Raw genomic sequence first — 51666 nt, forward strand, 5'->3', positions numbered from 1 at the left:
CAGATGGCCGCCGGTGCCGCCCGCGGCGAGAAGAATCAGGGGGGAGGTGTCCATGGAGAGGAGTTTTACAGGGACTTTCCCGCCATTGCGAGCCGGTGCTCGTGCCCCGGGCGCAGCGCAGCGCGCCGCCCTTCGCGGCGTGGTGCGCTGCTGAACCGGGGCCCATGGCTGCGGCATTCTGGGTCCCGGATCTGCGCTTCGCTTGTCAGGGACACGAGAGCAATCACGCGTAGCTGCGCATCGCCTCGGCGTGGCCGCTTGCCTCGACCTCGGTGCGCGGGCGCAGCCGCGTCAGCGCCAGCATCATGCCGACACCATAGGCCAGCGACACGATCGAGGAGCCGCCATAGGAGATGAAGGGCAGCGTCATGCCCTTGGCGGGGATGAGCTGGAGATTGACCGACATGTTGATCGCGGCCTGCACGCCGAACAGGATCGCAAGCCCCGAGGCCGCGAAGCGCGAGAACATGTCTTCGTTGGCATAGGCGCGCGACAGCGTGCGGATGACGACGAAAGCAAACAGTGCCAGCATTGCGAGGCACAGGATGATGCCGAACTCTTCGGCGGCAACCGCGAACACGAAGTCGGTGTGGCTGTCCGGCAGGCTGCGCTTGGCGATGCCCTCGCCCGGCCCGAGCCCGAACCAGCCGCCGTTGTAGAAGGCTTCCATCGCGGTATCGACCTGGAAGGTGTCGCCCGAGGCCGGATTCATGAAGCGCTTGATGCGGCCGGCGACGTGAGGAACAAAAAGGTAGGCGCTGAACAGTCCGGCGGCGCCGAGGCCGGCGAGCCCGAACACCCAGATCATCCGCATGCCCGCGATGAAGAACAGCGAGCCCCACACCATCAAGATCAGCATGGTCTGGCCGAAATCCGGTTCCATCACCAGAAGCGAAACCAGCATCAAGAGCAGCACCAGCGCCATCGAGGTTGCCGGCATTTCTGGCCGCCTGGTGGATTCCGCGAACAGCCAGGCGGCCATGACGACGAACGACGGTTTTGCGATTTCGGAGGCCTGGATGTTGAGGCCAAGCAGCGTGATCCAGCGCCGCGAGCCCTTTACTTCGGGGCCGATCGCGAGCGTCAGCACGATCAGGACGATGCTGACCGCGAAGATGATCAGCGCGCTGCGGCGGATCGCGCGCGGCGACAGGAAGGAGACCCCGAGCAGCACGATGCAGGACGGCACCAGGAACAGCACGTGGCGGCTGAAGAAGTGGAAGGGATCGAGCCCGATGCGGGTCGCAACGGGCGGGCTCGCCGCCAGCGACAGGATCACACCGGTCAGCATCAGCGCCAGGATGGCCCCCATCAGCGGCTTGTCGACGGTCCACCACCACTCGGAAAAGGGGGTGCGTTCTTCACGGGAGAGCATGGCGGCCGCTTTCGGACAGAGGTCGGTCCATTGGTCGCCGAGGTTGGTTACCGGGGGGTTAAGGAAACGCGGATGACTGGAGATGATCTCAGCCGTCGCCGCAAAACACCTGTCATGCCCCGGCTTGACCGGGGCATCCAGTACGCCGCAGCCCCTCGGCTCAAGCGCCGCCTCTGGAATACTGGGTCGCCCGGTCAAGCCGGACGACGACAGCGGAGCAAGAACCAGCAGCGCGCCTCACACCACCGGCTTCACACCCGGCAGCGCCTGCGCCAGATCGCGGAACCTGGTGCCGCGGATCTCGAAATTGCGGTACTGGTCGAAGGAGGCGCAGGCGGGCGACAGCAGAACGACCGAGTCGGTGATGCCTGACGCCTCCGCGTCGCGTGCGGCTTGCTCGACGGCGACGTCGAGCGTCTGGCTGATCTCGTGCGGCACCTGCGTGCCGAGCGTGCCGGAAAATTCCTGCGCGGCCTCGCCGATCAGATAGGCTTTTCGGATGCGCGGGAAGTAGCCGGTGAGGCCAGTGATTCCGCCGGCCTTCGGCTTGCCGCCCGCGATCCAGAAGATGTCCGAAAAGGACGACAGCGCGTGCGCGGTGGCGTCTGCATTGGTGCCCTTGGAGTCGTTGACGAACAGCACGTTGCCGCGGCGGCCGACCTGCTCCATGCGATGTGCAAGGCCGGGAAAGCTGCGCAGGCCGCTTTGCAAGACATCGAGGCCGATGCCCATCGCGAGCGCGGCAGCGGCCGCGCACGCCGCGTTCTGTGCATTGTGCAGGCCGCGCAGAGAACCGATGCCGCCGAGCTTGGCGACTTCGCTGCGGGCACCGCCCGAATTGCGCATGATAGTGCCATGCTCGACATGGATGCCGCTGGCCAGCGGATTCCTGACCGAGATGCGCACCACGTTCTTGCCGGCGCGATCGAGCCGGTCGGCGATATCGCGGCAAAAACCGTCGTCGACGCCGACGATCGCGGTGCCGCCGGCCTGCACACCGGCAACGAGGCGTTCCTTCACCGCAGCGTAATGCGCGATGGTGCCGTGGCGATCGATGTGATCCTCGCTGACATTGAGCAGAATGCCGACGGAGGGATCGAGCGAGGGCGTGAGGTCGATCTGGTAGGACGACATCTCGATGACGTGGACGCGGCCCATGCGCGGCGGCTCCAGCGACAGGATCGCGGTGCCGATATTGCCACCCATCTGGGTGTCGTAACCGGCCACTTTGGTGAGATGCGCGATCAGCGCCGTCGTGGTCGATTTGCCGTTGGTGCCGGTGATGGCGACGAACGGCGCATCCGGCGCGTGGCGGCGCCGCTCGCGGCAGAACAACTCGATGTCGCCGATCACCTCGATAGCGGCCTCGCGCGCCTTCAGCACGCTCCAATGCGGCACCGGGTGGGTCAGGGGAACGCCGGGCGCGAGCACCAGCGCGGCGAAATTCGCCCAGGAGACGTTGCGTAGATCAGCCGTGATGAAGCCCGCTTGCGCGGCCTTGGCGACGTTGTCGGCATTGTCGTCGGCGGCGATCACCTCGGCGCCGCCCGCCTTCAACGCGTGACAGGAGGCGAGCCCCGAACCGCCGAGGCCGAACACCGCGACCGTCTTGCCGGCAAAGGACGTGACCGGGATCATCGGCCGGTCACCGCAGCTTCAGCGTCGACAAGCCGGCGAGCGCCAGCATCACCGAGATGATCCAGAAACGGATCACGATCTGCGGCTCGGTCCAGCCGAGCTGCTCGAAATGGTGATGAATCGGCGCCATCCGGAAGATGCGCTTTCCCGTCATCTTGAACGACACCACCTGCACGATGACGGAGACCGCCTCCAGCACGAACAGGCCACCGATCACCGCGAGCACGATCTCGTGCTTCACCGCCACCGCGATCGCGCCCAGCATGCCGCCGAGCGCGAGCGAGCCGGTATCGCCCATGAAGATCGAGGCCGGCGGCGCGTTGAACCAGAGGAAGCCGAGGCCCGCGCCCAGCAGCGCGCCGCAGAGCACGGCGAGCTCGCCGGTGCCCGCGACATATTTGATCTGGAGATAGTCGGCGAACACCGCGTTGCCGGCGAGATAGGCGATCATCGCAAAGCTCGCCGTCGCGATCATCACGGGCACAATGGCAAGGCCGTCGAGACCGTCGGTCAGGTTCACCGCGTTGCCGGCGCCGACGATGACGAAGGCACCGAACACGACGAAGAACCAGCCGAAATGCAGCACGGTGTCCTTCAGGAACGGAATCGTCAGCGCGGTCGACGCGGGATCGCGGTTCAGCCGTACCAGCGCGTAGCAGGCAACCAGCGCGATCGCCGCCTCGATCAGCAGGCGAAGCTTGCTGCCGAAGCCGGTCGTGGTCTGCTTGGTCACCTTGAGATAATCGTCATAGAAGCCGACGAAGCCGAAACCGAGCGTCACCGCCAGTACGATCCAGACGTAAGGGTTGAGCGGATTGGCCCACAGCACCGTGCCGACCGTGAGGCCGGACAGGATCATCAGCCCGCCCATGGTGGGCGTGCCTTTCTTGGCTAGATGCGATTGCGGACCATCGGCCCGGATCGGCTGCCCCTTGCCCTGCCGGATCCGCAGATGGTCGATGATCCAGGGGCCGAACAGGAACACGAACAGCGCGCCGGTGACAACGGCTCCGCCGGTGCGGAAGGTGATGTAGCGGAAGACGTTCAGGAAGGTGCGAACGGCACCGAAGCCCGGAAATGTGTTGGAGAGCTCGATCAGCCAGTAAAACATTCAGACGGTCCTATGGCGCCTTTGCACGCGCCTTGATCTTGGCCTCATCAACCTGCCTCACGCGCATTCGCTGGTCTTCATCCTGGGGTCGGGCGACCTCTAAAGAAAACCGGACGGCTTCGCGCCGGAAAGAGTGGGATTCGGGAACAGCGCCTTCCAAGCAGTTTACGCCCTTGCCTGCAAGGCGGCCACTAGGCCCGGCACAAACTTGTTGACCCAGAACATCTTCTTGCTGCCCTTGACAACCACGACATCGCCTGCCCTCAGCAGATTTGCGACCTCGCCCGGCTTCAGCGTCACGGGGTCGTCGTGCCAGCCGAGACCCTTGCCTGCTGGAAGCACCTCGAACAGGTGACGCATCAGGGGTCCGACGCAATAGACGCCGTCGATGCCGTCGAGATGCCTGGCGAGGCCGGTGTGATAGCCGGGCGCGCCATCGCCCAGCTCCAGCATGTCGCCGAGTACCGCAATGCGGCGGCCGCCGGTCGTGTTGCGCGCCTGCAGGCTTTGCAGCGCGGCAGCCACGCTGGCCGGATTGCCGTTGAAGCTGTCGTCGATCACGGTGATACCGCCGACCGCCTGCTCGACGCCACGGCCGGTCATGATGCCGACCCGGTCGAGCTTGATCGCAAGCGTCGCCGCATCGAGGTTCGCCGCACGGATCGATGCGAGCGCGGCGAGCGCATTCTGCACGCGGTGCGGCGCGCCCGGCGTCAGGCTGAACGCGATCTCCTTCTTGCCGAGCGCGGCCACGACCTGCCAGCTGTCGCCATGCGGCGCGTGCGCGACCTCGTGCACCTCGGCTTTGTCGCCGAAGCGTATGACCTTGCCCTTCCAGTCCGGCGCCTTGATCCCGGCGGGCAGCACCAGCACGCCTTCCGCGGGCAGACCGAGTGCAATCGACACCTTCTCGCGACGGATGGCTTCGAGCGAGCCGAGCTTCTCCAGATGCACCGGCTGGACGTTGACGACGAGCGCGACTGTCGGCCGCGTCAGTTCGCTGAGCCGCGCGATTTCGCCGGCCTGGTTCATGCCCATCTCGACGACCCAGAGACTGGCATCGGGCCGCGCATTGCATAGCGTCAGCGGCACGCCCCAGAAATTGTTGAAGCTCGACGGGCTGGCATAGGCATTGGGGTAGGCCGCGAGGAATTCCTTGGTGCTGGTCTTGCCTGCGCTGCCGGTGAGCCCGATCACCGGTCCGTTGAAGCGCGCACGTGCCGCGCGGGCAAGACCCCAGAGGCCGTCGATCAGCGTGTCCTTGACGACGATCTGGGGAACGCGGACGCCCGCGATCTCGTGCGGCACGATCATCGCGACTGCGCCGGAAGTTTCCGCCTTTTCCGCGAACTCCCAGCCGTCACGCGCGCTGGCGAAGGCTGAGATGAAGCCGCCGCTCGGCGTGCCGCTCAGCGCGACGAACAGGCTGCCCGGTTTCACCAGCCGGCTGTCCTGGGTGACGAAGTCGATCGGCGTGTCCGGGAACGATCCGGCGGCGCCCAGCGCGCGCGCCACTTCGGCCACCGTCCATATGGGCGCGCTCATGCAATCCTCGACGCTAGTGCGGCGGCGACCGCCTCGTGATCACTGAAGGGCAAAACCTCTCCGCCGACGATCTGCCCGGTCTCGTGGCCCTTGCCGGCGATGAGCAGCGCATCGCCATCTTCCAATTCCTCGATCGCGGTACGGATCGCCGCGGCCCGGTCGCCGATTTCGCGAGCGCCCTTGGCGGCGGCGAGGATTTCGGCGCGGATCGATTCCGGCTCCTCGCTGCGCGGATTGTCGTCGGTGATGATGATGCCGTCGGCGTTGCCGGCTGCGATTTCGCCCATGATCGGACGCTTGCCGGCATCGCGGTCGCCGCCGGCACCGAACACGACGACCAACCTGCGCTTCGCGTAGGGACGCAGCGCCTGCAGCGCCTTCGCCAGCGCATCGGGCTTGTGCGCGTAGTCGACGAAGATCGGCGCGCCGTTGCGCTCGCCGACGCGCTCGAGCCGCCCCTTGGCGCCTTCGAGACCTTCGAGGCTCGCAAACACATTTGCGGCGTCGCTGCCGATGCCGATGGCGAGACCGGCCGACACCAGCGCATTCTCGATCTGGAATTCGCCGACCAGCGGCAGCCGGATCGCATATTGCTTGCCGCGATGTTCGAGCGCGAGCACTTGCGAAAACCCTTCGACCTCCGCACCGGCGAGACGAATGCCCTCGCCTGCCCCGTCGCCCTTGCGACCGACCGCCATCACGCGCAAGCCGCGCGACTTTGCCGCGTCGATTGCCTCCGCCGAGCAATCATGATCGGCCGAGATCACGGCCGCGCCTCCCGGCGGGACAAGTTCGCGGAACAGCCTGAGCTTGGCCGCGAGATAATGCGCGACGGTCGGATGGTAATCCATGTGGTCGCGCGAGAGATTTGTGAAGCCGCCGGCGGAAATGCGCACGCCGTCGAGGCGATATTGGTCGAGCCCGTGCGAGGAGGCCTCGAACGCGAGATGCGTGACGCCCTCGCGGGCGATCTCGTCCAACTGCCGGTGCAGCGCGATCGGGTCGGGCGTCGTCAGCGAGCCGTAGACTGTACGTTTGGGCGAGACCAGGCCGATGGTTCCGATGCTGGCGGAGGCGTGCCCGAGCCGCTCCCAGATCTGCCGGGTGAATGCGGCGACCGAGGTCTTGCCGCTGGTGCCGGTCACCGCCGCAATGGTGGCGGGTTGCGCGGGAAAAAATCTTGCCGCGGCGAGCGCCACCGCGCGGCGCGGATTGGCGACTGTGATGAACGGCACCTTGCAGCCATCAGGCACATGGTCGCCGACAACCGCCACCGCGCCTGCGGCAATCGCGGCATCGACGAAGCGCGCACCGTCGGTCTTGCTGCCCGCAAGTGCGAAGAAGAGATCGCCGGGCTTGACCATGCGGCTGTCGAGCGCGACGCCCGTGACCTCGAGCGCCGCGACGGCGGGTTCGATCGCGGCATCATTGCCCAGAGCGTCCTGACCTAGGAGATCGTGCAGCTTCATGGTCTTCCAGTCGACATGCCGGACCGGAACACCGAATCTGCAGGGAAATCCCGACTCAGCGGCGGCAACGGCCCACCCGATTGATTACTGGGTTGTCCTGGATGCTGCAAGAATAAGGCGGTCGGACGGCGGCAGGTCGAACCGCGGCTCGACGCCCAGAAGCGGCGCAATCCGCTCGATCACCTTGCCGCCGGTCGGCACGGCATTAAAGCCGGACGTGATGAAGCCGTAGGTCTCCTTCAGCGGCTGCGGCTCGTCAAGCATGATCAGGATCTGATATTTTGGATCGTCGCAGGGCATGATCGCAGTGAAGGAGTTGAGCACGCGTTTTTTGGCATAGCGGCCGTTGATGACCTTCTCGGAGGTGCCGGTCTTGCCGCCGACATAATAGCCCTTGACGTCAGCATTCTTGGCGGTACCGATTTCGGCATTGAGCCGCATCAGGAACCGCATCTTGTCGCTGGTCTCCGTCTTGACGACGCGCTTGGCCATCGCCGCCGCTTCGGATTCGGTGCGCTTCATGAAGGTCGGCGGAATCAGATAGCCGCCGTTCACCAGCGCGTTGATGCCCATCACCGCCTGCAGCGGCGCCACCGACATGCCCTGGCCGAACGCGATGGTCACCGTGTTCAGCTCGCCCCAGCGACGGGGAATCAGCGGGGCTGCGCTCTCGGGCAGCTCGGTGCGCAGCCGCGTCAGCTGGCCCATCTTGGCGAGAAACGCCTTGTGCGCCTCGACGCCCTGGCCGAGCGCGATCCGCGCCGCACCGATATTGGACGAGAACGTGAACACTTCCTTGGTGTTGATGAAACGTCCGAGCGAGTGGCTGTCATGGATGGTGAACTTGCCGTAGTGCAGGTTCCCCCGTGCATCCCACATCGAGTTCAAATTAATCTTGCCGGAATCGAGCGCCATCGCCAGCGTAAACGCCTTGAAGGTCGAGCCCATCTCGTAGACGCCGGTGGTCAGGCGATTGATGCGGTCGGGGTCGTGCGCTTCCTTCGGATTGTTGGGATCGAAGTCCGGAAGAGAGACCATCGCCACGATCTCTCCGGTCTTGACGTTGGAGACGATGCCGGAGGCGGCCTTGGCGTGGTATTTCTCCTTGGCCTTCAGGAGCTCGTCACGCAGGGCGTGCTCGACGCGCAGATCGACCGAGAGCTCGATCGGCTTTTGCAGCCGGTCGGTGGCAAAGCCCGCGCGGTGGAGATCGGCGAGCCCCTGATTGTCGAGCCACTTCTCCATGCCGGCGATGCCCTGGTTGTCGATGTTGACGAGACCGATGAGGTGGGCGACCTCGTTGCCGGTCGGATAGACGCGCTTGTTCTCGCGCAGGAAGCCGATGCCGGGAATGCCGAGCTTGTGGATATCCTGCTGCTGCTTCGCCGTAATCTCGCGCTTGAGCCAGACGAAGCCCTTGCGCGTCTTCAGGCGCTCGCGCACCTCGGCCTCATCGAGGTCGGGCACGGTGGCGGTCAGAAGCTCGATCGCCTCGTCCTTGTCGATGATGCGGCGCGGCTCGCCGAACAGGCTCGACGCCTTGACGTCGGTCGCGAGAATTGCGCCGTTGCGATCGACGATATCGGGCCGCGCGGTCGCGACCACCTCCTGCGCCGCGGCGCGGCGTGCGCCGTGGGCGTCGGCGCCGATCGCGAACATCACGAGCCGGCCGCCGATCAGGGCGTAGACCGCGCCGAAGGCGAGTATCGCCAGGCCGACGCGCGCCCGCGCCTTGGCGGCGCGATCGACGTTGCGCCCATACAGCAGACTGCGGATCAGCCGTTGCCGCCAGGGCTCGGTCGGCTTTCCTACAGGTTTGGCCGGGGTCACAGCACTCATGGCTTGTCCTCGGGCTGAGGCACGGAGCCCGTCACGTTATCGGGATCGCTCGCGGCTTCGATGGTATTGAGCATGGCGCCGATCGGATCCGGCTCGCCCGGCCTGAACATCCGCGGCGGACGCTCGGGCAAGTTCTTCAGTGAATCATATTGCGTGCCGTTGACCGGCTTGAGCTGCAGATGCCGGTCGGACAGGCCCTGCAGGCGCAGCGGCGCATCGAGCTTCGCCCATTCGGAGCGCAGCGCCGCGATCGCATCGCGCTGCTCGCGGATCTCCGCATGCAGCCGCAGCACCTTTTCGGTGCGCGCCGTGGAGTCCATCTTGATCCTATAGACATAGGCCGCCGCGAAGATCAGCGCGCCAATGACGAGCAGGTGGATGAAGCGCATGCGCTAGCCACCTCTCATGACGTCGGAGAGTTTTGGCCAGGACGATTGCTCGCGATCGTCATGCGCGGGCGCCGAGGTGCGTTCGGCGGCGCGCAGTTTTGCAGAGCGCGCGCGCGGGTTATGCGCGACTTCGTCCTCGCCTGCGATCACCGGCCGCCGCGTCAGCAGCTGGAAGCTCGGCACCGCCTGCGACACTTCCGGAAGATGGCGTGAGCCGCCACCCGTCTTGCTACGCTCGGCGAGAAAATTCTTGACGATGCGGTCTTCCAGCGAATGGAATGAGACAACCACGAGGCGACCACCGGGCTTGAGCACACGCTCGGCAGCGATGAGCGCGTTCTGGAGTTCCTCGAGCTCTTCGTTGACGAAGATGCGCAGGGCCTGGAACGTCCGCGTCGCCGGGTGAATATCGCCGGGCTTGGAACGAACCACCCTGCCGACGAGCTCGGCGAGCGCGCGTGTGGTCGTGAACGGCGTCTCCTGCCGGTCGGCGACGACGGCGCGGGCGATGCGACGCGACTGCCGCTCTTCGCCGAGGAGATAGATGATGTCGGCGAGATCGCCTTCCGATGCGCGCGCCACGACATCGGCCGCCGTCGGGCCCGCCTGCCCCATCCGCATGTCGAGCGGACCATCGAGGCGGAACGAGAAGCCGCGGCCGGCCTGGTCGAGCTGCATCGAGGACACCCCGACGTCCATCACGACGCCGTCGATGCCATCGACGCCTTGAGCCGCGCAGATTTCGGCGAGGTTGGAGAAGCGATCTTCAACCAGCGTCAGCCGGCCCGCCGAGCGTTCGACCAGCTCGGCGCCGCCTGCGATCGCAGTACGGTCGCGATCAATGGCAATCACCCGGGTTCCCGGCATGTCGAGGATCGCGCGGCTGTAGCCGCCCGCGCCAAAGGTCGCGTCGATGTAAAGGCCGCCCTCGCGTGGGGCGAGGTGGTCGATGGCCTCACGGCCAAGAACGGGGATGTGCGGAGCCGAGCTCATGCGCCAAGCCTGCCGATCGCCCCGCCGGACTCCCAAGTGAGATCGGGGACGAACAAGCTCATAACGCCTCGAATAATTCCGCGTCGCGGCGGTTCCACGACCCAATCCCCGTCCAGCATGGTTACCGTGCCCGATCGTCCCGGGCCACCAACCCAGTATTCCCTTTGGAATTTGTCGGGCAGCCATGGGATTTCGAGCCAAAATACGCTTTGGCCGCCTCCGGACGCGGGTCGGCTCTTCATCTCTCAGTAACGGCCCTTAGCGTTAAGAAAGCGTTGATCGGCTCGCGACAAGTCGAAAAGCTGACGCGGCGGTGATGCTTCATCCACACACATGCGCCAAAATGCATCCGTTAACCTCGTCGCGCGGTTGCGCACGGTGGAGGGTAAAGGAATGGTAAAGAGAAGGGCTTGGCCCACTCTCTGTCTGTCTCGAGCTGTTTATGTCGTCCGGTTCGTCCACGCCGTCTGGATCTGATTCGAAGCGTCAACGCGTTCTCCCGGTTCCCAAGGCCGCCGCGAACATGCGGACGTTCGAGCCGGATTCCTCGATCGTCTCCGACATCATCCCCTCACCGAACCACGGCGACCGCAACAAGGGCCGGCAGCCCGACATGATCGTGCTGCATTACACCGGCATGCCCGACGTCGAAGGTGCGCTGGCGCGGCTCTGCTCGGCTGGCACCGAGGTGTCGGCACATTATGTCGTGCTGGAGGACGGCCGCATCGTGCAATGCGTGCCGGAGGCCAGGCGTGCCTGGCATGCCGGCGTCTCGTCCTGGTCCGGCGAGGACGACATCAATTCCTGCTCGATCGGGATCGAGATCGTCAATCGCGGCCACGATTGGGGCTATCCGGAGTTTCCGCTGCGCCAGATCGCCGCCGTGATCGCGCTGTGCCGCGGCATCATGCTCCGCCGCAAGGTGCCCGCGCACCGGGTTCTCGGCCATTCCGACGTGGCGCCTGCGCGCAAGAAAGATCCCGGCGAAAAATTTCCGTGGCATTCGCTGGCCAATTCCGGGGTCGGCCACTGGGTCACGCCCGCGCCGGTCGTACGCGGCGAGAGCCTGATGCTCGGCACCATCAGCGACGAGGTGCTGAGCCTGCAGCAGGCGCTCGCCAGATACGGCTACGGCGTTCCCCTCACCGGCAAATACGACGGCGCGACCATGGAAGTCGTCACCGCGTTCCAGCGCCATTTCCGCCCGGCGCGACTGGATGGGGTCGCGGATCACTCGACGCTGTCGACCTTGCAGGCACTGTTGGGAAGCTTGCCGGCGGAGGGAACGACGGTCGCGTCGAAGTGACGGCGACTGCCACGCACCCCGTCATTGCGAGCGAAGCGAAGCAATCCAGACTGCCTCCGCGGAAGCAGTCTGGATTGCTTCGTCGCAAGCGCTCCTCGCAATGACGGAGTATGTGGCGACTACTCCATCTCCCGCATCCTTCGCGCATAAAGTCGTCGCAGCGGCTCGAGCTGCGTCGCTTCCGTCGCCGCGCGATAGGCCTCGCGCGCCTCCTCATTGCGGCCGAGCCGCCGCAATAGATCCGCCCGCACCGCTGGCAGCAGCTCGTAGCCATGAAGCCCGCCGCGTGCGGCGGTCGCATCCACGAGATCGAGTGCGCGCGCGGGCCCATCGACCATCGACACCGCCGCCGCGTGGTTAAGCTCGATCACCGGAGATGGGTTGATCCGCAGCAGGACCTCGTAGAGCCCGGCAATCTGCGGCCAGTCTGTCTGCTCATAGCTCGGCGCACGCGCATGCAGCGCGGCGATCGCGGCTTGTACTGCGTAGGGCTGCGGCCGGCCGGGCACGCGCAGTGCGTCGTCGACCAGGCGCAGACCCTCCTGGATCTGTACATGGTCCCACCGCGAACGATCCTGCTCTTCCAGCAGCACGATGTCGCCGGCGGCGGTCTGGCGCCCTGCGCGGCGCGCATCGTGCAGCAGCATTAGCGCCAGCAGGCCCTTGATCCCGGCGCGATCGGGTAACAGCCGGTCGAGCAGGCGGCCAAGCCGGATCGCCTCGGCCGCAAGATCGGGCCGCATCAAATCCGCACCTGACGTCGCCACATAGCCTTCCGTGAAGACCAGATAGATCACGGCAAGCACACCGTCGAGCCGCGGCACCAGCGTGTCGCGCTCGGGGACCTCATAGGGAATGCCGGCGAGCCTGATCTTCTGCTTGGCGCGGACCAGACGCTGCCCCATCGCCTCCTCGCTGACGAGAAAGGCGCGCGCGACCTGCGCCGTGGAGAGCCCGCAGACGGTGCGCAGCGTCAGCGCGACCTGGACTTCGGGCGCAAATGCAGGATGGCAGCAGGTGAAGATCAGCCGCAGCATGTCGTCGTCGAGCATCGCCGGCGGCTCGGCGGGCGCTTGCGCGTTCAGCTCGAGCTCGTGCACGAGCGCCTGCTCCTTGCCGCGGAAGACGGCCTGGCGCCTGATACGGTCGATCGCCTTGTGCCTGGCGACATTGACCAGCCAGGCACGCGCATTGTCGGGGACCTCGCACGCCGGCCAGCGCTCCAGTGCCACCGCAAAGGCGTCCTGGAGCGCGTCCTCGGCAAGATCGAAATCGCCGACGAGGCGGATCAGCGTGGCCAGCGCCCGCCCCGCCTCGTCGCGGAAAATCTTGTCGATCTCGGACAGTGTCATGCGCCGATGCGCGGCTGCGCCGTCACTTGTCGTAGACCCAGATCGGCCGCACCTCGATCGAACCGATACGCGCCGACGGAATCCGCGATGCAATCTCGATCGCGGTATCGAGATCCTTGGCCTCCACGAGGTAATAGCCGCCGAGCTGCTCGCGCGTTTCGGCAAACGGGCCGTCGGTCGTCAGAGTCTTGCCGTCGCGCACGCGGACCGTCGTCGCAGTCGTGGTCGGCTGCAAACGGTCGCCCGCCTTGAAATTGCCGCTCTGAATGATGCCTTGCGTGAAGGTCTGATATTCCGCCGTCATCTGCTGGCCGGCCGCCGGACGCATATTCGCGTACTCGGCTTCGTTCTGGTAGATCATCAGCAAATATTGCATCGCTTAACTCCTGTTGCACGGCTGGATCGCCGACATCCAGTCGAACGGGACAAGCTCCCAAAGACATCTTCAGGATAAATTATTTCGGGCGAACCGTGCATGGCGATATCGGCTTGCGGAACCGACACAAATGCTTCATGCGTAAGCCGTCAGTCGGCCGGACGGCCGCTCCGGCAAGCGCCGAAAGGCCGCCGGGGAGGAAAGTCCGGGCTCCCTTGACATACGGTGCCGGATAACGTCCGGCGGGGGCGACCCCAGGGAAAGTGCCACAGAGAACGAACCGCCCGCCTTCGCAGCGCAAGCTGCGTAGGCAGGTAAGGGTGAAAAGGTGCGGTAAGAGCGCACCGCGGCTGCGGCAACGGAGCCGGCATGGTAAACCCCACCGGGAGCAAAACCGAATAGGGATGGCGTAGCGGGCTGTTCGCGAAAGCGATAACGCCGCGGGGCGATGTCAGGCCCGCCGTCCGGGTAGGTTGCTCGAGGCCATGTGCAAACATGGTCCCAGAGGAATGGCCGTCACGTATCGTTCGCGCAAGCGGACGGTGCCTTACAGAACCCGGCTTACAGGCCGGCTGATATCTTGCAACGAGGGGTTCGATGCTGACCGCATCGAGCCCCTCACCATTTGGGCGCTCACTATCCGACGATCTCTTGCAATACGCCCATCAGCGCGTCCGGCGCTGTCACGTTCGGCGCGTGGCTGGCGTCGAGCTCGACAAAACGCCAGCCGTCCTCGCTCCTCGTGCGCCTCGCGAATTGCCCGAACACGTCGCCCGGCGGAATGCGCGTGCAATAGATGTAGCTGCGCGGCATCGCCGGCTCGCTACCTTCGAGCTTCAGCTTTGTCTCGAAGCATTTGATCGGCATGTTGATCCGGCGCGCGTTGAGCCAATCGAGATCGGCCTGCGGCGTATCGGGCGGTGGCGGGTTTGGCGGGATGCGGTAGCCGTCGCCTGAGCTTGCCGCCTTGCGCATCGGCTCGCGCCCGCTCTCGTTGAGATCGAACAGCGACTGGCCGTCACGCGGCACGAAGGCGTCGAGGTAGATCAATTGCGTCACCCGCTCGCGCGCGCGATCGGCGACGCCGGTTGCGACCATGCCGCCGTAGCTGTGGCCGAGCAGCACGATGTCGCTGAGGTCCTCGAACTTGATGACATTGAGGATATCCTGGATATGCGTATCCAGATCGATCGCGGGACTGGCGAGATGCGCACGCTCGCCGAGCCCGGTATAGGTCGGCGCCACCAGGCGGTGACCCGCCTGCGCCAGCAGCGGATGCATCTTCTTCCAGGCCCATCCGCCGGACCAGGCGCCGTGACAGAGCAGGAAAGTCTTGGGCGAATGTGCGGCCATCGGCGTTTCCATCGTTCTTGTTTGTACGATGGAGTGTAGCCGCCGGCCGCGCGATGTAAACGCGGCCCAGTCAGGCCGCGCGCGTGTCCGCCTTCACCAGGACAGGTGCGAGCGCGCCGGCTTCCCGCCGCAGCTTGCCCGTCTCAAAACCGTGCATGCCGATCTGCCATTGCAGCCCGACGATGGCACCCTTGGTCGGCTGCAACAGCGCGAGCGAAGCGAACAAGGTCACCGGCAGCCACACCGCCAGTTGCAGCCAAACTGCTGGGGCATAGGCGGTCTCCACCGCGAGGATTGCCGGGACCACGAGATGGCCGACGACGACCATCACGAGATAAGCCGGAAAATCGTCGGCGCGCTGGTGGAACAGCTCCTCGCCGCAATGGTCACAGGTATCCGCCACCTTCAGGAAACGGCCGAACGCATGGCCTTCGCCGCAGTTCGGGCACTTGCCGCGAAATCCGCGCCACATCGCTTTTGCCAGAGAGACTGAACCGGTCGCCATGACCCCACCTCTTCCTTTTCTACGATCCATACAATAATATCTTGTATCCATACATTCAAAGGATATAGGCCTTAATTGCATGGATTGGACCCCTACAATCTCGGAGCTGAGCGGGCCGCGCTATCAGCGCATCGTCGAGGCCATGGAGGCCGACATCGCCGCCGGCCGGCTGGTGCGCGGCCAACAATTGCCGACGCAGCGGGCGCTGGCAAAGGCGCTCGGCGTCGACCTCACCACGGTGACGCGCGCCTACACCGAGGCGCGGCGCCGCGGCATCATGGAGGCCCGGGTCGGCCAGGGTTCGTTCGTGTCGGAGACCAGCGCGCGCCGCGCGGTCGACCTGCCGCATCCCGTCGCGATTGACCTCTCGATGAACGTGCCGCCGCAGCCTCTCGAAGCGCAGCTCGACGAGCGCATCATCGCCGGGATGGACGCCATCCGCGCGCAATCGGGTCTGACGGCGCATCTCAACTACCAGCCGCCCGGCGGCAGCGCACATGAGCGCGAGGTCGCGGCGCGGTGGATGCGGGCACGCGTGCCGCATGCGCATGCCGACAGGCTCGTGATCTTTCCCGGCGCGCAGACGATTCTGTTCAACCTGCTCGCCCATCTCGCCCGGCCCGGCGACGTGGTGCTGACGGAGGCCCTCACCTTCCCCGGCATCAAGGCCGCCGCGGCGCGGCTCGGAGTCAAGCTCGTCGGCGTCGCCATGGATGACGGCGGCATCCTGCCCGACGCGCTGGCGGAAGCTTGCCGCACGCATAGACCGAAAGCGGTCTATCTCATTCCGACGCTGCACAATCCGACCACCGCGACGCTTCTTCCCGAGCGCCGCGGCGCCATCGCAAAAATCATCAACGATGCCGATACGATTCTGATCGAGGATGACGCCTACGGGCTGCTAGATCGCTCGGCATCGCCGATCGCCAATCTCATTCCGGCACGGACATATCTCGCGACCACGCTGTCGAAATGCATCGCGCCCGCGCTACGGGTCGCCTATCTGGTGACGCCCGACAGCAGCTCGCAGCGGGAGATGCGCAACTATTTGCAGGCGACGGTGCAGATGCCGGCGCCGCTGATGGTCGCGCTGGTGACGCATTGGATCGAGACCGGCATCGCCGACCGCATGATCACCGCGATCAGGAACGAGGCGATCGGCCGCCAGCAGCTCGCGCAACGGGCGCTCAAAGGATTCGAGTTCCAGGCCAAACCCGCCGCTCACCATCTGTGGCTACGGCTGCCGGAGGGCCGCGCCGACGTCGCGGCGCATCTCCTGCGGAATGGACTAGCCGTCGTCGCCGGCGAGGCCTTCACCGTCGACGGAACGCCGCCACACGCGGCACGCGTCTCGCTTGGCGCGGCGCGCAACAGGGCGGAATTGACGGAAGCGCTACGCATCCTCGTGAGCGCGCTGCACAGCCCCGCCGACACCAGACAGATCGTCTAGCAATGCTTATCGATGCTGACGGCGATGCCGCGAGCGAACGACTGGTGCGACGGGGGACGGATAGGCCGCATAGGCTTCGCTCGGCGCGACGGACTCGCCGCGGGCCCCGCGCGCGGCGGGTGTGAGCTGGCCGCCATTCAGAACGTCGCGGTCGGGATGGGCAGCCTGATAGGCCGCGGGCTCGGAAAACTGAGCCTGCGCCATTGTCGGCATCAAGGCCGCCGCCGACACTAGTGCAGCCGCGACGGCAATCTTCGTGCGGGTCATCGTCCTTCTCCATAGTCTCGTTCGGGAGACTGGCCGATCGAACCGGATGATGGCGTCGAGCGGGCCCCCAGGTTGAAGTACGAGCACCATCTAGGCCTGTCTTTCGCGAACGCCCGCCGTCGGGGATCACGCTTGCGTGCAGTCTTGAAATTGACCTGCACGGCCGCAGCTGTGCTATGCGAGCGATGGCGATCAACAGTTCGGGATCGCCCAGATAACAGGGACAATCTGTTGGAAATGCTCACCTACGCGCTGCTGCTGCTCGGCGCACTGGCCGGCGACTTCGTCTCGGGCCTTGCCGGATTCGGCACCGCGCTAATGGCACTCGGCATCTGGCTCTACGTGCTCCCGCCCTCGCTCGCGGTGCCCCTGGTGCTGATCTGCTCGGTGATTGCGCAGAGCTCGACGCTTCCATCGATGTGGAAGAGTTTTGATCTCTCGCTGGTCTGGCCGTTCCTGATTGGTGGACTGATCGGCGTGCCGCTGGGCACCATGCTGGTCGCCTCCGCCGATCCAAAAGTGTTCAAGCTGAGCGTCGGCGTGCTGCTGCTGATCTTCTCGACCGCGCTGTACCTCAACAAGAAGCCGCTCGCCATCAGCTTCGGCGGTCGCATTGCCGACGGCGCGATCGGGTTTGCCGGCGGCATTCTTGGCGGTCTCGCCGGATTATCGGGGCCGCTTCCGATCCTGTGGGCCAACATCCGCGGCTGGAACAAGCACGAGCGGCGCGGCATCTTCCAGCTCTTCAATTTCACCGTGCTCGCCACCGCTTTGGTGTTGCAGACGGCCTCGGGCCTCGTCGCGTTCAAGGTGGTCTGGCTCGCGGTGGTCGCCTTTCCGGGCACGCTGATCGGCGCATGGGCCGGCGCGCGCGTCTATCACGCGCTGAGCGACAAGCATTTCGGCGATGTCGTGCTCGGTCTGTTGTTCCTGTCGGGCCTCGGCCTCGTCTGGAACAGTCTTGGCACGCACTAACTCCGTATTTTCTTCACGGTGAGCGCCACGCCGCCGGCAACCCCGACGCCAAGCACGCAGATAAGCGATCGCTACGCGGGCGCGCGTACAGGAGTAGCCACAGGCTCGGGTGCAGCCTGCTCGGGGGGCTCCTCGTGCCGGAGCACCACAAGGCGCTTTCCGAACTCGCGGCGCAACAGCCACACGCTCAGGGCAGCCTGCAGCGTGGTCGTCGCGATCGACAGGTACCAGACATGCTCCATCCGGAAGCCCGGCCATGTCGAGAGCCAGATCGACGGCAGGGAATAGGTGAGGACCCGCGTTGCCGAGGTCAACAACACCGGCTTGGTATTGCCGAGCCCCTGAAACATGCTGGAGCAGGTGAAGATCAGCCCCTGCGCCACCATGTTGAGCGAGACGATGCGCAGAAAAAGCGACGCAACCGCCATCGTCTCCTGATCCTTCGAGAAGCCGGTCAGCAACAGACCAGGCACGAGCTGCGCCGGGATCAAGAAAACAATCATCACGGCGGTCGCGACAAGCGCCGCCTTGACAAACGTCTCCCTCACGCGCGCGCCATTGCCCGCGCCGAAGTTCTGGCCGGCGATCGGCCCTGCGGCAAGGGCGATGGCGAGCGCCGGCATCTGCATCAGGCCGAGGAGACGCGTCCCGATGCCAAATCCGGCCTGTGCCGCCGAGCCGAAAACGCTCAGCACGTAATAGCCCACGGCCATGATGATGAAGACCATCGCGAACTCGCCGCCTGCAGGCAGGCCGACATTGAGGATCCTCTTCCACTGTCGAAGCTGCGGCCGCCATTGCGCGGGATTAAAGGCGACATAGCGTTCCAATTTCAGGAAATAGACCAGCAGCATGAGCACACCGATGAAGACGGCAATCGAGCTTGCGAGGCCCGCTCCGGCAACACCGAGCGCGTGCCCGGTGCCCCAACCCGAGATCAGGACCGGCGCCAGCGCGATGTTGATGGCCACTGCAAGCGCTTGAACCAGCATGCTCGGCCGCACGATTCCCGTCGCCCGCAACGCAGACGCCATGACCTGCGACGCAAACTGCAGTGCCAATGCCGGCATGAACCAGAGCAGATAAATCGCGCCGGCTTCGACCGTGGCCTCATCGGCCGCGACCGCGCGCATATATGGACGTGACAATGCGAAGCCCGCGCCCAAGGTCAGGAGCCCGAACAGCACCGACAGGAGGACCGACTGGTTGAAGACGAGGTTGGCGTCGCCGCGATCCTTGCGCCCCACCGCGTGCGCCATCAGCGCCACGGTGCCGACGCCGAGCACCTGCATCAGCGCATTGACGAGAAAGCCGGCATTGCCGGCCGCGGCGACGCCCGCGATTGCCGCATCGCCCAGTCCCGACACGAAATACAGGTCGACGAGCTGGCAGATCATGATCGTGATCATGCCAACCACGATCGGGGGCGCCATGCTCAGGATATGGCCCACGATGGAGCCGCGTGTCAGGTCCTTCATGTCATTCATCCTCTGGCGGCGCGACGGCGGGGCTTTCGTCCCGCCGGCCGCGCGCACTCATTCCGCTGCTGCGATCTGTCCGAGCTCCACCACCTGGCGCTCGAACAGGCCGCGATAGATGCCGCCGGGTTTGGCCGCGAGCCTGGCGTGGGTGCCTTGCTCGACGATCTCGCCACGGTCGAAAACCAGGATGCGATCGAGGCTCTTCACCGTCGACAGCCGGTGCGCGATCACGATCGAGGTGCGGCCTCTCATCAGCCGCTCCATCGCCTGCTGGATCAGCGCCTCGGATTCCGAATCGAGGCTCGAGGTCGCTTCGTCCAGGATCAGCACCGGCGCGTCCGCCAGGAAGGCGCGCGCCAGCGCCACGCGCTGCCGCTCGCCGCCGGAGAGCTTGACGCCGCGCTCGCCGACCAGCGTGCCGTAGCCCTTGGGCAGGCGCAGGATGAAGTCGTGCGCGTTGGCCAGCCGCGCCGCCTGCTCGATCGCCTCCAGGCTGGCGCCGGGCCGGCCATAGGCGATGTTCTCGGCGAGCGAGCGGTGGAACAGGATTGGGTCCTGCTGCACGATCGCGATCTGGCTGCGCAGCGAATGCTGCGTGGCCTTGGCGATGTCTTGCGCATCGACCAGAACGCGGCCGCCGGTCACGTCGTAGAGCCGCTGCACCAGCTTGACGAAGGTAGTCTTGCCGGAGCCGGAGCGGCCGACGAGACCGACGCGCTCGCCGGCACGGATCGTGACCGACAACCCGTCATAGAGCGGCGCGTGATGACCGCTATAGTGAAACGTGACGTCGTCAAAGAGGAGCTCTCCGCGCTCGATCGCGATCGGCCGCGCGTCCGGCGCATCCGCAATCCCGATCGGCTCGTCGTGGATCGCCACCAGCTCCTCCATGTCGTTGACCGAGCGCTGCAGGTTATTGATGTGCATTCCGACGTCGCGCAAATAGGCATGGATGACGTAGTAGCTCGTCAGCACATAGGTGACGTCGCCGGGCGAGGCCCGCCCCGACATCCACAGCAGCACGGCGCCGCCGATCACGGAGGCGCGCAGGGCCAGCAGCACCGAGAGCTGCGCCAGATTGGTGTAGTTGTAGCGCAGCCAGGTCCGCCGCACGCGCACGCGCCAGCGGTTGACGACACGGGCAAGCCGCACATCCTCGCGCGCTTCCGCGCCGAAGGATTTCACCACCGCGTTGCAGGTCAGCGCGTCCGCCAACGTGCCGCCGACCTTGGTATCCCAGGCATTGGAGATGCGCGCGGCTGGCGCGATGTAGCGCGTCGAGAACAGCACCGTCATCGTGACATAGGCCAGCGCACCGAGCGCGATCACCGCGCCAAGAGAAGCCCAGTGCATGCCGAGCAGGATCATCGACCCGATCAGCACCAGCAGCGACGGCGCCAGCGCCATGAGAATGGTGTCGTTCAACAGGTCGAGCGCCCACATGCCGCGGGTGACCTTGCGCACCGTGGAACCCGCGAAGGAGTTGGCGTGCCAGTCGGTCGAGAACCGTTGCACGCGCATGAAGGCTTCCTGCGCGACTTCGGACATGATCTTCAGCGAGAACGGCACGATGGCCTGCAGGCCGGTCAGCCGCAGCACCATGGAGGCAGCGCCGAGCGCCACGATACCGCCCAATGCCATCAGCGCCGCGTGACGCGCGGCGGGATCGGATGGGCCGCGCGTCAAGGCGTCGACCAGATGTCCGGAGAAGACCGGCATGAACAGGTCGGCGACGGTTGCGCCCAACAAGCCGCCGGCCACGACGAGGGTACGCCCCGGCTGCTTCAGCCAGTGCCGGAACACGAATGGCAGCACCACGCGTATCGCCGCGGGCCTTTTTGACAGAGCGGTCATGGCGTCATCCGGCCGCTTCTGGCGCGGGCCGGCTCCATTGATGGACGCAGGCCGGCCGCGAGGGCCGAGACGGCGTCACTTAAAGTTGGCTTTGGACTTGGGGAGCGGAGCGATCGGGACTGGAAGCCCAATCGAAGCTGGCGGAAGAGGCCTCTAGGAGGCCGAGCAGATACCGAGCCAGAACATCATCGAGCGCGGGCGTGCGATCTGCGAATGCGACGAAATCATGCAAATCCTCCCGGTTCGATGGAATGAGTTGCGCTTTATAGATGTGTCACTGGTGATTTGCAACGGGGCTCGCGCGAGATCACGCTCGAGTGTTGCAAATTAGTGCGCGTCGCCGCTGGCGCCGAACGGCGAGGCCGGCTTCTTCAACAGCGTGACGAGCAGGGTGAGGCCGAGATAGAACACCGTCAGGATGAAGAAGGCATCGCCGAAGCCCATCACCACGGCCTGGCGATGCACGAGCTGCGACAGCTGCTTCATCGCCATCAGCGTGGAATCGCCGAGCCCCTGGAACTTCTGCATGAACATGGTCAGGGTTTCGGTCGCGGTCGCGTTGCCCCAGGTCACGCGCTCCTGCAGGCGCGAGATGTGCAGGTCGGTGCGGTCGTTGAGCACGGTGTTGATGACGGCGAGGCCCACGGCGCCGCCGAGATTGCGCATCAGGTTGAAGAGGCCCGAGGCGTTCTTCACCCGGTCGGGCGCGAGCGTGCCGAGCGCGATGTTGTTGGTCGGCACCATAGCGAACATCATGCCGACGCCGCGCAGGATCTGCGGAATCAACAGCTCGTAGAAATCGTAGTCGCGCGTGATCCAGGTCATCTGGTAGGAGCCGAGCGCGAATACGACGAGCCCGAACGCGATCATGTAGCGCATGTCGTACTTCGCCATGAGGCGGCCGACCACCGGCGCAACCAGGAACATGGTGATGCCCGAGACGAACAGGGTATCGCCGATCATCAGCGCGCTATAGCCGCGCACTTCGGCGAGATAACGTGGGTAGATGTAGGTCAGGCCGTAGAGGCCGATGCCGATGCAGAACTGAAGGACGGAGCCGATCGCGAAATTGCGATTGGAAAAGGTGCGCAAATTGACGATCGGCTCGGCCGCCGTGAAGACGCGCCAGAAGAAGGCGATCGCCGAGATGCCGCAGATCCAGGCGCAGATCGCGACCGAGGGGTCCTGCATCCATTCATATTGCGGGCCTTCCTCCAGCACGTATTCCAGCGTGCCCAGGAAGCTGGCCATGAACAGCAACCCCCACCAGTCGAAACGATCGAGCAATTCGAAATGCGGCTCGTCGAAATCGACCAGCGCCAGCACGCCGATTGTGATACCGATGCCGGGCACGATGTTGATGAAGAACAGCCAGTTCCAGGACATCAGGTCGGTGATGTAGCCGCCGACGGTCGGCCCGATGGTCGGAGCCAGCGTTGCGACGAGCCCGATGATGGGACCGACGATGTGGAATTTGGTGCGCGGGAAAACGGTGTAGGCGGAAGCGAACACCGTCGGGATCATGCCGGCGCCGAGAAAACCTTGCAGCGCGCGCCAGACGATCATCTCCTCGATGGTGGTGGCGAAGCCGCAGAGCAGGCTCGATACGGTAAAGCCGGCCGCCGAGATCGCGAACAACAGCCGCGTGCCGAACGCGCGCGACAGAAATCCCGACAGCGGAATCGCGATCACTTCGGCGATCAGATAGGCGGTCTGGACCCAGGAGACTTCACTGGAGCTTGCCGACAGGCCGGCCTGGATTTCACTCAGGGACGCCGAGACGATCTGGATGTCCAGGATCGACATGAACATCCCGAACACCATGATGATGAAGGCGAACAGCCGCTTCGGCGCGATGCGCTCCGAAGCGGGGTCCGCCATCATGGCAGGTGAAACGGTCGTGGCGTTCGCCATCATCTGACCTCGCGGCGCAGGCGCGCTACTGCGGATGGATCATGGTGGCGTCGTCGAGATCGACCTCGCTGTCGGCGTCGGCCGCGCCCTTGTTGGTATCGACGGTCGCAGTGACCGACATGCCGGCGCGGAGCAGGTTTTGCTTCGCGACCGACTTCGGCACGCGGATGCGGACCGGCACGCGCTGCACGATCTTGGTGAAGTTGCCGGTGGCGTTGTCGGGCGGCAGCAGCGTGAACACCGAGCCCGCGCCCGCCGCGATGCTGTCGACGACGCCGGAGAACTTGCGCATGCCGTAGGCGTCGACCTTGATCGTCACCGGCTGGCCGGGGCGGATGCGCTTGAGCTGGGTCTCCTTGAAATTGGCGTCGATATAGACGTTGTCGAGCGGCACGACGTTGCCGAGCCGCTGGCCAACCGCGACGAAATCGCCGGCACTGACGAGGCGGTTCGAGAACGTGCCGTCGACCGGCGCGCGCACCGCGGTGAAGGCGAGATCGCGCTCGGCCTTGGCCAGCGTGGTCTTGAGCTCGGCGAATTGCGCCTGCGCTTCGGCCTGCTGCGCCTTGGCGACGTCGACATTGCTGAGCGCGACGTCGTAGGCGGCCTGCGCAGCCTTGACGGCGGCGGCGCCCTGGTCGCGCCCGGCTTCGGAGCTCTCGAAGGTGGCGCGCGAGGCAAACCCCTTGTTGCTCAGCGCCTGCTGGCGCTCATAATCGAGGTCGGCGCGCTTGAGGCCGGCTTCGGCGGAGACGAGTTGCGCCTTGGCCTGCGCGACCTGGCTGTCGAGCGCCGCGACCTGGCGGCCGATGCGATCGATGGTGGCCTGCTGGGTCGCGATCCTGGTCGCGGCGGCGTCGACCGCGATCTTGTAGTCGCCGTCGTCGATGCGGAAGACGATGTCGCCGGCGCGCACCGTCGTGTTGTCGCCGGCGAGGATCGAGGAGACGTGGCCGGCAACGCGCGCGCCCAGCATGGTGTTGTTGGCGCGGACATAGGCATCGTCGGTCGCGACGTAGAAGCGGCCGACCAGCGTGTAATAGCCGGCATAGCTCGCGGCAGCGAGCGCCAGCACCAACCCTACTCCCATCATCACGAATTTACGCTTGCCGGACTTCGGCGCGCCGGCGGCGGGCGCGTCTGGGGCTGCGGCCGGCTTGTCGGTCACGGGCTGCTCCGGCGCCTCGCTGGGGCGGCGCTTGGTTTCCTCGGCCACATGAGAGCGCAACTGCTCGGCGAGAGCCACAGACGTCTCGGTGGCAGCCTCACCACCCGCGGGCGTCGGCGTCTCCACGGCGTCCGGGCGAAGGACGCGCGCAGCCTGGTCTCTCACTACGGCCATGGAGGCCTCCCCCAACAAAAAAGCGCGATGAGGGACAGCCGCGTGCGGCCCGGTCCCTCTCGCTTATCCCAAATATCATTGACCGAACGGTTCGGTCAATATAGATAATATTCCCGGGCAGAGCCTACTGGCCCGAATCCTTTATTTCGGTTTCATGATCCTGGACCGATGCAAAAACCTTCCGAGACCCTGAACCAATGGTTGTAGCCGACCGCGAACATCTGCACGTCATCCAGGAGGAGGACAGCTCCAAACGCCGCCAGATCCTGGACGGGGCCCGCAAGGTGTTCATGGATCTCGGGTTTGACGGTGCCAGCATGGGCGAGATCGCTCGCGCGGCGCAGGTCTCGAAGGGCACGCTTTACGTCTACTTCGCGGACAAATGCGCGCTGTTCGAAGCCATCCTCGAGCAGGAGGCGCTCCAGCACGGTCAGGTCGCGTTCAACTTCGATCCGGTCCGCGATGTTGAAACCACGCTGAAGGATTTCGGCCGGGCCTACAACCGTCTGCTGTGCCGGCCCGGCGGCGGATCCGCGATCCGCACCGTGATGGCGATCGCCGAGCGCATGCCCGATCTCGGCCGCCGCTATTATGCGCGGGTGCTGGACAAGTCCATCAACCGCCTCTCCGACTATCTCAACACCCATGTCGCCTGCGGCGATCTCGCGATCGACGATTGTGATCTGGCGGCGTCGCAATTCATGGAACTGTGCAAGGCCTCGCTGTTCCTGCCCTTCGTCTTCCAGGCTGCGCCCGCACCGTCGGAAGAGCGCATGAGCGAAGTCGTCGACAGCGCGACGCGGATGTTCCTGGCGGCGTATCGGGCGAAGTAACGGCACGCGTTGCAGGCCGTTCCGTCGGTCCTATATTGGGGCTCATGTCCCGTGATCTTCGCCCGCCGGTCGATATCCTCCATTACGAGATCGTTCAGGAACAGGCCTCCGCACTCGGACGGATGGGCCGCACGCTCGAACGGGCGCTGGCGCGCTTGCGCGAGTTCGACGCCGCCCATGCCCTCCCCGAGGTGCCGGCCTCGATGCAACCGGCCAGGCGAAAGCTGGTGATGGAAGCCGGCCACGCGCTCTGGATGTTCGTGGTGCAGCGTGAGGCAACCGGCCTGCGCGACAGCCGCCACATCATGCGGACCTACAATGTCCCCGCCGAGGTACAGCTGTGCATGGGACTGGTCCCAGCACCGTCGAAGTCGACCTGAAATTTTTCTACGGCGCGGGCTCTAGTCGGTCACCTGCTTCCTCAACGCGGCGAGATCGTTGACGGCCGTCTTGGTCGGCCAGTCCAGACGATGCCGTCGTCCTGGAGGCGGCTGAGGATCAGGCTGATGGACAGGCGCGTCGCGCCGATCATGCGCGCGAGTTGGCCTGGCGTGATACGGCCGAGCGAGATCGGGCCCCTTTCCTCCTGGGCTACGCATCACGCGCAAGCCTCAATCGTCGGCGTACTCGTCCTCTTCGTGTTTTCGCGCCATGCTCTTGCGCGCACCCAGCGAGCCGGTCACGGAGGGATCGCGCGCATTCGCGTAGGGATTGCGCCCGACCGCCCGCGCGGCGACCTCCTCGCCGGAGACGGCGGCGGGCTGGCAGATCAGGCGGCGGCTGGCGCGGCGCATCAGATCGACGTGGATGTGATCGTAATGATAGACGTTCGAGCCCGGCGCCAGCACCGTGGTGAAATGCACACACGCGCCCGACTGCACGTCGCGCAAGAACCCCTGCTCTTCCGGCATGCCGCGCCAGCCATCCTTCACGGTGACGCGGCGGCCGTCGGCGAGCACGAAGGCGGCGATGTCGAGCGCGTTGCCGAAGGCGTGCTCGGAGATATGGGCATGCGAATTGCCGTTCATGCCGCGGCAGGAATAGGCGGAGATCTGCTTGATCTCCGCGACGCGGGTGCCGAACCAGCGCATCGCCGAGGGCTGCACGGTGTCGGCGAGCCAACGATCGAGCTCGGAGACAATCGGACAGGCCAGTGTCGCAACCGGCTTGATCGCAACAGGACCGACGGCGGTGACGGGATTGCCCTGTGCCGGACCAAGACGCGGCGGCGGCTGCTGCGCGGGCGCCTGCGAGTACGGCGCCGGCCGCGCCGGATAGCTCGGCGCATTCATGTAGCGCGACGCGCCCGCGGCATCGGTGCCCTCGGGCGGCAGATCGATCTCGTCTTCCTGCTGCGCCACGCCGGGCGCGTTCAACGGCATCGGGCCAGGCGTAGCGCCATAGCCGGAAGGCTGCCGCACCGCGGTCTCGGGATAGTTTGAGCGTTGCGGATAGGAAGATGCCGGAGTGTTCTGGCTCTGCGAGTAATTCGATCGCGGCTGCGTCACCGGCCAGCGCGGCTGGCTGCCCACGCTCCCGGGCGGACGCAGTTCCTCATCGGCAAAGCCGTAGCTGCTCGAGCCTTCGCCGAGGGCGGCGACCTTGAGCGGAAACTCTGCGCCGCACATGCCCGGCCCGGAGATCGGGTCGATGCGGACGAGATCCGGCCCCTCTTTCACCGCGCCGGATTTCAGGCATGCGGCTTCGGCCTCGGCCCGCCACGGTTCACGTTCGGCCTGGAAGACGCCGCGTCCGCAACCTGCTAACGAAACAAGGACGATGGAGCCGACGAGATACAAACGAACTCCGCGCGTCATGCACGCACGTTCGGTGAATTTACTTAAAGACTCTTCAACGTGTTGATTTCAGTGTTCTTTAACCATATCGGCTCGCGCCAGCAGGAGCACCTGCCCGTGGCGAGTGACAGCAAGGCTGACTTTTTCGGAAAGAGACTTTCTGTTAACCATGACGCTCTCGCGCAAGGCGGCGCGACAGCGGGAGCGACATCATGACGTTCGCCGGGAGACTGAGCGTTATCACCGCGTACCTCGCCATGGCCTTTGTCGGTGCCATCGTGCTCGGCATGATCTAGCGGCTTCAGCCGAGGTATCGAACGCTTCCCTTACGACCGCGCGCTCCACTGCCGCGACGTCGTGATCAGCTTCTCCGGCCGCTCTTCGGCTCGCGTCCAGTCGTTTCCGGAACACCAGAAATGGCTGACTGCGCAGGCTTCCACGTGGAGCTTGCCGGAGCTCTTCAGCGTCATCGTCGCATAATAAGTGCTGCCGCTGGAGCGGCTGTAGATGTTGCCGGTCCAGACGTCGTGCGTTTTCGGCTTCATGTTGACGAGCACGCTCTCGCCCCTGGCCGACGCTTCAGTCAGCGCGAAGCCACACAGTGCCGGTCCACAGCGTTCGATGCGGACCGTGCCCTTGGCGCCTGCGCTCTCCCATTCGCCCAGCGGCAAATAGGCGGGCTCGTCGTCGCCACGCTCAGGGCTCGTCACGGGTTGCTCGAGCTCCGGCCTTGGCGCGACGACAGGTGCCTCCATGCGCGGCGGATCGAGCGCGACGGTCTTCGGCGGATCCATCCGCGGTAGCTCGACCCGCGGCGGATTGGAGCTTGGCGCCTGCGGCAGGACAATTGGCTGCGACGTCGTTGAGGCAAGGACAGGAGCCGTCTGCGCCGCCGCAGGCGCTACCGCAATCGCTTGCGCTGGCCTGACCGGAGCCGCGGGATAGAGCGGCTGCGGCGGCGGAAGCACCGGCGCAGGGGCCGGCGTCGTGTCATCGTCCGGCCGAAAGCTGCGATGGGAGGAAACCGAAACACAGGAAGCCGATCGGCAATGGCTGGGCGAGTCGACCTGGAATCGATGACCGCCGATCGAGAACGCGAAGGACCCGGCCTCGGCTGCGGGCGCAATCGCCATCAGCGCGATCAATGTGCCAAGCGAAGTCACAAGCCGCATCATCGGCGCCTCCCTCTCTGTGGCGACGACATTACACAGATGCAATCGCGGCTGAATGTGCGCGGCGTCACCCAGCACCGGGGAGCCGTTGTGACGCCCATCACAGAAGGTGCGACCGGCCGGGCGTAGGGTCGAACCACGCTTCATCCACCCGCGACTTCAGTCCCATCGGGACCCACACATTCTTCGGAGGTTGTCATGAACAAGCTCACCATCGCCGCCACCGCTCTCTTCCTCGCGTCCACCGCCGCCGCGCATGCCGGCAATGCGATCTCGTTCCAGATCGAAGGCCAGAACATCCGCATCGAGACGCCGCGCAACTGCGCCTCGCTCAATTGCGTGACCATCGTCGCGCCGGGCTTGTCCGACAAGCCGATCAAGCTGAACAACATCAACCTCAAGGGCCTTGGCTCGAAGGATGATGACGTCGACACCACGCCGGCTCCGGCCACGACCGCGCAGCCGGCGCCGGCTCCGGTGCAGCAGCAGCAGCCCGTGCAGCAGGCCCCCGTGCACGCGACCGCGCTGGCAGCGCCCGCTATCGCGGCACCGAGCACGACGGTTGCCGCTGCTCCGTCCGCTGGCTACGACGCCACGACGCAGACCGCGCCCGCTGCGGCTCCCGCGCCCGTCGCGGTTGCTCCGGCCCCCGCTCCGGCGCCGGTGCCCGCCGCGCCTGTCGCGGTTGCCAACACGCCGATCGGCGTCTGGGCGACCGAAGAGAACAAGGGCAATGTCCGCGTCGAACAGTGTGGCGTCAATCTCTGCGGCTACGCCGCGAAGACCAACGAGCGTATCCTGATCAACATGAAGCCCGACGGTGCGAAGTGGAGCGGCCGCATCCACGATCCCGACTCCGGCCGCAACTACGACTCGACGATCGCGATGAAGGGCCCGAATGCAATGCGCGTGCAGGGCTGCGCCTTCGGCGGCATGTTCTGCGGCGGCCAGACCTGGAAGCGCGTGAGCTGACGCACCACCATCGTCCCATTCTATAGTCATCCCGGGCGATGCGAAGCATCGACCCGGGATCATGCGCGACAGTCTCAGTTTATCCCCTCACCCTGAGGAGCCTGCGAAGCAGGCGTCTCGAAGGGCAAAGGCCCGGATCGCGAGCGGGCCTGCATGGTTCGAGACGCGCGCAAGGGCGCGCTCCTCACCATGAGGGGAAAGAGTTGGATTTGAACGTTCACCGCCGCCGTGCGATAGACATTCATCCGCCGTTCAGCTGTACCCGGCTGATATCGGTCGATCTCGCCTCGCGTTTCTCACCGGGACTCTTCGTGACATTTATCGTGGCCTGGCGCCGCTTCATGTTCGCGCTTGTGCTGCTGGCGTTGCCGCCGGCCGGCGCGAGCGTTGCGTTCGCATCCGATGCGATCGAGCTTGCGCAGGCGCAGCCACAAGCGCAGCCGTCGCCCGCCCCCTCGCCGACGCCATCGGCTTCACCCGTTCCCGCGACCGAGGCGCAGCCCGCCGCCATCGAGCCGATCGGCAACGTCGCGACGGTGACGGGCATCGCGACCGTGATCCGCGACAAAAATTCCTATCCGCTGCGGGTGCGCGACGACATCTATCTCAACGACGTCGTGCAGACTTCGTCGAACTCCTCGCTCGGCATCACCTTCAACGACGCGACCACGTTCAACCTCTCGGCCAGCGCCAAGATCACCATCGACACTTACGTCTATGAGGACGGCGGCAAACAGAACGCAGGAATCTTCGACATCGGCAAGGGCACGGTCGCCTTCGTCGCGGCGGCGGTGGCAAAGACCGGCGACATGAAGATCACGACGCCGACGGCGACGCTCGGCATCCGCGGCACCACCGGCGTCGTCGAGGTGCCGGAAGGCCCGGCCGCGAACAACGCCAACAACGTCAACATCAAGCTCTATCCCGACGCCGACGGCCGGGTCGGACACATCGACGTCGACGACCGCACGAGCGGGACGCGGCTCGGCGCGCTGACGCAAGGCGCGAGCGGTTTTGCGATCCGGCCGGGCGCGGCCGCGGCAGGCGTCATGCGCTTTGCCGCGGTGCCGATCACGATCGCACCACAGCAGATCGCACGCGACCGCGGCTTCGTCAGCCAGGTGCATCTGGCGCAGACCACGGGCCGGCAGATCGTCACCGAGCAGCGCGACTTCCGCCGTGCCAATCCGACCGCGAGCCCGCGCATTCCGCGGCCGTTCCAGCCGCCGCAACAGCAACAATTGCGGCCGAATACGGCGCCAGGACAACAGCCGCAACAGCCGCAGCGGCCGAACGGTCAGCCCGGTCAGAACAACCGTCCAGGCCAGCAGCAGCCCGGCACGCCAGGCCGCCAAGGCGCCCAGCCCCAGCGGCAGGGCCAAGGACAGGGTCAAGCGCCGGGCCAAGGCGGCGCCGTCCAGCCCGGTACGCCGAGCGCGGGTCAGGGTCAGCAACAGCAAGGCCAGAAGCAAGGCGCGGGACGTCCGGCAGGCCCACCGCGCACCGGTCAAGGCACGCAGCCTGACGGCACGCCGCAAACCCGGCCGCAACGCGGTGGGCAGATTCCGACGCAGCCCGGCGGAGTCGCGCCGCCGCAGCCGGGCGGAACGCACCAGCAGCCGGGCCTGCAGCCGCAGCTTCCGCGCACCGGCATGCAGCCCGGCCAGCCGCCCGCTGCTCGACAGCCGGGCATGCAACGCCCGGGCGGATTCCAGCAGCGCCTCCCCGCCGCGCAACGCCCCGCAGCGCCGCGAAGGCCAGCACCAGTTCCGAAGGAGAAGGAGCGGCGGTGACTTTCTTCCTTCTCGCCTTGCGGGAGAAGGCGGCGCGAAGCGCCGGATGAGGGGTTCTATCGGCGAAAACTCATCGACAGCTTGACGCGTGGAGAGAGACCCCTCACCCGGCTTTGTTTCGCAAAGCCACCCTCTCCCGCAAGGGGCGAGGGTGCACCGTCACGCTGCGCGCGAGGAGAACTCACGCCTCGCCGCGCAGCCAAGCCTTCACCTTCTGCAACAGACCATGCCGCAACTCGTCCGAAGCCGCTTCGGCTGGCGTCAGCGTCTGCAAGGCTGCATCGACATCCTCGGTCGCGAGCGGCGGTGTGACGTCGGTATCCACCGGCGCAAGCCCTGCCGCCGCGAGCGCGATCGGGCCGACCTGGGTCAGAAACACGCGCTCGTACTCGCGCGACAGGCGCGCGAGCGCGTCTTCCAGCGTCAACCAGTCGACCGCCTTGATGTCGTTCATCAGCTTGCGGACGGGACCGTCCCCGGCCTCCATGCGCCAGAAATGCACGACCTTGGAGCGCCCGCCGGACTGATAGACGAGCGTGCCCAGAAATTCGTGGATGGCGACCTCGTGACCGGTCTCTTCCAGCACTTCGCGATGCGCGGCTTGCTTCGGCGTCTCGCCGTCGTCGAGCTTGCCCTTGGGCAAAACCCATTCGTTGCGCTTGCGCTGGCGCACGACGGCGATCAGCGGCGGCGCCCCCCGCCGCAGCACAATACCACCCGCCGCCATCACCGGCGCCCGTGCCATCACCAAATCCGTCGTCGCAGAAACGTCCCAGGGACGATATAGGCGGCCGACGCGGCTGATTGAAGGCTAGTTTTTTCTCAGCAGCGCTTGACCTGCGCGAATGCGCGTGCCCTCGGCGATGTCGTCGCAGAAGGTGAAATCGCCGGGCGCGAGGATGATGATGGTCGAGCCATGCTCGAACCAGCCGAGCTCCTCGCCCTTGCTCACGTTGACGTCGCAGGGAAAATTGACCGGCCCTCTCGTCTGGGCATTCAGCACCATGTCGAGGAAATGCAGACGGATGCTCGCGACCAGGATCGCGGCGACCGGTACCAGCGTCACGGCTTCGCCCGTCGGCAAATGCGTGCGGATCACTGCGCGCTCGTTCTTGCAAAACAGACGCTCGACCCGTTTCAGCGCGATCGGGTTGACGTTCCAGACGTCGCCATGGATCAACGTGACACGCTCGATATGCGCGTCAAAGGGCGCGTGGAAGCGGTGATACATGCTCGAGGTCAGCCGCAGGGTGACGAAGGAGCCGTTGCGGTGCTGATCGACAAGGGCGGAATCGCCGAGCAGATCGAGCAGCGAGTACGGCGCGCCTTTGACCTGGAACAGCTCGGTGTCCGCGATCCGGCCATGGGCGCCGACGATGCCGTCGGATGGGCTGGCGACAATGGAGGGGTCCGGATCAAAGGCGCGCAAGCCGGGCTTGAGCTCCCGGGTGAAGCAGTCGTGCAGGCTCTTGAAATGCGTTTTCCGCGCCTCCGACAGATCGAGGTCGGAGAACAGCTTCCACAGCGCGATGGAGCCGTCCCGCACCAGCGGATTCTCGATCTTCGAGAACCAGCCCATGAAGCGGGTTAGCGCCGCGCGAGGGATGCGGTTGGTCAGCAGGAAGTTGAGGTCTTCCTGCTGGGTGAAAGAGGCGATCAGGGCTTTGACTGTCATGAATCTGTCAGCTCGCAGTATTAGCGCTTGTTGTCATGGAAACGACACTCCCGATTCTTTCTTTGTCCGTGGCCGCCGCAGCGTCCGCTGCCGTCGCTTTCCCGAAAATCAAGGCGCGGATCGCATTGTCCCGCGCCAAGCACCGCTCGCTCGCCGGACACTCCAAGATGTCGCGCCGGGTGGCAAAGCTGCTCCCGTTCTACGAATTCGAAGGCGATGCGTACTTCGCCTGCGACGGCGCGCCGGCGAACGTCGCAACGCAGCGCAAGGACGGCTTCTTCCGTCTCGCGCGTCTCTACGCCGAGCGCTACCCCAAGGGCCGCGCGATGACGAAGGAAGCGGCGGAAAAGATCTCCGATTTGCACTTCACCGAAACCTACCGCGTGCCGTTCCAGTTCTCGCGCCTCGTCCGCGAGCATTTGGGCACCTCGACCTTCTTGGAGTCGTCGCGCGGCGTCACCGTCACGGATGTCGACGGCAACACCTCCTACGACCTCACGGGGTCCTACGGCGTCAACATCTTCGGCAACGACTTCTACAAGGAATGCATCGAGGGCTCCGAGAAGCGCGCGCACGCGCTCGGACCGGTGCTCGGCCCCTACCATCCCGTCATCCTCGAGAACGTGGCGCGGCTGTGCCAGATCTCGGGCCTCGACGAAGTCTCCTTCCACATGTCCGGCACCGAGGCCGTGATGCAGGCGGTGCGGCTCGCGCGCTATCACACCAGGCGCACCCATCTCGTTCGTTTCGCCGGCGCCTATCATGGCTGGTGGGGCGACGTGCAGCCTGGAGTCGGCAATCCGATTCCCGCGCACGAGACCTACACCCTCGCCGAGATGTCGGAGAAGACGCTGCACGTGCTGCGGACGCGCAAGGACATCGCCTGCGTGCTGGTCAACCCGCTGCAGGGGCTGCATCCGAATGGCAACGCGCCCGGCGACTCCTCGCTGGTTGATTCCTCTCGCGGCGGCAATTTTGACCGCACCGCCTACACCGAGTGGCTCAAGACGCTGCGCGAGGTCTGCGACCAGCGCGGCATCGTGCTGATCTTCGACGAGGTCTTCGTCGGCTTCCGTCTCGCGGCAGGCGGCGCCCAGGAGTATTTCGGCGTCAAGGCCGACATGGTGACCTACGGCAAGAGCCTCGCCGGTGGCCTGCCGGTCGGCGTGGTCTGCGGCAAGAAGGAGTTGATGCGCCGGTTCCGCGACGACCGCCCCGCCGACGTCTGCTTCGCCCGCGGCACCTTCAACTCGCACCCCTACGTCATGACGGCGATGGACGAGTTTCTGAGCCGGCTCGCCAGCCCGAACCTCCGCGCCATCTATGACGGATTGGACGAGACCTGGAACGGCCGCGCGCAAAAGCTCAACCAAATGATGGGCGATGCCGACCTGCCGGTGCGGTTCGCGAACTTCTCGTCGATCTGGACGGTGAAATACACCACGCCGTCCCGCTACAACTGGATGCTGCAATATTATCTGCGCGCCGAAGGCCTGTCCTTGAGCTGGGTCGGCACCGGCCGGCTGATCTTCAGCCTGAACTACACCGATGCCGATTTCACCGAGGTCGCCGAACGTTTCGTTCGCGCCGCCGAGAAGATGAAGGCCGACGGCTTCTGGTGGCACGATGGCGTCCTCACCAACAAGACCATCAAGCGGCAGATCCTGAAAGAGATGCTGGCCAAGCGCTTCGGACGCTAAGGTCGATTCTCCGCTCCAACACACAGTCGTTCCGGGGCGGCTCGAAGAGCCGAACCCGGAACCTCGAGATTCCGGGTCTGGTCCTTCGGACCACCCCGGAATGACGGCGTCTGTGGCGGCGCTCAATTCCACTTCCCCGCACGCTGGGCGAGGCGAAGAAAACGCAGCGGCCGGGCCCAACACGTGGATGCCCGGGACGAGCCCGGGCATGACGCAACCATCAGACATCGGAGGCCTTGGTGAGAACGGCGCGCTCAGGCGTGCTGCTCTTCGAGTGTGGGCTCGCCGATCAGGCCCAGCGTGTGCTCGGGCTTGAGGTGCAGGCCGGGGTCCATCAGCTCGCCGCGCATCAGCGCCAGCGGCGCGTTGCGGTAGAGCATCAGATCGTGGAAGGGGTCGGTCAGGATCTTCGTCATCCAGACGAGGCCGGTCTCGACGTCGCGGATGAAGAACAGGTGCACCGTGCGGAACATCAGACCGCCGCCGCCGACCACGAGCCAGATCTTGGCGACCTGCCGCATGAAGTCGGTCGCGCCCGCCCAGGGCGTGAACAGTCCGAACAGCGTGGGATCAACCAACAGCACCAGTGGCGACAGCGCCCAGATCGACATCAGCACCACCTTGCGCTGAAGGTTGTAGCCGACCTTGATCTCTTCCTTGTGCTCGTGCGTCGCCTGGTTGATCTGGTCGTAGCCGTGCGGCTCGAAGAAGAAGTGACCCGCCTGGCGCGAGGTCATCGAGACCAGCCAGCCGACCAGCGCCGAGATCATGGGGTCGACGAACAGCCAGACATAGGCGAACAAGAAGCTCAGCGCGCTGACGAAGTGCAGGCTCTGATTGATGCGGCTGTGGTGATAGTAGCGGTGGTCGTCCCAGCGCTGGATCCGCAGCTGCTCGAGATAGTTCTTGATCATGCTCTCCCCCAAATGCTTTCGGGTTCAGGATTTACAGAGATTCGATGTAGGCCGTGTGACATCATCATTTTGTCATGTGACGATGCGCAGCGACGCGGTGACGCATGCGACGCGTGAGCTTGGGTTACGCCGCCTTGGCGACGTCGACCTTGCGGAAGCGCACCAGCGAGAAATGACCGAGCGGCGGGATCAGGCGGCGCTCGGCAAGCTCGATGCCGTTGGCGCCGGCGAGCCATTTGGCGTAACGCGACCAGGCGAACTCGGCGGTGCGGAAGCCGAGCGGACGCACCACCGGCTGCAGCTTCTGCTCGATGAAGCGGCGCATGCCGGTATCGGCGCTGACGCGGGTGAGGATGATCAGCTCGCCGCCGGGGCGCAGCACGCGGGCGAATTCGTCCAGCGCGACTTCCGGATTCGGCACGGCCGTGACGACGTATTGCGCCATCACGACGTCGAAGGAATTGTCGGGGAATTCGAGCTTCTCGGCATCCATCACCGCGAGGCCTTCGACGTTGTTCAGCTTGCCCTCGACGACGCGCTGGCGCGCCTTGTCGAGCATCGCCTCCGAGATGTCGGTGCCGAAGATGCGCAGATGCGGCGCGTAGAGCGGCAACGAGATGCCGGTGCCGACGCCGACTTCGAGCACCCGGCCGCCGATCTTGTTGGTGGCCGCGATCGCAGCCTGCCGGCCCTTGGCGAACACGCCTCCGAACACCAGGTCGTAGACCGGCGCCCAGCGGTCATAGGCCTGCTCAACCGTGCCGCGGGTGAGGTCGAGCTGCTGGGTGCCGTCAAGGTTCATGATCTTAGCCATCGATGAGGTTCTCGCTGTGGTTCGAAACGTTTTGGGTCAACCGCGCACCGGCCGACGCGCCATGATCGGCGAGGCGCGCAAGGCACGGCTGGGCTGAAGTGAAGTGAGGTTGCCGACGAACTGGCGCGCGCTGTTTTCCCAGGAGCGCTCCAGCGCGAAATTGCGGCAGGTCTCGCGCGACATGGTGAGCGCGCGCAGGCACGCGGCGCGCAAATCGTGGTCGATCGCGCCGATCGGGTGATCCGCGATGACGTCCTTCGGACCCGTCACCGGAAACGCCGCAACCGGCGTGCCGCAGGCGAGCGCTTCGAGCTGCACCACGCCGAACGTGTCGGTCAGGCTCGGAAACACGAACACGTCGGCGGCGGCGAGATGCGCGGTAAGGTCAGCACCCTTCTTCTCGCCGAGAAACACAACGTCCGGATATTTCTTTTCGAGCGCAACCTTCTGCGGGCCGTCGCCGACGACGACCTTGGTGCCGGGCAGGTCGAGCGAGAGGAACGCTTCCAGGTTCTTCTCCACCGCCACGCGGCCCATCGTCATGAAGATCGGCCCGGGCAGATCGAGCTTCGCCGGAGAGTCGGGATGAAACAGCTCGGTGTTGACGCCGCGGGTCCAGAAGCCGAGCCGCCTGAAGCCGCGCTCGGAGAGCTCCTGCCGCAACGAGGGCGTCGCCACCATGGTCATGGCGGCGGCATCGTGGAAGTGGCGCAGCACGGCGTAGCCGACGCTCGCGGGGATGCCGGTCCGCACCGAGACGTACTCGGGAAAGCGCGTGGTGTAGGAGGTGGTGAAGGCGAGCCGGTTGCGACGGCAATAAGCCCGCGCCGCCCAGCCGATCGGCCCTTCGGTCGCGATGTGCAGCGCCTCGGGCGCCGCCCTCTCGATCCGCCGCGCAATCTCCTTGCCGCTCGGCAGCGCAATGCGCAGCCCCGGATATGTCGGTAGCGGCCACGACCGAAAACCGTCCGGGGTGAGGAAGTCGATCTCGACATCCAATGCCTTGGCCGCGCCAGCCAGCGAGGTCAGCGTCCGGACCACACCGTTGACCTGCGGATGCCAGGCGTCAGTCGCGATTAATACCCGCATGGGGAAATCCCGAGATTTTTATGATTCTCGGCTTTGGACCATCAACCACGGATATTTCAGGCGTGTGACGTCATGGAAGTGTCGGCCCGCTGTTTTGTTCGTTAACGGGTCCGCGCAGCCACGAAACCGTCATGAAACAATCCTTGCCGCCATGAAGCCGTTTTCGGCTTTCCGCGCAAACGTCCCGAAACTTCTTTCCGTTAGTGATTTCCGCAACAGAGCACCGAAACGGTGCCGGGTGACCAAGAAACACCGCGCAAACAGGGGCGACCAATGATCAATCCGGAGACGTTGAAGACTTATTCGCGCGCCGTTGCGTTTGGCGCAGTGGCTGTCACCGCGATCGCGTTCGCCGGCCCGGCCAAGGCCGCGCCTGTGCAGCTCTTCCCCTTCTTCCAGCCGCTGCCGCCGATCGCGGCGCCATACCAGCCTTATCAAGCCACACCCTATCAGGCCGCGCCGTCCGAAGATCAGGACGCCGTCGAAACGCCGGCCCGCTTCCGTCGCCAGACCGTCTCCTACGCAACGCGTGAGGCGCCCGGCACCATCATCATCGATACACCCAACACCTACCTCTATCTGGTGCTCGGCAACGGCCAGGCGATACGCTACGGCATCGGCGTCGGCCGCGACGGCTTCACCTGGTCCGGCACCCAGTCGGTGACCAAGAAGGCCGAGTGGCCGGATTGGACCCCGCCGCCGGAGATGATCGCCCGCCAGCCCTATCTGCCGCGCCACATGGCCGGCGGCCCCGGCAATCCGCTCGGCGCCCGCGCCATGTATCTTGGCGGCACCATCTACCGCATCCACGGCACCAACGCGCCCGACACCATCGGCAAGCACGTCTCCTCCGGCTGCATCCGCCTGACCAATGACGATGTCGCGGACCTCTACTCCCGCGTCAACGTCGGCACCAAGGTCATCGTGCTGCCGATGACGGAACGCCGCGCGGATCTCGGAGCCGCGACGCGGTAAGCGACAGGACATTGTGACGCAAACGGCCCCGGAACCCACCGGGGCCGTTTTCGTTTGCCCTCGGCATCCCCAAGCGCGCGCGTGCTGCGACGCGATCCCCGATGGAGGCGCGAGTGCAATCAAATCCGCAAACGCCGCAAGGCACTTGGCTGCGCGCGATCGTCGGAGCTGGCGCAGTGGCACTGCTGCTGACCGCGCCCGCTTCGCTCGCACAACAGCCGGCGAGCGACGACGCAGCCCAGCAGGCCTTCAACAATTCCTGCCGAACCTGCCACTCGGTGAAAGAGGGCGACAATCGTCTAGGCCCCAACCTCAATAAAGTCGTCGGACGCAAGGCCGGCTCGCTGCCGAACTACAACTATTCCGCGTCGATGAAAGAAGCCGGCTTCGTCTGGGACAAGGACAAACTCATCCGCTTCATGGTCAAGCCGGACGAAGTCGTATCCGGCAACAAGATGCAGCCCTATGGCGGCGTCTCGGCGGAGGAAGCGGCGAAGGTGATTGCCTATCTGGAGGCGATGGGCAGCCAATAGGATCGCGGTGGCGCTACGTATCCGCCGGCTCATACCGTCGCTCCACGTGGAACGATTTCGCGGTAATCAGCCAGGTCCCATTGATGCAGTGGTACGCCAGATAGTCAACGTATTGGAGGACATCGATCCGAATGCTAACTTTCACCATGGCTTGCGCTGACGACGCCAGATCGACCAGCAATATCTCCTGAAGGCGCGGGGCATTCTTCGATTCGGGCGACGCAGTCGACGCCAGCATCGTCCTGTAGTCGCGAACGGGCAGGATCCGCAATTCGGCGTCGCGAAATCCATGGAGTTGCGCAGTCGGTGCAAAGACGCGGTCGAATTGCGAAACGTCATTGTCGTACATCAGCACAAAGTAGCGTTCGACGGCCTCCAGCAGAGGCGCAAGGTTCGGGCTCTCGGTCATGGCTCGCTCCATCAGCAGCAAAGTCGGAGCAATCCATCCCACGGAAAGCCGAGGCGTGTCCTTGCGAACTAGGCTAATCTCGAAGCCTCCGGCGCAACATTGCGCCCTTCTTGATCAAACGGGATGCGGTTCATGCCAAAATGCGAGCTGGATGCGATCGACCGGCGCATCGTCACCGAACTCCAGACCAACGCGCGACTGAGCAACATCGAACTGGCAGACAAGGTCGGATTGTCCCCGTCACCCTGCCTGCGACGGGTGCGACGGCTGGAGCGCGACGGCTATATCGACGGTTACCGCGCCTCCCTCCGGCGCGGCCGCCTCGGGCTCGGCTTCTCGGCCTTTCTCGGCGTCAAGATCAACGGCCATGCCAACGACCAGGCGCTGAGCTTCGAAAGGACAGTCGTTGCCATGCCCGAGGTCGTTGCCTGTCACCTCGTCTCCGGTGAAGCTGACTACCTCCTCGAAATCGTCGTGCCCGAGCTCGAGGACTACCAGCGCTTTCTCGTCGACAAGCTGCTCAACCTGTCCATCGTGCGAGAGGTTCGCAGCAGCATCGCACTCCAGACGCTCAAGGCCGGCGCACCCCTGCCGCTGGCACATCTCGCATAACCATGATCAGACTGCTGACACCAGCCGACGCCGCGCTCTACCGCCCCGTCCGGCTGGAGGCGCTCGCGAGCAATCCCGAGGCTTTCACCAGCACGCTTGAACGCGAACAAGACAAGCCACTCGCATGGTTCGAGGAGCGCCTCGCGATATCGGACGTGTTCGGCGCGTTCATCGCGGGCGAGCTCGTGGGGACCGCCGGCTTCCGCCGGGAGGACGGCGCGAAGACCGCACACAAGGGGGTGCTCTGGGGCATGTATGTGCGGTCGCGGGCACGGAAGTCCGGCACAGGGAGGCTCCTCGTCAACGCGGTCGCGGCGCATGCCGCAAAGCGCGTCGAGCAGCTTCATCTCGTCGTCGTCAGCGACAACGAGGCCGCGTTGCGGCTCTACGTGGCCGCAGGATTTGTCGAATACGGCCGCGGGATGAAGGCGCTGAAATACAATGGCCGATATTACGATGAGACCCTGATGGCCATGTTCTTCGACGGAAGCGACGCGGCCGCGGTGACGCGGCGGCCGTCTTAACGACCAACCGCCCTCCACCGCTCCGCAATCAGCCTCAGCCACGCCGCCGAATGAAACGCGCTCATCAGCAGATACATCGGCACCATCCCGCCGAGCATCGCCCCATGTCCGGAGCCGCACAGCATGTCCGCCGGGCCATCGACCATGGCCGTCAGCACGGCCATGATCGCGAAGGTCGGCGTGGCCGCCAGCCCGAGCCATCTGGCGAGGTGGCGCGCGGCCACCACGCCGTTGCGGCTCGCGCCGGCAGTTGCGCTGACGGGACTAGTCACGTCCTTCAGCCGCCTCTTCACGAAAAGCTTTCTCGCCGGCGGTCGAGATCTCGACCCATTTCTTGTCGGGTGCCGCACCTTCGGTGTAGCTGTCGTGCCAGTTCCACCATTTGTAGGTTAGCGTTTGCGGATAGCCCTTCGGTGAATCCTCCCAGACCTCCTGCCGTCCCAGCGGCGTGATGTCGAGGTAATTCCAGGTGCCACCCATCTGCTCGTCGCCGCGGCTCTTGACGAAATAGGTGCGGAAAATGCGCGTCCCGTCGCGGAAGAACACGTTGGTCCCGTGCCATTCGTCGACGCCGAAATCCGCATCGAAACTGTCGGTGACGGTGACCCATGGCATGGTCCAGCCCATCCGCTGCTTCAGCCTGATGATATCGCCCTGCGGCGCGCGCGAGGCGAACACCAGCGTGGTGTCGCGGGCATTGAGATGCGCGACATGGGCGACCTGGTCGGCGACCATGGAGCAACCCCGGCAGGCATGATCGGGCCAGCCGAACACGCCCGGCTCGAAGAAGGCGCGGTAGACGATCAGCTGCCGCCGGCCCTGGAACAGGTCGTGCAGACTGACCTTGCCGCTGGGCCCCTCGAACGCATAGGTTTTGGTGACTTCCATCCACGGCATGCGCCGGCGCTCGGCGGCCAGGGCGTCGCGGGCACGGGTTTGCGCCTTTTCCTTCACGAGCAGTTGCTGACGGGCGGCCTCCCAGTCCTGCGGCGACACCACCGGCGGTGTTTGCATGGCGGCTTGTCCGTTATTTCCTGCGTTGTCAGCTGATGTCATCATGGCTCTCCAACCTTTCCCAGGCGGCCGTTCCGTATCTCGCTATGCAAGATGCGGAACCGCTCGCCCCTCGCCGCACATTGTCGGCCGTCAACGATCTCTCGCACCGGACGGTTGCGTGGTGGGAGTAACAAGTGTGGCGGGATTTGAATGGAGTCGCTGATCACGGCCGCGGCGCGCGCGCTCGAAGCCGGCGATCCGCTCGGCGCGCTGAACCGCGTTGCGCTGCGCAACGATGCACCTTCGCTGGCGCTGCGCGGCATCGCGATGGCGCAGCTCGGCGATCTCGCCAAGGCGAAGACGTTGCTGCGCAGCGCCGCACGCGCCTTCGGCCCGAGAGAGGCGGTCGCGCGCGCCAGGTGCGTGGTCGCGGAAGCCGAGATCGCACTCGTCTCGCGCGACCTGAATTGGCCGGCCAACACGCTCGCGGCGGCGCGCGCGACGCTCGCAAGCCACGGTGACCTCGCCAACGCCGCCCATGCGGGTCACATCGAGGCGCGCCGACTTCTCCTTCTCGGGCGCCTCGAAGAGGCCGAGCGCACGCTGGCCGAGATCAACACCACGCCGCTGCCCCCGGCCGCGCAGGTCGCCCGCGAGCTCGTGATCGCCGGCATCGCCATCCGGCGGCTCCGAACGAAGGACGCGCGCGCGGCGCTCGGCCGCGCGGCGAGCGCAGCACGGCAGGCCGGCATTGCAGCGCTTGCAGCCGAGGTCGAAAGCACGAGCCGCGTGCTCGACACGCCCGCAGCGCGCCTGATCACGCGCGGGCACGAACGGCCGTTACTGCTCGAGGAGGTCGAGGACCTCGCGACATCGGAGGCGCTCGTGGTGGACACGTTCCATCACGCGGTTCGCAGGCAGGGCATCCTCGTGCCGCTCGGAACGCGGCCGGTGCTGTTCGCGCTGGCCCGCATCCTGGCGCAGGCCTGGCCCGCGGACGTCTCGCGGGAAACGTTGATCACGGGCGCGTTTCAGGCAAGGCACGTCGACGAATCGCATCGCGCCCGGCTGCGCGTCGAAATCGGACGGCTCCGCGCAAAACTCAAGCCTCTCGCCGATGTCAGCGCGACCAGGCAAGGTTTTGCGCTGACGCCGCGCAACACGCGGCAGGTTCTCGTCCTCGCACGGCCCGTCGAGGAAAAGCACGCCGCCGTGCTCGCCTTCCTCTCCGACGGCGAGCCCTGGTCGAGCTCGGCGCTCGCGCTGGCGCTGGGAACGAGCGCGCGCACCGTGCAACGGGCCCTCGAAGAGCTGGCGCGATCGAACAAGGTACAGTCCTTCGGACACGGACGGGCGCGGCGCTGGATGACGCCGCCCGTGCCGGGTTTCCCGACAGGCTTGTTACTCCCCGGACCGCTCCTGAAGACGTAAAGTGGGATTCACACCACAGGGACCGAGCAGATGAAACGTTCAGCCGCCGAGATCGTCAGGGAATACGGGCCCTATGCTGGCGTCGAAGCCGTGCACGGCGTCACCTATGACGGCAGCCATATGTGGTTCGCATCCGGCGACAAATTGAACGCAGTCGACCCGGCCGATGGCAAGATCACCCGCTCCATCGATGTCGCTGCGCATGCGGGAACGGCGTTCGACGGCCGCCACCTGTTCCAGATCGCCGAGGACCGCATCCAGAAGATTGACGCTGCGACCGGCAAGGTGCTCGCCACCATCCCTGCACCTGGCGGCGGCGGCGATTCCGGACTGGCCTGGGCCGAGGGCTCGCTCTGGGTCGGGCAGTATCGGGAACGCAAGATCCATCAGGTCGATCCCCAGACGGGAAAAATTCTCCGCACCATCGAAAGCAAGCGCTTCGTCACCGGCGTGACCTGGGTCGAGGGCGAGCTCTGGCACGGCACCTGGGAAGGCGAGGACAGCGACATCAGGCGGATCGACCCTGATACGGGCAAGGTGCTGGAGCAGCTCGACCTGCCCGCCGGGACGATGGTGTCAGGATTGGAGTCCGATGGCGGCGACCGCTTCTTCTGCGGTGGCGGAGATCGCGGCAATGTGAGAGCGGTGCGCCGTCCGAAGCGCAGCTAGGGTGCGCCATGACGAATGCGCGACAATTGCGCGTTCGCAGCCGTTAATATGTTTGCCCCAATTCCACCCCATCGGTGGGCTCTAGCGCCCTCCTCGCCTGCCCTGTAGACTTCTGCCCTGGGGCGGCCTGGGGGATTGATGCGACTGACGCTGAACTTGAAAACTGTCCTGATCGCCGTCGCGGTGCTCGCGGCGTCGTTTTTCATCAGCCTCAAGGCGATGGACTGGCTGTCGCCGCGGGCGACGAATTCCGCGCCGCCGGTCGCGCAATTGCCGCCGCTGCCGCCGGTCTCGAAGAGCTCGATCGTGGTGGCGCCGGTCGCCATCGCGCTGTCGGCGATCCGCGAGCAGGCCGAGAAGGCCGCTCCGCGCAATTTCGCCGGCAAGGCCGAGAACCCGATCTCGCAAATCCTGGAGAACGGCGACATCGGCTGGTCCGCCGTGCGCGGGCCGATGTCGGCTGTCGGCGACAAGGACGTGCTGACGATCTCGACGCCGCTCACGGGCAAGCTGAATGTGACGGGCTCGCTGTCGTCGAAAGCCACCGGCGCGCTCGGCGAGGCGCTCGGCAGCGTGCTCGGCGGCAATGCCGCGAAACAGATCGGCGCGGTCAACATCAAGAATCTGAACGCCAGCGCCGAGATCAAGGGCGACGTCGTCGTCACCTCGCGGCCGAAGCTCGCGGCCAACTGGCATCTCGAGCCCAATCTCGGCGCCCAGGTCAATCTTGGCGATACCAACCTCAACATCTCCGGCGCCAAGGTCAACGTACCTGCGCAGGTAAAGCCGCTGATCGACAAGACCGTCGGCGAACAAATCAACGCCGTCTCCGAACGCATGCGCAACGATCCGACCTTGCGGGAGAACGCGAAGCTGCAATGGGCCAAGGCCTGCCGCTCGATCCCGCTGCAGGGCTCGGGCTCCTCGGCCGCGCTGCCGCCGCTCTGGCTGGAGATGAAGCCGATCCGCGCCATCGCCGCGCAGCCGCGCGTCGACGCGCAGGCCGTGACGCTGCTGATGGGCCTGGAAGCGGAGACGCGCGTCACCTCCACGCCGACCAAGCCCGACTGCCCGTTCCCCGACAAGATCTCGATCGTGCCGCCGACCGGCACCGGCGTGAACATCGGCGTACCCATCGACGTGCCCTTCACCGAGATCAACAAGCTGATCGCGGCGCAGATGGTCGGCCATACCTATCCCGAGGATGGCTCCGGTCCCGTGGACGTCACTGTGAAAAGCGTCAACGTGATCCCGTCGGGCGAGCGCCTCCTGATCTCGCTGCTGGTGCGCGCCAAGGAGAAGAAGAGCTGGCTTGGTCTCGGCGCCGAAGCGACCGTGCACATCTGGGGCCGGCCGATGCTCGACCAGGCGCAGCAGACGCTGCGGCTCGCCGACATCCAGCTCGCGGTGGAGTCCGAGGCGGCCTTCGGCCTGCTGGGTGCCGCGGCGCGCGCGGTGGTGCCGCAGATGCAGCAGGCGCTGGTGCAGAAAGCGACAATCGATCTGAAGCCGATTGCCGCCAATGCACGCGAGAAGATCGCAGCCGCGATCGCCGATTTCCAGAAGAGCGAGGACGGCGTCAAGGTCGAGGCGAAGATCGACAGCCTGACGCTGGCCGACATCGCCTTTGACTCCAAGACGCTGCGCGTGATCGCGGAAGCTGGCGGATCGCTGAATGTGTCTGTGACGAAACTGTCGGGAATGTAGCGCGCGCCTTTCCTCGACGGGTCCGTGCGCGTCGTTACTTGCGCCGCTGGCATTCTGGTCGGAGGATGCTAAGCTGTTCCTCGCACACTCGGACGAGGTGCCGACAGCACTGTGGCTGATAACGCGAGGACGACATGGAAGCCGGCATGGTCACGCCTGCGCCGGCACTGGTGCGCTTTTCCGGCATTCAGAAGACCTACGATGGCGAGCACCTCGTGGTGAAGAACCTCGATCTCGACATCAGGAAGGGCGAGTTCGTCACCCTGCTCGGTCCGTCGGGCTCGGGCAAGACGACCACCCTGATGATGCTGGCGGGTTTCGAGGTTCCGACCCATGGCGAGATCTACCTCGCGGACCGGCCGATCAAGAATGTGCCGCCGCACAAGCGCGACATCGGCATGGTGTTCCAGAACTACGCCTTGTTTCCGCACCTGACGATTGCGGAGAATATCGCCTTCCCGCTATCCGTCCGCAGCACGAACAAGGCCGAAGCGCAGGATCGTGTCAAAGCGGCATTGCGCATGATCAAGATGGAAAACCTGGCACAGCGCCGGCCCGGACAGCTGTCCGGCGGTCAGCAGCAACGCGTGGCGCTGGCCCGCGCCCTGGTTTTCAATCCGCAACTCGTGCTGATGGACGAACCCCTGGGCGCCCTGGACAAGCGCCTGCGGGAGCAGATGCAACTGGAGATCAAGCAACTGCACGAGACGATGGGCATCACCGTCGTCTACGTCACCCACGATCAAAGTGAAGCGCTCACCATGTCGGACCGCATCGCCGTATTCAACGACGGCATCGTGCAGCAGATCGACAAGCCCGACAGGCTGTATGAGCATCCGGTGAACAGCTTCGTCGCCCATTTCATCGGCGAGAACAATGTGCTGGCCGGCACCGTCGAGACGGTCGAGAAAGATTATTGCCGCGTTGCGCTGGCTGGCGGCGGCGCCGTGACCGCACGAGCGGTCAACGTATCAGGCGCGGGCGCATCGACCTCGCTGTCGGTGCGGCCGGAGCGGATCGCTATTATCCCGAATGGCACCTCCAGCGACGAACCGAACCGACTGCCGGCCAAGGTGCAGAACACCATCTATCTCGGCGACCACGCGCTGGCCGTGCTCGACGTCGCCGACAACAGGGAGTTTATGGTCAAGCTTCAGCCGGGGACGCATGACAGCCTGAGAGCTGGCAGCCTTACAGCTGGCAGCCTGAGACCTGGCGATGACGTGTTCATCACCTTCCGCCCGGAGGACTGCCTCGCCCTCGATCCCGTCTGATCCAACCATGCAGCAACGCTCCAACGCGGGCGGACCTACATCGACCAAGCTCAACGCAAGTCACGTGAAGAAGAAGGAACAAAGACCATGCTGAAGCGCAAGATTGTACTGGGGTTCGCCGCGGCATTCGCCGCCAGCGCGGCGCTGGCCACGGTCGCGCAGGCGCGTGACCTCACCGTCGTGTCGTGGGGCGGCGCGTATCAGGATGCCCAGAAGAAGGTCTATTTCGAGCCGTTCAAGAAAGCGACCGGTGTTGCGATGAACGACGAGTCCTGGGACGGCGGCGTCGGCGTGTTGCGCGCCAAGGTGCAGGGTGGTGCCGCCACCTGGGACGTCGTGCAGGTCGAGAGCGACGAACTGGCGGTTGGCTGCGAGGAAGGCCTGTTCGAAAAGCTCGACTATTCGAAGATCGGCGGCGAGGCCGCCTATATCCCACCGTCAGTCAACGCTTGCGGCGTCGGCGCCATCCTCTACGATTTCGTTCTCGGCTACGACAAGGACAAGCTGAAGGAGGCTCCCAAAGGCTGGACCGACTTCTTCGACACCAAAAAGATTCCGGGCAAGCGCGCCTTGCGTCAGGGCCCGAAGACCACGCTCGAGATCGCCCTCATGGCCGACGGCGTCGCGCCAAAGGACGTCTACAAGGTGCTGGCGACCGACGAAGGCGTCGAGCGCGCGTTCAAGAAGCTGGACACCATCAAGGGCGACATCGTGTGGTGGAAGGCCGGTGCTCAGCCGCCGCAATTGCTCGCCTCCGGCGAGGTGGCGATGACCTCGGTCTACAATGGCCGCATCGACACCGCGAACAAGAACGAGAAGAAGAATTTCGGCATGGTGTGGGACGGCGCGCTCTTCACCATCGACACCTGGGTGATCCTGAAAGGCAGCCCGAACAAGGACGCGGCCTACAAGTTCCTGGACTTCGTCGGCAAGGCGGAGAACCAGTCGAAACTGTCGGAGAACATTGCTTATGGCACCTCGAACAAGGACGCAGCCGCTCTGCTCGCGCCTGCCGTTCTGAAGGATTTGCCGACAGCACCTGACAACATCAAGAACGCGGTCGAAATCAACGTTGCCTTCTGGCTCGAGAACATCGACCGCCTGACCGAGCGCTTCAACAAATGGGCAGCGAAATAGCGCGCGGCCGAACCGGCGTGCGGCGCGCATTGACAGCAGTTTCGTCGCGGCCATCCTTCGAGACGCCCGCCTTAGGCGGGCTCCTCAGGATGAGGACGTGCGCAGCAGCGACTTCGGAGAGCCTCATCCTGAGGAGACCGCCACCGGGTCCGCGCAAAGCGCGGCCCGATGACAGGCTCCGCGGTCGTCTCGAGGGACGAGGCGCTTGCTCAGATCGCTCCGAAAGGCCGCACGCGATTGCCACAGCCAAAATGACGAGAGATGTCCAGTCACAATGGGGCTCCCGATGACGGCAGCCTCCTCAATCGGCGCCGACGCGTTGGCCAAGGTGCCGCTCAAGCGCCGGCTGAAGCAGGCGGAGCGCGCGCGCCAGACCAAGGCGCTGGCACTCATTCTGCCGCTTCTCGTCTTCCTGCTCTTCACCTTCGCTGGGCCCATCGCCGGCATGCTGTGGCGTGCCGTCGATGACCGGGAGGTGCGTCTGGTTCTGCCTCAGACCATCGCGGCTCTCGCCAGTTGGGACGGCAGGGATCTGCCGGACGAAAAGGCCTACGCGGCGCTGGCAGGCGACATCATGGCGGCGCGCGCTTCCGGCACCATTGCGATTGCGGCCAAGCGGCTCAATTACGCGCTGAACGGGTTCCGTACGATCCTGACCAGCACCGCACGCAATCTGAAGACCGTGCCCGACCCCGGCACGGCGAGGGAGACGCTGGGCAAGATCAACCCGGCCTGGCGCGAACGCGCCACCTAGACCACGATCAAGGACGCCAGTGGTCCCATGACCGGCTTCTATCTTTTGTCGGCGCTCGATCTGACGCGGAACGCGGACGGCACGATCGTCGCAGCCCCGCCGGATCAGGCCATCTACCGCGACGTTTTCGTCCGCACCTTTCTCATCAGCCTCAGTGTCACGGTGCTGTGCCTGATCCTCGGCTTCCCGGTCGCTTACTTGCTGGCGGCGCTGCCGCCCGGCCGGTCGAACCTGCTGATGATCTTCGTCCTGCTGCCGTTCTGGACGTCTCTGCTGGTCCGCACCTGCGCCTGGATCGTGCTGCTGCAGAGCAAAGGCGTCGTGAACGACAGCCTGCTCTGGCTTGGCATCATCGACGCGCCGTTGCGCCTGATCTACAACCGCTTCGGTGTCTGCGTGGCCATGACCCACGTCCTGCTGCCGTTCATGATCCTGCCGCTGTACAGCAGCATGAAGGCGATCTCGCCTGCTTACATGCGCGCCGCCGCCTCGCTCGGCGCGCCGCCGCTCACCGCCTTTCTGCGGATCTACCTGCCTCAGACGCTGCCCGGCATCGGCGCGGGAAGCCTGCTCGTCTTCATCCTGGCGCTCGGCTATTACATCACCCCGGCCCTCGTCGGGGGCGCCGCCGATCAAATGATCAGCTACTTCATCGCGCTCTACACGACCGAGACGGCCAATTGGGGTCTTGCTTCGGCACTGGGTGCGGTGCTGCTGCTCGCCACTATTCTGCTCGCGCTCGTCTACGGAAAGCTGGTGCAGGGACAGCAGGTGACGGGAGGGATGAAGAATTGAGCGACAATTCCTCCATCCGCACGCCGAGCCAGCGTATCGCGTGGACCGCGACCATCGTTATCTCCACGCTGGTGTTCATCTTCCTGATCGCGCCGATCCTTGCGATCATGCCGCTGTCCTTCAGCTCGGGCTCGTACCTCACCTATCCGCTGCCGGGCCTCTCCCTGCGCTGGTACGACGACTTCATCAATTCGCCGCGCTGGATGAATTCGCTGAAGAACAGCATGATCATCGGTGTGGCCTCGACCTTGCTGTCGATGGTGCTCGGCACGCTGGCGGCGCTGGGGCTGGCGCAGTGGAAGAGCCGGTTCAAGCCGCTCGTGCTGGCCTTCGTGCTGTCGCCGGTCGTCGTGCCCGGAGTCATCACCGCGGTTGGTCTCTATTTCTTCTTCGCGCCGATCGGACTGACCGGCAGTTATCTCGGCTTGATCCTGGCTCACACCGCGCTGGCGACGCCCTTTGTGGTGATCACGGTCGGTGCGACGCTGCAAAGCTTCGACACCAATCTGGCGCGCGCCGCCGCCTCGCTCGGCGCCTCGCCGCTTGAGGCGTTCCGCCGCGTGATCCTGCCGCTGATCCTGCCCGGCGTGGCATCGGGGGCCCTGTTCGCCTTCGCGACCAGCTTCGATGAGGTGGTGATCGTGCTGTTCATGGCAGGTCCGGAACAGCGCACCCTGCCCCGCGAGATGTTCAGCGGAATCCGCGAGAACATCAGCCCGACCATCACGGCAGCGGCGGTGATTCTGACAACGGTCTCGGTGATCCTGCTCGCGACTCTGGAAGGCTTGCGCCGACGCAACGAACGGCTGAGGGGCGGCGCGTGAGCTTCTTCCTTCTCCCCTTGCGGGAGAAGGTGGCGCGAAGCGCCGGATGAGGGGTCTCTCTCCGCACCTTCGATTACAGTGAGACTCGCGGAGAGAACCCCTCACCCGTCTCGCCGCTAGCGCGGCGAGCTACCCTCGCCCACAAGGCGAGAGGGCAAAAACACCGCCGCGCCCTGCTTATTTCTCAACCCTCATCTCGCATCCCGGGCTTTGCTCCCGCGTCCGTTTGTCGCTAGAACGTGCCCGCAACAACGCCCAAACAACACGCAAGGGAGAAAACAAAATGCAAAAACTCATCGCCGCTGTCGCGGCCGGTCTCGCGCTCGCCGCCACGTCAGGCGCCGCGCAGGCGCAGATTTCCGACGACGTCGTCAAGATCGGCGTGCTCACGGATATGTCGAGCCTCTATGCGGACGCAACCGGCAAGGGTTCGCTTGCCGCCGTGGAGATGGCGGTCGCCGATTACGGCGCCAAGGTCGCGGGCAAGCCTGTCGCAGTGGTCTCCGCCGATCACCAGAACAAGCCCGACGTCGGCGTCAACATCGCGCGCAACTGGTACGACAACGACAAGGTCGACGCGATCTTCGACGTGCCGACCTCGTCGGTGGCGCTGCCGATCTCGGCGCTGACGCGCGAGAAGAACAAGATCCACATCAATTCCGGCGGCGGCTCATCCGATATCACGGGCGTCGCCTGCTCGCCCAACACGGTGCACTGGACCTACGACACCTATGCGCTGTCGAACGTCGCCGGCAAGGCCATGGTCAAGCGCGGGGAGGACAGCTGGTTCTTCGTCACCGCCGACTACGCCTTCGGCATGGCGCTGCAACGCGACGCCGCCAACGTCGTCAAGGAGAGCGGCGGCAAGGTGCTCGGCGAAGTCCGCCATCCGCTCAACTCGTCGGACTTCTCCTCGTTCCTGCTCCAGGCCCAGGCCTCAAAGGCCAAGGTGGTCGCGTTGGCCAATGCCGGCGGCGACACCACTAACGCCCTGAAACAGGCGGCCGAATTCGGCCTGACGCAGGGCGGCCAGAAGATGATCGCGTTGCTCATGGAGATCACCGACGTTCATTCGCTCGGCATCAAGTCGACGCAAGGCCTGATCATCACCGACGCGTTCTACTGGGACACCAACGAGGAGACGCGCGCGTTCTCCAAGCGCTTCAACGAGAAGGTCGGCCACATGCCGACCATGATCCAGGCGGGGCTCTATTCGGCGACCATGCATTATTTGAAGGCGATCGACGCCATCAAGTCCGACGAGGCACCGAAGGTGATGGAGCAGATGCGCAAAACGCCGGTCAACGACTTCTTCGCCAAGAACGGCAAGATCCGCATCGATGGCCGCATGGTCCACGACATGTATCTGTTCGAGGTCAAGAAGCCCGAGGACTCCAAGGGCGAGTGGGACCTCTACAAGCTGATCGCCACCGTGCCCGGCGACGAGGCCTTCCGCCCGCTCGACAAGGGCGGCTGCCCGCTGGTGAAGGGAAACTAGGGATATTCTCCGTCATTGCGAGCGAAGCGAAGCAATCCAGAAATGCATCCGCGGTGACAGCCTGGATTGCTTCGTCGCAAGAGCTCCTCGCAACGACGGCAGACGAAAAAACGCACGACAGCGCGCCCCGCCAAAAACCGGCGCGCGGGGGTTTTGCGGGGAGAACCCCGGTTCACCGCGGTTTTTTAAAACGGGCTGTTTTTTAGCGGGGCGGTGGGGGGCATGGACAACCGCGG

Annotated in this window: 48 protein-coding genes, 1 other RNA gene and 1 pseudogene (1 of these 50 cut by a window edge); 21 read left to right on the forward strand and 29 right to left on the reverse strand. The window is 65.2% G+C overall.

Annotation, left to right across the window (positions count from 1 at the left end; genetic code table 11):
• From murG to rsmH, 9 genes are all read right to left on the reverse strand, one after another.
• Nucleotides 1-54, reverse strand: partial view of an undecaprenyldiphospho-muramoylpentapeptide beta-N-acetylglucosaminyltransferase gene (murG, locus tag AC0L30_RS24355; RefSeq protein ID WP_473405363.1) — the 5' portion only. The gene continues 1047 nt to the left of window position 1, outside the view; the window shows 54 of its 1101 coding nt (coding positions 1-54); the start codon lies at nt 52-54; its stop codon lies beyond the left edge, outside the window.
• A 169-nt stretch (nt 55-223) separates the two neighbouring features.
• Nucleotides 224-1375, reverse strand: coding sequence for a putative lipid II flippase FtsW (ftsW, locus tag AC0L30_RS24360; RefSeq protein WP_018454238.1), 1152 nt, complete (start codon nt 1373-1375; stop codon nt 224-226).
• 237 nt (nt 1376-1612) lie between these two features.
• Nucleotides 1613-3013: a UDP-N-acetylmuramoyl-L-alanine--D-glutamate ligase gene (murD, locus tag AC0L30_RS24365; RefSeq protein ID WP_354201120.1), complete on the reverse strand. Its 1401-nt coding sequence runs from the start codon at nt 3011-3013 to the stop codon at nt 1613-1615.
• A 7-nt stretch (nt 3014-3020) separates the two neighbouring features.
• Nucleotides 3021-4124, reverse strand: coding sequence for a phospho-N-acetylmuramoyl-pentapeptide-transferase (gene mraY / locus AC0L30_RS24370; RefSeq protein WP_007600847.1), 1104 nt, complete (start codon nt 4122-4124; stop codon nt 3021-3023).
• A gap of 165 nt (nt 4125-4289) precedes the next feature.
• Nucleotides 4290-5669: a UDP-N-acetylmuramoyl-tripeptide--D-alanyl-D-alanine ligase gene (locus AC0L30_RS24375; protein ID WP_473405364.1), complete on the reverse strand. Its 1380-nt coding sequence runs from the start codon at nt 5667-5669 to the stop codon at nt 4290-4292.
• Nucleotides 5666-7138, reverse strand: a complete 1473-nt coding sequence (locus AC0L30_RS24380; RefSeq protein WP_473405365.1) for a UDP-N-acetylmuramoyl-L-alanyl-D-glutamate--2,6-diaminopimelate ligase — start codon at nt 7136-7138, stop codon at nt 5666-5668. The genes AC0L30_RS24375 and AC0L30_RS24380 overlap by 4 nt, the downstream gene beginning before the upstream one ends.
• Nucleotides 7139-7222: 84 nt before the next feature.
• Nucleotides 7223-8977: a peptidoglycan D,D-transpeptidase FtsI family protein gene (locus AC0L30_RS24385; protein ID WP_473405366.1), complete on the reverse strand. Its 1755-nt coding sequence runs from the start codon at nt 8975-8977 to the stop codon at nt 7223-7225.
• The gene (ftsL, locus tag AC0L30_RS24390; RefSeq protein ID WP_007600843.1) at nt 8974-9366 is read right to left on the reverse strand and encodes a cell division protein FtsL; all 393 of its coding nucleotides are present in this window, start codon (nt 9364-9366) and stop codon (nt 8974-8976) included. The genes AC0L30_RS24385 and ftsL overlap by 4 nt, the downstream gene beginning before the upstream one ends.
• Before the next feature lie 3 nt (nt 9367-9369).
• Nucleotides 9370-10359: a 16S rRNA (cytosine(1402)-N(4))-methyltransferase RsmH gene (rsmH, locus tag AC0L30_RS24395; RefSeq protein ID WP_473405367.1), complete on the reverse strand. Its 990-nt coding sequence runs from the start codon at nt 10357-10359 to the stop codon at nt 9370-9372.
• A gap of 523 nt (nt 10360-10882) precedes the next feature.
• Between rsmH and AC0L30_RS24400 the strand changes: the two genes are divergently transcribed.
• Complete coding sequence (locus AC0L30_RS24400; protein ID WP_007600840.1) at nt 10883-11665, forward strand: N-acetylmuramoyl-L-alanine amidase; 783 nt, start codon at nt 10883-10885, stop codon at nt 11663-11665.
• A gap of 119 nt (nt 11666-11784) precedes the next feature.
• On the opposite strand, the gene AC0L30_RS24405 is transcribed toward AC0L30_RS24400, so the two are convergent.
• On the reverse strand, nt 11785-13017 hold the full coding sequence (locus AC0L30_RS24405; RefSeq protein ID WP_473405368.1) for an RNA polymerase sigma factor: 1233 nt from the start codon (nt 13015-13017) through the stop codon (nt 11785-11787).
• Between the two features lie 22 nt (nt 13018-13039).
• On the reverse strand, nt 13040-13393 hold the full coding sequence (locus tag AC0L30_RS24410; RefSeq protein WP_007600836.1) for a YciI family protein: 354 nt from the start codon (nt 13391-13393) through the stop codon (nt 13040-13042).
• A 149-nt stretch (nt 13394-13542) separates the two neighbouring features.
• Here AC0L30_RS24410 and rnpB point away from each other — a divergent pair.
• Nucleotides 13543-13973, forward strand: an RNA gene (gene rnpB / locus AC0L30_RS24415) — RNase P RNA component class A.
• Nucleotides 13974-14029: 56 nt separating this feature from the next.
• On the opposite strand, the gene AC0L30_RS24420 is transcribed toward rnpB, so the two are convergent.
• Complete coding sequence (locus tag AC0L30_RS24420) at nt 14030-14746, reverse strand: alpha/beta fold hydrolase (protein WP_473405369.1); 717 nt, start codon at nt 14744-14746, stop codon at nt 14030-14032.
• Between the two features lie 70 nt (nt 14747-14816).
• On the reverse strand, nt 14817-15281 hold the full coding sequence (locus AC0L30_RS24425) for a DUF983 domain-containing protein (RefSeq protein ID WP_473405370.1): 465 nt from the start codon (nt 15279-15281) through the stop codon (nt 14817-14819).
• A 49-nt stretch (nt 15282-15330) separates the two neighbouring features.
• Here AC0L30_RS24425 and AC0L30_RS24430 point away from each other — a divergent pair, with 49 nt between their 5' ends.
• A complete protein-coding gene (locus tag AC0L30_RS24430) occupies nt 15331-16701 on the forward strand; it encodes an aminotransferase-like domain-containing protein (protein ID WP_473405371.1) in 1371 nt (456 codons plus the stop codon).
• A 6-nt stretch (nt 16702-16707) separates the two neighbouring features.
• Here the strand turns inward: AC0L30_RS24430 and AC0L30_RS24435 are convergent, their stop codons facing one another.
• Complete coding sequence (locus AC0L30_RS24435) at nt 16708-16968, reverse strand: hypothetical protein (protein ID WP_354170820.1); 261 nt, start codon at nt 16966-16968, stop codon at nt 16708-16710.
• Nucleotides 16969-17199: 231 nt separating this feature from the next.
• Between AC0L30_RS24435 and AC0L30_RS24440 the strand changes: the two genes are divergently transcribed.
• Nucleotides 17200-17943, forward strand: a complete 744-nt coding sequence (locus AC0L30_RS24440; protein WP_473405372.1) for a sulfite exporter TauE/SafE family protein — start codon at nt 17200-17202, stop codon at nt 17941-17943.
• Nucleotides 17944-18014: 71 nt separating this feature from the next.
• On the opposite strand, the gene AC0L30_RS24445 is transcribed toward AC0L30_RS24440, so the two are convergent.
• The 4 genes from AC0L30_RS24445 to AC0L30_RS24460 all read right to left on the reverse strand — a co-directional run bounded on the left by AC0L30_RS24445 (nt 18015) and on the right by AC0L30_RS24460 (nt 24534).
• Nucleotides 18015-19421 (reverse strand): MATE family efflux transporter, encoded by a 1407-nt coding sequence (locus AC0L30_RS24445; protein ID WP_007600829.1) that lies wholly within the window; start codon nt 19419-19421, stop codon nt 18015-18017.
• Nucleotides 19422-19478: 57 nt separating this feature from the next.
• Entirely contained in the window at nt 19479-21278 is a 1800-nt protein-coding gene (locus AC0L30_RS24450) for an ABC transporter ATP-binding protein (protein WP_473405373.1), read from the reverse strand.
• A gap of 327 nt (nt 21279-21605) precedes the next feature.
• Complete coding sequence (locus AC0L30_RS24455) at nt 21606-23192, reverse strand: DHA2 family efflux MFS transporter permease subunit (RefSeq protein ID WP_219683413.1); 1587 nt, start codon at nt 23190-23192, stop codon at nt 21606-21608.
• Between the two features lie 25 nt (nt 23193-23217).
• On the reverse strand, nt 23218-24534 hold the full coding sequence (locus tag AC0L30_RS24460) for an HlyD family secretion protein (protein ID WP_473405374.1): 1317 nt from the start codon (nt 24532-24534) through the stop codon (nt 23218-23220).
• Between the two features lie 197 nt (nt 24535-24731).
• Here AC0L30_RS24460 and AC0L30_RS24465 point away from each other — a divergent pair, with 197 nt between their 5' ends.
• Both AC0L30_RS24465 and AC0L30_RS24470 read left to right on the forward strand, forming a co-directional pair.
• Nucleotides 24732-25367 (forward strand): TetR/AcrR family transcriptional regulator, encoded by a 636-nt coding sequence (locus AC0L30_RS24465; protein ID WP_473405375.1) that lies wholly within the window; start codon nt 24732-24734, stop codon nt 25365-25367.
• Nucleotides 25368-25411: 44 nt separating this feature from the next.
• Nucleotides 25412-25747: a DUF6665 family protein gene (locus AC0L30_RS24470; protein ID WP_473405376.1), complete on the forward strand. Its 336-nt coding sequence runs from the start codon at nt 25412-25414 to the stop codon at nt 25745-25747.
• A 41-nt stretch (nt 25748-25788) separates the two neighbouring features.
• Here AC0L30_RS24470 and AC0L30_RS24475 read toward each other — a convergent pair whose 3' ends face one another.
• The 3 genes from AC0L30_RS24475 to AC0L30_RS24485 all read right to left on the reverse strand — a co-directional run bounded on the left by AC0L30_RS24475 (nt 25789) and on the right by AC0L30_RS24485 (nt 28338).
• Complete coding sequence (locus AC0L30_RS24475) at nt 25789-25899, reverse strand: hypothetical protein (protein ID WP_245285996.1); 111 nt, start codon at nt 25897-25899, stop codon at nt 25789-25791.
• Nucleotides 25900-25978: 79 nt separating this feature from the next.
• Nucleotides 25979-27184, reverse strand: a complete 1206-nt coding sequence (locus AC0L30_RS24480) for an extensin-like domain-containing protein (RefSeq protein WP_473405377.1) — start codon at nt 27182-27184, stop codon at nt 25979-25981.
• Between the two features lie 305 nt (nt 27185-27489).
• Nucleotides 27490-28338 (reverse strand): DUF2147 domain-containing protein, encoded by an 849-nt coding sequence (locus AC0L30_RS24485; protein ID WP_007600821.1) that lies wholly within the window; start codon nt 28336-28338, stop codon nt 27490-27492.
• A gap of 195 nt (nt 28339-28533) precedes the next feature.
• On the opposite strand from AC0L30_RS24485, the gene AC0L30_RS24490 reads away from it, so the two are divergent.
• Both AC0L30_RS24490 and AC0L30_RS24495 read left to right on the forward strand, forming a co-directional pair.
• Nucleotides 28534-29307 (forward strand): DUF2147 domain-containing protein, encoded by a 774-nt coding sequence (locus AC0L30_RS24490; protein WP_473405378.1) that lies wholly within the window; start codon nt 28534-28536, stop codon nt 29305-29307.
• A 320-nt stretch (nt 29308-29627) separates the two neighbouring features.
• Complete coding sequence (locus AC0L30_RS24495) at nt 29628-31100, forward strand: FecR domain-containing protein (protein WP_354201163.1); 1473 nt, start codon at nt 29628-29630, stop codon at nt 31098-31100.
• Between the two features lie 181 nt (nt 31101-31281).
• Here AC0L30_RS24495 and AC0L30_RS24500 read toward each other — a convergent pair whose 3' ends face one another.
• Nucleotides 31282-31845 carry an NUDIX hydrolase gene (locus AC0L30_RS24500; protein ID WP_219683407.1) on the reverse strand — a complete coding sequence of 188 codons (564 nt, stop codon included), beginning with the start codon at nt 31843-31845 and terminating at the stop codon, nt 31282-31284.
• 66 nt (nt 31846-31911) lie between these two features.
• A complete protein-coding gene (gene asd, locus AC0L30_RS24505) occupies nt 31912-32775 on the reverse strand; it encodes an archaetidylserine decarboxylase (RefSeq protein ID WP_473405379.1) in 864 nt (287 codons plus the stop codon).
• A gap of 35 nt (nt 32776-32810) precedes the next feature.
• Here asd and AC0L30_RS24510 point away from each other — a divergent pair, with 35 nt between their 5' ends.
• Nucleotides 32811-34475, forward strand: a complete 1665-nt coding sequence (locus AC0L30_RS24510) for an aminotransferase class III-fold pyridoxal phosphate-dependent enzyme (protein ID WP_007600813.1) — start codon at nt 32811-32813, stop codon at nt 34473-34475.
• 254 nt (nt 34476-34729) lie between these two features.
• Here the strand turns inward: AC0L30_RS24510 and AC0L30_RS24515 are convergent, their stop codons facing one another.
• From AC0L30_RS24515 to AC0L30_RS24525, 3 genes are all read right to left on the reverse strand, one after another.
• Nucleotides 34730-35389, reverse strand: coding sequence for a hypothetical protein (locus tag AC0L30_RS24515; protein ID WP_219683405.1), 660 nt, complete (start codon nt 35387-35389; stop codon nt 34730-34732).
• 124 nt (nt 35390-35513) lie between these two features.
• A complete protein-coding gene (locus AC0L30_RS24520) occupies nt 35514-36203 on the reverse strand; it encodes a class I SAM-dependent methyltransferase (RefSeq protein WP_473405380.1) in 690 nt (229 codons plus the stop codon).
• A gap of 36 nt (nt 36204-36239) precedes the next feature.
• On the reverse strand, nt 36240-37292 hold the full coding sequence (locus AC0L30_RS24525) for a glycosyltransferase family 4 protein (protein WP_473405381.1): 1053 nt from the start codon (nt 37290-37292) through the stop codon (nt 36240-36242).
• 273 nt (nt 37293-37565) lie between these two features.
• On the opposite strand from AC0L30_RS24525, the gene AC0L30_RS24530 reads away from it, so the two are divergent.
• Both AC0L30_RS24530 and AC0L30_RS24535 read left to right on the forward strand, forming a co-directional pair.
• A complete protein-coding gene (locus AC0L30_RS24530) occupies nt 37566-38267 on the forward strand; it encodes a L,D-transpeptidase (protein ID WP_007600803.1) in 702 nt (233 codons plus the stop codon).
• 101 nt (nt 38268-38368) lie between these two features.
• Nucleotides 38369-38800, forward strand: coding sequence for a c-type cytochrome (locus AC0L30_RS24535; RefSeq protein WP_473405382.1), 432 nt, complete (start codon nt 38369-38371; stop codon nt 38798-38800).
• A gap of 13 nt (nt 38801-38813) precedes the next feature.
• On the opposite strand, the gene AC0L30_RS24540 is transcribed toward AC0L30_RS24535, so the two are convergent.
• On the reverse strand, nt 38814-39209 hold the full coding sequence (locus AC0L30_RS24540) for a nuclear transport factor 2 family protein (RefSeq protein WP_354201104.1): 396 nt from the start codon (nt 39207-39209) through the stop codon (nt 38814-38816).
• A 132-nt stretch (nt 39210-39341) separates the two neighbouring features.
• On the opposite strand from AC0L30_RS24540, the gene AC0L30_RS24545 reads away from it, so the two are divergent.
• Nucleotides 39342-39821, forward strand: a complete 480-nt coding sequence (locus tag AC0L30_RS24545) for an Lrp/AsnC family transcriptional regulator (protein WP_354170863.1) — start codon at nt 39342-39344, stop codon at nt 39819-39821.
• A 2-nt stretch (nt 39822-39823) separates the two neighbouring features.
• Complete coding sequence (locus tag AC0L30_RS24550) at nt 39824-40345, forward strand: GNAT family N-acetyltransferase (RefSeq protein ID WP_007600799.1); 522 nt, start codon at nt 39824-39826, stop codon at nt 40343-40345.
• Here the strand turns inward: AC0L30_RS24550 and AC0L30_RS24555 are convergent.
• Together AC0L30_RS24555 and AC0L30_RS24560 are read right to left on the reverse strand one after the other, a co-directional pair.
• Nucleotides 40342-40617 carry a hypothetical protein gene (locus AC0L30_RS24555; protein WP_473405383.1) on the reverse strand — a complete coding sequence of 92 codons (276 nt, stop codon included), beginning with the start codon at nt 40615-40617 and terminating at the stop codon, nt 40342-40344. The two genes, AC0L30_RS24550 and AC0L30_RS24555, sit on opposite strands and share 4 nt — an antisense overlap.
• A complete protein-coding gene (locus AC0L30_RS24560; protein ID WP_473405384.1) occupies nt 40610-41404 on the reverse strand; it encodes a DUF899 domain-containing protein in 795 nt (264 codons plus the stop codon). The genes AC0L30_RS24555 and AC0L30_RS24560 overlap by 8 nt, the downstream gene beginning before the upstream one ends.
• A gap of 147 nt (nt 41405-41551) precedes the next feature.
• Between AC0L30_RS24560 and AC0L30_RS24565 the strand changes: the two genes are divergently transcribed.
• The 8 genes and pseudogenes from AC0L30_RS24565 (at nt 41552) to AC0L30_RS24600 (ending at nt 51430) form a co-directional block, all read left to right on the forward strand.
• Nucleotides 41552-42772 (forward strand): helix-turn-helix domain-containing protein, encoded by a 1221-nt coding sequence (locus tag AC0L30_RS24565; RefSeq protein WP_473405385.1) that lies wholly within the window; start codon nt 41552-41554, stop codon nt 42770-42772.
• Nucleotides 42773-42802: 30 nt separating this feature from the next.
• Nucleotides 42803-43441, forward strand: coding sequence for a Vgb family protein (locus tag AC0L30_RS24570; protein ID WP_007600795.1), 639 nt, complete (start codon nt 42803-42805; stop codon nt 43439-43441).
• A gap of 138 nt (nt 43442-43579) precedes the next feature.
• Nucleotides 43580-45148 (forward strand): DUF4403 family protein, encoded by a 1569-nt coding sequence (locus tag AC0L30_RS24575; protein ID WP_473405386.1) that lies wholly within the window; start codon nt 43580-43582, stop codon nt 45146-45148.
• A 134-nt stretch (nt 45149-45282) separates the two neighbouring features.
• A complete protein-coding gene (locus tag AC0L30_RS24580) occupies nt 45283-46422 on the forward strand; it encodes an ABC transporter ATP-binding protein (protein ID WP_007600793.1) in 1140 nt (379 codons plus the stop codon).
• Between the two features lie 87 nt (nt 46423-46509).
• Nucleotides 46510-47559: an ABC transporter substrate-binding protein gene (locus AC0L30_RS24585; protein WP_007600792.1), complete on the forward strand. Its 1050-nt coding sequence runs from the start codon at nt 46510-46512 to the stop codon at nt 47557-47559.
• A gap of 286 nt (nt 47560-47845) precedes the next feature.
• Nucleotides 47846-49108, forward strand: a pseudogene (locus AC0L30_RS24590) (ABC transporter permease).
• Nucleotides 49105-49932 (forward strand): ABC transporter permease, encoded by an 828-nt coding sequence (locus tag AC0L30_RS24595; protein WP_473405387.1) that lies wholly within the window; start codon nt 49105-49107, stop codon nt 49930-49932. Before AC0L30_RS24590 ends, AC0L30_RS24595 begins: the two are co-directional and overlap by 4 nt.
• 283 nt (nt 49933-50215) lie before the next feature.
• Nucleotides 50216-51430, forward strand: coding sequence for an ABC transporter substrate-binding protein (locus tag AC0L30_RS24600; protein WP_473405388.1), 1215 nt, complete (start codon nt 50216-50218; stop codon nt 51428-51430).
• Nucleotides 51431-51666: the final 236 nt, after the last annotated feature.

This window comes from Bradyrhizobium sp. MI1.11 (assembly GCF_055811255.1).

What these genes read in the sequence shown, in the direction of transcription:
- ftsW (WP_018454238.1), bottom strand. Translation starts at nt 1,375, where the DNA reads ATGCTCTCCCGTGAAGAACGCACCCCCTTTTCCGAGTGGTGGTGGACC.
- murD (WP_354201120.1), bottom strand. Translation starts at nt 3,013, where the DNA reads ATGATCCCGGTCACGTCCTTTGCCGGCAAGACGGTCGCGGTGTTCGGC.
- mraY (WP_007600847.1), bottom strand. Translation starts at nt 4,124, where the DNA reads ATGTTTTACTGGCTGATCGAGCTCTCCAACACATTTCCGGGCTTCGGT.
- AC0L30_RS24375 (WP_473405364.1), bottom strand. Translation starts at nt 5,669, where the DNA reads ATGAGCGCGCCCATATGGACGGTGGCCGAAGTGGCGCGCGCGCTGGGC.
- AC0L30_RS24380 (WP_473405365.1), bottom strand. Translation starts at nt 7,138, where the DNA reads ATGAAGCTGCACGATCTCCTAGGTCAGGACGCTCTGGGCAATGATGCC.
- AC0L30_RS24385 (WP_473405366.1), bottom strand. Translation starts at nt 8,977, where the DNA reads ATGAGTGCTGTGACCCCGGCCAAACCTGTAGGAAAGCCGACCGAGCCC.
- ftsL (WP_007600843.1), bottom strand. Translation starts at nt 9,366, where the DNA reads ATGCGCTTCATCCACCTGCTCGTCATTGGCGCGCTGATCTTCGCGGCG.
- rsmH (WP_473405367.1), bottom strand. Translation starts at nt 10,359, where the DNA reads ATGAGCTCGGCTCCGCACATCCCCGTTCTTGGCCGTGAGGCCATCGAC.
- AC0L30_RS24400 (WP_007600840.1), top strand. Translation starts at nt 10,883, where the DNA reads ATGCGGACGTTCGAGCCGGATTCCTCGATCGTCTCCGACATCATCCCC.
- AC0L30_RS24405 (WP_473405368.1), bottom strand. Translation starts at nt 13,017, where the DNA reads ATGACACTGTCCGAGATCGACAAGATTTTCCGCGACGAGGCGGGGCGG.
- AC0L30_RS24410 (WP_007600836.1), bottom strand. Translation starts at nt 13,393, where the DNA reads ATGCAATATTTGCTGATGATCTACCAGAACGAAGCCGAGTACGCGAAT.
- AC0L30_RS24420 (WP_473405369.1), bottom strand. Translation starts at nt 14,746, where the DNA reads ATGGCCGCACATTCGCCCAAGACTTTCCTGCTCTGTCACGGCGCCTGG.
- AC0L30_RS24425 (WP_473405370.1), bottom strand. Translation starts at nt 15,281, where the DNA reads ATGGATCGTAGAAAAGGAAGAGGTGGGGTCATGGCGACCGGTTCAGTC.
- AC0L30_RS24430 (WP_473405371.1), top strand. Translation starts at nt 15,331, where the DNA reads ATGGATTGGACCCCTACAATCTCGGAGCTGAGCGGGCCGCGCTATCAG.
- AC0L30_RS24435 (WP_354170820.1), bottom strand. Translation starts at nt 16,968, where the DNA reads ATGACCCGCACGAAGATTGCCGTCGCGGCTGCACTAGTGTCGGCGGCG.
- AC0L30_RS24445 (WP_007600829.1), bottom strand. Translation starts at nt 19,421, where the DNA reads ATGAAGGACCTGACACGCGGCTCCATCGTGGGCCATATCCTGAGCATG.
- AC0L30_RS24450 (WP_473405373.1), bottom strand. Translation starts at nt 21,278, where the DNA reads ATGACCGCTCTGTCAAAAAGGCCCGCGGCGATACGCGTGGTGCTGCCA.
- AC0L30_RS24455 (WP_219683413.1), bottom strand. Translation starts at nt 23,192, where the DNA reads ATGGCGAACGCCACGACCGTTTCACCTGCCATGATGGCGGACCCCGCT.
- AC0L30_RS24460 (WP_473405374.1), bottom strand. Translation starts at nt 24,534, where the DNA reads ATGGCCGTAGTGAGAGACCAGGCTGCGCGCGTCCTTCGCCCGGACGCC.
- AC0L30_RS24465 (WP_473405375.1), top strand. Translation starts at nt 24,732, where the DNA reads ATGGTTGTAGCCGACCGCGAACATCTGCACGTCATCCAGGAGGAGGAC.
- AC0L30_RS24470 (WP_473405376.1), top strand. Translation starts at nt 25,412, where the DNA reads ATGTCCCGTGATCTTCGCCCGCCGGTCGATATCCTCCATTACGAGATC.
- AC0L30_RS24475 (WP_245285996.1), bottom strand. Translation starts at nt 25,899, where the DNA reads ATGATCGGCGCGACGCGCCTGTCCATCAGCCTGATCCTCAGCCGCCTC.
- AC0L30_RS24480 (WP_473405377.1), bottom strand. Translation starts at nt 27,184, where the DNA reads ATGACGCGCGGAGTTCGTTTGTATCTCGTCGGCTCCATCGTCCTTGTT.
- AC0L30_RS24485 (WP_007600821.1), bottom strand. Translation starts at nt 28,338, where the DNA reads ATGATGCGGCTTGTGACTTCGCTTGGCACATTGATCGCGCTGATGGCG.
- AC0L30_RS24490 (WP_473405378.1), top strand. Translation starts at nt 28,534, where the DNA reads ATGAACAAGCTCACCATCGCCGCCACCGCTCTCTTCCTCGCGTCCACC.
- AC0L30_RS24500 (WP_219683407.1), bottom strand. Translation starts at nt 31,845, where the DNA reads ATGGCACGGGCGCCGGTGATGGCGGCGGGTGGTATTGTGCTGCGGCGG.
- asd (WP_473405379.1), bottom strand. Translation starts at nt 32,775, where the DNA reads ATGACAGTCAAAGCCCTGATCGCCTCTTTCACCCAGCAGGAAGACCTC.
- AC0L30_RS24510 (WP_007600813.1), top strand. Translation starts at nt 32,811, where the DNA reads ATGGAAACGACACTCCCGATTCTTTCTTTGTCCGTGGCCGCCGCAGCG.
- AC0L30_RS24515 (WP_219683405.1), bottom strand. Translation starts at nt 35,389, where the DNA reads ATGATCAAGAACTATCTCGAGCAGCTGCGGATCCAGCGCTGGGACGAC.
- AC0L30_RS24520 (WP_473405380.1), bottom strand. Translation starts at nt 36,203, where the DNA reads ATGGCTAAGATCATGAACCTTGACGGCACCCAGCAGCTCGACCTCACC.
- AC0L30_RS24525 (WP_473405381.1), bottom strand. Translation starts at nt 37,292, where the DNA reads ATGCGGGTATTAATCGCGACTGACGCCTGGCATCCGCAGGTCAACGGT.
- AC0L30_RS24530 (WP_007600803.1), top strand. Translation starts at nt 37,566, where the DNA reads ATGATCAATCCGGAGACGTTGAAGACTTATTCGCGCGCCGTTGCGTTT.
- AC0L30_RS24535 (WP_473405382.1), top strand. Translation starts at nt 38,369, where the DNA reads ATGGAGGCGCGAGTGCAATCAAATCCGCAAACGCCGCAAGGCACTTGG.
- AC0L30_RS24540 (WP_354201104.1), bottom strand. Translation starts at nt 39,209, where the DNA reads ATGACCGAGAGCCCGAACCTTGCGCCTCTGCTGGAGGCCGTCGAACGC.
- AC0L30_RS24545 (WP_354170863.1), top strand. Translation starts at nt 39,342, where the DNA reads ATGCCAAAATGCGAGCTGGATGCGATCGACCGGCGCATCGTCACCGAA.
- AC0L30_RS24550 (WP_007600799.1), top strand. Translation starts at nt 39,824, where the DNA reads ATGATCAGACTGCTGACACCAGCCGACGCCGCGCTCTACCGCCCCGTC.
- AC0L30_RS24560 (WP_473405384.1), bottom strand. Translation starts at nt 41,404, where the DNA reads ATGATGACATCAGCTGACAACGCAGGAAATAACGGACAAGCCGCCATG.
- AC0L30_RS24565 (WP_473405385.1), top strand. Translation starts at nt 41,552, where the DNA reads ATGGAGTCGCTGATCACGGCCGCGGCGCGCGCGCTCGAAGCCGGCGAT.
- AC0L30_RS24570 (WP_007600795.1), top strand. Translation starts at nt 42,803, where the DNA reads ATGAAACGTTCAGCCGCCGAGATCGTCAGGGAATACGGGCCCTATGCT.
- AC0L30_RS24575 (WP_473405386.1), top strand. Translation starts at nt 43,580, where the DNA reads ATGCGACTGACGCTGAACTTGAAAACTGTCCTGATCGCCGTCGCGGTG.
- AC0L30_RS24580 (WP_007600793.1), top strand. Translation starts at nt 45,283, where the DNA reads ATGGAAGCCGGCATGGTCACGCCTGCGCCGGCACTGGTGCGCTTTTCC.
- AC0L30_RS24585 (WP_007600792.1), top strand. Translation starts at nt 46,510, where the DNA reads ATGCTGAAGCGCAAGATTGTACTGGGGTTCGCCGCGGCATTCGCCGCC.
- AC0L30_RS24600 (WP_473405388.1), top strand. Translation starts at nt 50,216, where the DNA reads ATGCAAAAACTCATCGCCGCTGTCGCGGCCGGTCTCGCGCTCGCCGCC.